This is a genomic window from Rhodobacter sp. P1_C2 (assembly GCF_056406375.1).
In genome coordinates, this window is record NZ_JBFUAG010000011.1 from 111,918 (window position 1) to 166,413 (window position 54,496).

A 54,496-nucleotide genomic window follows, 5' to 3' on the forward strand; every position below is an offset into this window, starting at 1 on the left:
CATGATCGCCTGCACGATCCGCTTGTTGACGAGGCCGGAGAGGATCATCTCCACCACCTGCACCGTGGCCTTGTCGGTCACCCGCTTGCCGCGCACGAATTCCGATTTGATGCCGAGCTTGGTCAGCATCTCGTTGATCATCGGCCCGCCGCCATGGACGACCACCGGGTTCACGCCGACTTGCTTCATCAAGACGATGTCGCGGGCAAATTCCGCCATGGCGGCATCATCTCCCATCGCGTTGCCGCCGAATTTCACCACCACCACGGCGCCGGAAAAGCGCAGAAGGTGGGGCAGGGTCTCGGACAGCATCTTGGCGGTGGTCTGGGCGTTTTCGCGGCTCACGGTCTGGGTCTGCATTTTGAAACTCCGGGGTTTCTTCCCCATTAAGACCTTTGCGGCGCTCTGCCAAGCGGTCTAGACTGGCGCCATGACATACCAGAAAACCCTCGTTCTGACCGGCGCCTCGCGTGGCATTGGTCATGCCACCGTCAAGCGCTTTTCCGCCGAAGGTTGGCGCGTGCTGACCTGCTCGCGCCAGCCTTTCGATCCCCGCTGCCCCTGGCCGGGGGGCGAGGAGAATCACATCCAGATCGACCTCGCCAGCCCCGACAAGACCATCGCCGCGATCGAGGTGATCAAGTCCAAGCTGGATGGCAAGCTCGATGCCCTGGTCAACAATGCCGGGATCAGCCCAAAGGGGGCAGGGGGGGCGCGGCTGTCGACGCTGACCACCGACCTCAGGACCTGGGGCCAGGTCTTCCATGTGAATTTCTTCGCCTCGATCGTGCTGGCCCGCGGGCTGATGGAGGAGCTTTCGGCGGCCAAAGGCTCGGTCGTCAATGTGACCTCGATCGCCGGAAGCCGGGTGCATCCCTTCGCCGGGGCGGCCTATGCGACCTCCAAGGCGGCGCTGGCGGCGCTGACGCGCGAGATGGCGCATGACTTCGGGCCGATGGGCGTGCGGGTCAATGCGATTGCGCCGGGTGAGATCGAGACGGCGATCCTGTCGCCCGGGACCGACAAGATCGTCGAGAAGCTGCCGATGCAGCGGCTGGGCCAACCGCGTGAAGTGGCCGATGCGATCTGGTTCCTCTGCTCGGACCAGTCGAGCTATATCTCGGGGGCAGAACTGCAGGTCAACGGCGCACAGCACGTCTGACCGGGGCCACAGTTTTTCTGCGAAAAACTTGGGAACGAATTTTCGGCGAAAATTCGGTTCCTATTGATTTTTCGCAGAAAAATCGTCCCACCGACCCTGAGCCTCCCTCATTCCAGCGTCGCGATGATCGCCCGCAGGGTCTCGATCCCTTCGCCCTTTTCCGAGGAGGTCACGATGATCTCCGGAAAGGCCGCCGGATGCTTCTTCAGGGCATTCTGCACCTGGGCGATATTGGCTTCCCGCGTCTCGCGGTTGACCTTGTCGGCCTTGGTCATCACGACCTGGAAGGTCACGGCGGATTTGTCGAGGAGGGTCAGAATCTCTTCATCCACATCCTTCACCCCATGCCGCGTGTCGATCAGCACGAAAGCCCGCCGCAGCGTCTGCCGCCCGGCGAGGTATTGCTTCAACAGCGCCTGCCATTTTGCCACCACCGCCACCGGCGCCTCGGCATAGCCATATCCGGGAAGGTCGACGAGATAGCGCGTCTCGCCCAGGGTGAAGAAGTTGATCTCCTGCGTCCGCCCCGGCGTGTTCGAGGCGCGGGCGAGGTTCTTGCGCCCGGTCAAGGCATTGATCAGGCTGGACTTCCCCACGTTGGAACGCCCGGCAAAGCAGACCTCCAGCCGGTCGGCCGGGGGCATGTGCACCATGGCCACCACGCCTTTGAGGAAGTCGACCGGGCCCGCGAACAGCAGCCGGCCCTTCTCGCTGGCCTCGAATTCGGGTTCTTCGGCAAGGGGGAAGGTCAGGCTCATTGCAGGCTCCATGCGTCGCCGAGGGCAACTGTTCCGCCCCGGACCACCCGGGCGAAGATTCCAAAATCGGTGTGGCCAAAGGCCTTGGTGAGGGCAGCCAGCGTCTCTCCCTCCACCTCGCCGGTGGCGGGGTTGACGCAGGTGGCGCGGCAGCGACCGATACGCTCGGTGACCTCCAGCACGGCATCGCCGATGGCCACCCGCTTGCCGATCCAGTCGAATTCCGCCCAGGGCGCCAGCCCGTCGATCCAGAAATTCGCCCGCCAGCGATGGATCGACAGATCCATCCCCATCCGTGCCGACAGATCGGCCAGCGAGGCCAGGTTGAGGATCGACACCGTCGGATAATTGCTGTCCGTCATGCCGCCGTCAAAGCGCACGACCTTGACCGGCTGCGCGCGATCCTGCGGGATCAGCGGGCGCACCCAGTCGATCAGCCGGGCGGCGTCGTCTGCGTCATCCGGGTTCACCGACAGCGCGCCGATCTTCGGATGCGACAGGTGAACCTGTTGCGACGCCTCATCGAACCGCGCTTCCATCGCCATCAGCTGCGGCGACTTCACCCCGCGCAGGAAGCTGTTGCAATTGTTCCAGCCCGGCGTGATCCGCGCCGCCTCATGGGCTATGGCCCAGCGGCGATCCCAGGGCAAAGCCTCGCCCGCCGAAAGCGCAACGGACGCGAGAGCCTCGCGTCCGTGTGCCTTGATCGGGTGGCGGAAGATATGGGTCAGATGACCTGTCATTTTTTCTTCGGTGCCCTTGGACTGTCTGCCACGACGGGTTTCGCCTTGGCGCGGATATTGCCGAAAATATCGGGCCTTTTGCCGTGGCTCCACATGATGATGTACTGCTGGGCAAAGGTGATCGTGTTGTTGGTGATCCAGTACAGCACCAAGCCCGAGGCGAAGCGGCCCAGCATGAACATGAAGATCCAGGGCATCCAGGCCATGATCTGCGCCTGGGCCGGGTCCGGGGGCGCCGGGTTCAGCTTTTGCTGCAGCCACATCGATACGCCCAAGAGGATCGGCAGCAGGCCGATGAACACGGTGTGCAGCATGCTGGTCGGGTCCGGCGCGCTCCAGGGCAGCAGGCCGAAGAGGTTGAACAGCGTCGAGGTGTCGGGCATCGAAAGATCGCGGATCCAGCCCACGAAGGGGGATTGGCGCAGCTCGATCGTGACGTAGATCACCTTGTAAAGGCTGAAGAAAATCGGGATCTGGATGAAGATCGGCAAGCAACCGGCCGCCGGGTTGACCTTCTTTTCCTTGTAAAGCGCCATCATGTCGCGCTGCAGCTTGGCCTTGTCGTCGCCGGCCTTGGCCTTCAAAGCCTCCAGCTCCGGCTGCAATTCCTTCATCCGGGCCATCGAGACATAGCTCTTGTAGGCCAGCGGCAGGACCAGAAGCTTGAGGAAGAAGGTCAGGCTGATGATGGCCAAGCCCATGTTGCCGATCAGGCGGTGCAACTCGTGCAGCACGAAGAAGATCGGCTTGGTCAGGAAGAAGAACCAGCCCCAGTCGATCGAGTCGATGAAGCCCGGAACGCCCTGCACCTCCGCGCTTGCCTTGTAGCCGAACAGGCGCAGCAGCAGGCCGGGGTCGTTTTCATAGGCGACGATCGTCTCCCATTCCTTGGCGCCGGCGAAGAACCGGGTCGAGGTGGTGGCCGAGGCGCCCGGCGCGATCGCCATGGTGGGTTGGCGGATCTCGGCCTGATAGATGTCGGCGGTCGGCGTGTATTTTTCCACTGCGGTGAAGGGCTTGCCCTGATCGGGGATCAGCGTGGTCATCCAGTAGTGGTCGGTGAAGCCAAGCCAGCCGTCGCCCTTGCTTTCCATCTGCTTGCCGTTGACGCCTTCAAAGGCCTCCAGCTTGGGCAGGTCGGAGTATTTCTGCTCGGTGATGCTGCCGTCGATGCGGCTGACCGGGCCCTCGTGCACGACATAGACGCCTTCCAGCTTGGGCAGGCCGTGGCGGGCAATGATGCCATAGGGATAGACATGCGCCTCGGCGGTGCCGGCATTGGTGACGGTGTCGTTGATGGTGAACATGAAGTTCGCATCGACCGAGATGGTGCGGCTGAAGGTCAGGCCCTTGGCATTGGTCCAGGTCAGCGTCACCGGCGTGGTCGGGGTCAACGTGGCGCCTGCCGGGGCGGTCCACAGCGTCTTGGAGCCGGGCACGTCGGCCTCGTCGGTGCCCTTGCCGGCGCCAAAGCCGAAGACGGCGTAATAGGGCTTGGCCGAGCCGACCGAGGACAGCAGCTTGACGGTGGGCGAGCTCGGGTCGACCGTTTCGTGATAGGTCTTCAGCGACAGATCGTCGATCCGACCGCCGAGCATCGAGATGCTGCCGGTCAGTTTCGGCGTGTCCACCGTCAGGCGCGGGGCCTGCGGTTCAGGCGTGGCGGTCAGCGTCGGCGCGGAGGAGGCTGCGGGGGGCGTGACCGCCGTTGCGGTCTCGGGCGGCAGGGCCGACAGGGTGGGCGTTTCTTTGGGGAACCAACTGGGGAAGAGCATGGGGCCCGCGACGAACCAGATCACGATGACCAGGGCCGAAAGCACCGTTGCGAGGAGAAGGTTCTTGTTCTGATCGTCCATTGGGACTGCCGCCGTTCTTGAGCTGAATCAGGCGACGTTCAACGACAGGGGGGGCAAAAGGTCAAGCGGTTTCGCCGTAAAGCAAGGGGCGGGAGCGGGACTCCCGCGCCTTATCGGGCCAAAACCGGGGATCGCCCGCGCCCTGCCGTCGGGTTGCCCCGGTCACCCGGCCTACCTGGCGCGGTTGCCGATGCGCGGGGCGCCCGATTGGCGCGCGGCGTGACGGGCCATCCAGTCCAGCGTTTCGTCCACCGGCATCGGGCGGGCGATGCCGAAGCCCTGCACATGGTCGCAGCCCAGCTGCGCCAGCATCGCATGTTCGCCGGGGGTTTCCACCCCTTCGGCCAGGGTCGCCATGCCGAGCCGTTCTGCCATCGACAGGATGGCCGAGACGACCTTCTGCTGTTCGCGGTCCTCGTCCAGCTTGGTCACGAAGCTGCGGTCGATCTTGATGCGGCGCACCGAGAAGCGGCGGATCGAGGTGATCGAGGCATGGCCGGTGCCGAAATCGTCGAGGTCGACGCCGCAGCCCATCTGGGCCACCGCCGCGATGTTGGACACGATCACATCGTTTTCGGTATCGGCCACCACGGTTTCCAGGATTTCCACCGTCAGCCGGTCTGTGCTGAGGTTGAAGCGGTCGAGTTCCCATTTCAGCTTGCTGGCAAGGCCCGGGCTGCGCAATTCGGATTTGGAGAAGTTCACCGCTACCGTCGGCACATGGTAACCTGCCTTGTCCCAGCGGGTCAGTGCCATCAGGGCGTTATAGACCATGACCTCGCTCAGCCGGGTCGACAGGCCGCAGTTTTCGATCGCGGGCAGGAAATCGGCGGGAGCGATCAGGCCGCGGGTCGGATGATGCCAGCGCGCCAGCGCCTCGAAACCGGAGATCGCGCCGGTGTCGGTCGAGACCTGCGGTTGGAAATGGGCGCGTATCTGCCCCTCGTCCAGGGCAATCTCGAGGTCCTCGCGCAGGGCGTCGCGGTCGGCCCGGGTCCGGGTCATGTCCGGGGCGTAGGCGCGGATCGCGCCCGGCCCGTTGCGCAACGCCTCGTCCGCGGCGACCTGTGCGGCGTCCAGAAGGCCCGCCCCTGTGGCATCGGGCGCCCGTTCCCCGAGGCAGAAGCCGATCGAGGCGGTGACATAGATCCGCGCCCCATTCAGGCTGATCGGCGCGGTTAGCGCCGATTGCAGGCGCGCGCAAAGCTGGATCGTGCTTTCCAGATCCAGACGCCGCCCGGGGTTGACCGCAATCGCGAAACCGCCGCCTTCCATCCGGGCCACCACGTCACCGGCGCGCAGCGACGCACAGAGGCGTTCGGCGCAGCGGGTCAGAATCTCGGTCTGGGCAGAGCGGCCGTGGCGGTCCACCAGTTCATCCATCCCGTCGAACTGCACCACGACGCAAGCGGTGTTCATCCCGGTAATCGGCGCATCGCGCAGGATTTTTTCCAGCAGATCCACGATCTGCGTCCGCAGGGCCAGCCCGTTCAGCGCATCGGGCAACAGCGCCTGTGACCCGGCGCTGAAACCAAAGGCCCCCGCGATGGTGAAGACCAGGGGCGCCCCCAGCGCCGTCAGAATCAGGACCCTTTCCCCGCCAAGCCAGAAGGCCGCCAGCGTCACCGCCGGCACGAAGACCATGAGCTCGGGGCGGCGGAACTGGCTGGCAAGCCACCGCAATCCCCTGAAAGCCTGAGAGACGGCATGAGTCCGGTCACGAAGGGTCATCGGATTGGCTCCTCTGCGCGCGCGGATGGCAGTCCGCGTCGCAGTCAACCTAGAAGCCGTTTACGAAGCGTTCCTTAATCCACATCCCCAAGATGTGGAGGATTTTCTTCAATTTCTCCCAAGTTCCGCAGGAGCCCGGCGAAATCGAACAGGCCGGGGTCCGCCAGATGCGAGGGGCGCACGTTCATCAGCGACCGGAACATGATCTGCCGCCGGCCCGGAGAGCGCGTCTCCCATTCGTCCAGCAGCTTCTTGACCTGGGCGCGCTGCAGGCCCTCCTGGCTGCCGCACAGGTCGCAAGGGATGATCGGATAGTTCATCGCGCGGGCGAACCTGTCGCAATCGGCTTCGGAGACGAAGGACAGCGGGCGATAGAGAAAGAGATCGCCCTCCTCGTTCAACAGCTTCGGCGGCATCGAGGCCAGACGCCCGCCGTGAAAGAGGTTCATGAAGAAAGTTTCAAGGATATCATCGCGGTGATGGCCAAGGACCACGGCGGAACATCCCTCCTCCCGCGCCACGCGGTAGAGGTTGCCGCGCCGCAGCCGCGAGCAGAGCGAGCACATCGTGCCGCCCGGTTTGATCTTGGAGGTGACGACCGAATAGGTGTCCTGATACTCGATCCGATGCTCGACCCCCATGCGGGTCAAGAACTCGGGCAGGACCGTGGCGGGAAAGCCGGGCTGACCCTGATCGAGGTTGCAGGCCAAAAGGTCCACCGGCAGAAGGCCGCGCCATTTCAACTCGGTCAGCACGGCGAGCAGGGTATAGCTGTCCTTGCCGCCCGACAGGCAGACCAGCCAGCGCGCGCCGCGCTCGATCATGCCATAGGTGTCGATGGCGGCGCGGACCTCGCGCACCAGACGCTTGCGCAGTTTGCGGAATTCGGTGGACTGGGGCGCGCCGTGGAACAGGGGATGGATCTCGGCGCCATCCGGGCCTGCGACATCGTCAAGATCGGTTTCATCATCGAGCATGGGGCACCTCTTTGCCCCAGCCTATGCCAGAAAGGCTGGGGCTTGGCCAGCCACCGCTGCCGCTCAGGGCCGCCCGCGTGACGGGCGCGGGGTGCCGAGCCTCGGGTGCAGCTTGCCTGCCACGGTGAAGGCCAGCCCCATCAGCGCGCCCGTGGCGGTGAAGATCGCCGCCGTCGGCCCCACCGCCAGCACGGCCCAGGCCATGCCGGGGGTGACCACGGAGGACACGTCGCGGAAGCTGGAATAGATCGCCGACATCTCGGTGCGTTCCGAGGGTTTGACGCTCATCAAGAACGGCAGGCCGCCGATCACGTCCAGCGTCACCAGCATGGTCGAGGCCAGCATCAGGGCCGCCACCGCGAGCCAGGGCAGCGGGGCCACGAGGCTCGCGAGGAAGAACAGGCTGCCGCAGATCGCAAAGGCCCGCCGGACCGAGACGCGGACCGACGACCGGCGGGCGAACCGCAGCAGCGTCGGGGCGAGGAAGAGGAGCGCGTTGGAAATCGACAGGGCGGTGCCGCCGACATTGGGGCCAAGCCCCTGCTCGATGCAGAAATAGGGCAGGTAGACGACATAGACCCACCAGCCGGTGGAGCGGATGACGGCAAAGCTCCACCCCGCGATCAGGCGGGGTTGGGCGAAGAACCGGCCGAGATAGGCCAGGGGGTTGATCGCCGGCCGCCGCGCGCGCGAGATCGCCTTGCCATTGCCCAGCCGCAACACCCAGAAGGTGATGACCAGGGCCAGCGCGAAGCTGCCCGCCATCAGGAAGGGCGCCGGCCGCCAAAGCGAGTGCAGCCAGACCCCCAGCATCGGCCCGACCGCCCAGGGCGTGGCCGCAAAGAACATCTGCAGGCTTTGGCCGCGCCCGAGGTTCTCGCGCTCGACATAGTCCAGCACATAGGCGTTGAAGCAGACGAAGGTGGTGGCCGTGGCCATCGCATTGGCCATCAAGGACAGGGTGACGGAGAGCGGCGTGCCGAGGAAGGCGAGGCTCATGCCGAGGAAATAGAGGATGCAGCCGCCGGTATACATCCAGCGCCGCGGCACGACCCGGGTGAACCAGGGCACCATCAGCCCCCAGGTCATCGAGATCAGCCCGACGATGAAATAGGCCTTGGAGGAGCCGACCGTCGACCCCATCGCATCGCGCACCACCAGCGGCATGACCGAGATCAGAGAGCCCCTGACACAGGCCTCCAGCCCCGCCAGAAGGGCAAAGTTCCACAGGGCGGGGGTGCGGGGCAGGGGGAAATGATCGGCGGCCATGGACCTGCAAGACCATGCGGGGCGGCCCCCGTCTGGCCTCGATGCGACGGAGGGAGTCAGTCCGCGACGGAATTATGGGCAGAGGCTGCGGGGCTTTGCCGTTTCGCTGGGCGCAGCTTCGGTCAGCCGGTCTGGGCCAGCTGTGCCATCAGCCGGGCGCGGGCCTCGGGAAGGGGGGTGTCAGGCAGGGCGCGGGCGAGGAAATGGCCGGTGATGGCCAGCCCCTCGGCCACCTCGACGGGCGTGCCGTCGTGCAGGGTGAGGACGCGGGGCAGGGGCAGCAGGCGCGGCGCCCAGTCGGCGGCGGCGGGCCGCGACACCGCCCGTCCGGTGCGCGGCGAGATGAAGGCAAGGTCCTGGGTCGAGCCGGTCACGGCGCAGCTGGACAGATCGAGGCCATAGCCCATCTCCTCCAGAAGCGAGACCTCCCAGAGAAGATAGGCCACCTGCCAGTCCCGCCCGGCCTCCAGCTTGTCCAGAAGGGTCACGGTCAGGGCGTAAAGCGCCTCGTGGCTGGCGCGTTCGGGCAGGGCTGCGTGGAGAAGGGCGCAGATCGCGTTGAGGGCGTTCAGCGCGGCGCGGTCGGACCAGAGGGCGGCGCGTGCATGCAGGGGTTCGGCCTTGAAGCTGCCTAGGTGCTCATCCAGCCGCGCCTGCCAGACCAGCGCCAGCTGGGCGCCGGGTTGAAGAACCCCCGCCATCCGGCGCGAGGCTCCGCCCCGGACGACGCCCAGATGCCGGCCGTGGTTGGCCGTGAAAACCTCGATGATCGCCGAGCTTTCGCCATGCAGCCGCACGGAGAGAAGCGCGCCCTCGTCCCGCCATTCCATCGGGGGAGTATCGCCGGGCGGTGGGGTGGGCGCAAGAAATCCGTTGACCGCGGGTCTTGCCCAAGGATGATGCCGCCATGCGCCGCGCTTTCGCCCTTCTGATCGCCGCCCTCGCCCTCGGCGGGTTGATCTGGCAATTCGAGATCAATGCCGCCAAGCCCGGCCTGTCCGGCACCGGCATCCGGGTCTGGTTGATGCTGCGCTATTTCACCAATTTCGCGAACCTTCTGGTGGCCGTCACGCTGGGCCTGCAGCTGGGGCGGAACTGGCAGGCCACGGCGACGCTGGGAATCGTGATGGTGGGGCTGGTCTATCACTTCATCCTTGCCCTGCCGACGCCGATGCCGGCGCCGCATTGGTACCCGGATTTCCTGCTGCATCGGGCGGTTCCGGTGCTGACGCTGGTCTGGTGGCTGATCTGGGGCGCGCGGGGCTTGCGGCTGCGGGACCTGCCGCTCTGGCTGCTGCCGCCGGTGATCTACGGGCCCTATGCCCTGATCCGGGGGGCGGCGACGGGGATTTATCCTTACCCGTTCCTCGACCTGTCGAAGCTGACCGGAGGGCAGGTCGCGCTCAATCTGGCGGGGATCCTTCTGGGTTTCGCCCTCGGCGGCCTTGCGGTCTGGGGCGTCGGGCGGGGGGGTGCTGTCAGTCCGACAGGCCTTCTTCCTCCAGAAGGGTACGGCCCTGACGGTCCTCGAGTTCGATGACCCAGAGGTCGCGGTCGCGGGCCTTCTGGCGGGTCAGGAGGGCGTCGACCTCGACCTCCGGCCCCTCGGTCAGAGGGACCCAGATCCTTGCGTCGGCGGCGAGGTCGAAGCTGCGCTGGAAGGCGCGGGCCTGGCCGTCGAGGGTGGCGACCTTGACGAGGACGGCCCCGGCGGTCGCATCGCCCTTCTGGGTCACATAGGCCGGGATCTCGGCCAGCCGCAGGCGGTTGAGATAGGCCGAGACCCAGATGCCGCTGGCCAGACGAAAGCTCATTGCAGCCCCCATTTGCACGCGATTGCACGCGTGCAATGTCAGTCAAGTGATTGATCTCTAACGAAAATCAAAATTTCGTTAGGGTTTCGTTTACGATTTCACACGCCGCAACAGGCCTATTTCGGCACGTTGCCGTCCTTGAAATCGAGGCCCATCTCGGTATAGCGCTCGGGCTCTTCCAGCCAGTTCGGGCGGACCTTGACCTCAAGGAAGAGGTGCACGGTGCGCTCCAGAAAGGCCGAAATCTCGGCGCGGGCGGCGATGCCGATGGCCTTGATCGTCTCGCCCTTGTTGCCGAGGATGATGCCCTTGTGGCCGTCGCGGGCGACATAGATGATCTGGGAGATCTTGGCGGAGCCGTCGGGCTGATCCTCCCAGTTCTCGGTCTCCACCGTCAGCTGGTAGGGCAGTTCCTCGTGCAGGCGCAGGGTCAGCTTCTCGCGCGTCATCTCGGCGGCGATCTGGCGTTCGGGCAGGTCGGCGATCTGGTCCTCGGGGTAGAACCAGTGGCCCTCGGGGACGGTTTCGGCCAGCCAGTTTTTCAGCTTGTCCACGCCGTGGCCACGCTCGGCCGAGATCATGAAGGTCGTGGTGAAGGGGAAGGCGGTGTTGGCCTCTTCGGCGAGCTGCAGCAGCGTCTCGGCCTTGACCTTGTCGATCTTGTTGATGGCCAGCGCCACCTGCCCGCCCGAGGGGAAGCGGTCCTTCAAGCCGTCGATGATGGCCTTGGCGCCCTCGGTCAGGCCGCGATGCGCCTCGATCAGCAGGACGATCACATCGGCATCGGCGGCACCGCCCCAGGCGGCGGCGACCATCGAGCGGTCAAGCCTCCGGCGCGGGCGGAAGATGCCGGGCGTGTCGACGAAGACGATCTGGGAGGCGTCCTGCATCGCCACGCCGCGGATGCGGGTGCGGGTGGTCTGCACCTTGTGCGTGACGATCGAGACCTTGGCCCCGACCATCTTGTTCAGCAGCGTCGATTTCCCGGCATTCGGCTCGCCGATCAGGGCGACAAAGCCCGCCCGGTGCGGTGCGTCGTTGGCTTTGACTTCGTCGGTCATCTCTTACCCTCTATCCGCGCGAGCAGGGCCCGCGCTGCCATTTGTTCGGCCTGCCGCTTCGATCCGGCGCGGGCCTCTTCGGATTTGCCATCGGCCAGCGTCACCCGGACGGTGAAGATCGGCTGATGGTCCGGCCCTTCGCGGGCCGCTTCGGTATAGGTCGGCGGCGCCATGCCGCGGCCCTGCGCCCATTCCTGCAGGCTGGTCTTGGGATCGCGGGCATCCGCCTCGACGGCGTTGATACGCGGACCCCAAAGCTGCAGGATCAGGCTGCGGGCGGCGTCAAAGCCGGCATCCAGATAGACGGCGGCAATCACCGCCTCCATCGCGTCGCCCAGAAGCGCCTCCTTGCGGCGGCCGCCCGAGATCATCTCGGACCGGCCCAGCTTCAGGACCTCGCCCAGCCCGTGTTCGCGGGCGACATCGGCGCAGGTTTCCTTGCGCACGAGGGCGTTGAAGCGGGGGGCCAGCTGGCCCTCGGCGGCGGCGGTATCGGCGGAGAGGAGCGCCTCGGCCATCACGAGGCCCAGCACGCGGTCGCCGAGGAATTCGAGCCGCTGATTGTCGGCCCGGGTCGGGGAGGACATCGAGGCATGGGTCAGCGCCTGGATCAGTAGCGAGGGGTCGCGGAAGGCATAGCCGATGCGCTTGGAGAAGATCTGCAGGTCGGTGGAAAGCTTCACAGCCATGCGGCGGGGCCCCTGTCAGAGGTGAGGCTGAAAACGATCCAGCCCCGCTTGCGCGAGGCTGTGTCGAAGAACCGCAATATGGGGGGCAAAAGGGCCTCTGTCATGCGCGGGTCACTGGATGGCCTTGAAGTAGCGGTCCGAACGCCAGGTCCAGAACTGGAACAGCGAGGTGCCGGCCGAGGAGAACATGATCCGGTCGGCGCGGCCGATGAGGTATTCCGCCGGGACCATGCCGACGCCGCCGACGCTCTGGCTGTAGCGGCTGTCCATCGAATTGTCGCGGTTGTCGCCCATGAAGAAGTAGTTGCCCTCGGGCACGGTGAAGACATCGGTGTTGTCGGCGTCGCCGTTGGTGTCGATGTTCATCACGTCATGCTTGACGCCATTGGGCAGGGTTTCGACCGAGCGGATCTTTTCGCAGATGCCACCCTCTCCCACCGGCGCATTGGAGCAGCGCGGATAGGTGCCGAGCGAGCCCTGCTTCTCGTAGGTTTCCTGGAAGATGCCGGCAGGCTCCTGCGGGGCGACCTCGCCATTGATGTAGAGAAGGCCGTCCTTCATCTGGATCTTGTCGCCGGGCAGGCCGATCAGACGCTTGATATAGTCCTCGCCATTGACCGGGTGGCGGAAGACCACCACGTCGCCGCGCTGCGGATCGCCCGAGATCAGCGGCAGCTTGATCCGGCCCGAGATCGGGCAGGCGGCCATCGGGCAGGAGTATTTCGAATAGCCATAGGCCATCTTGTTGACGAAGAGGAAGTCGCCGATCAGGAGCGTGTCCTTCATGGATTCCGAAGGGATCCAGAAGGGTTGCAGCAGGAGCGTGCGGAACAGCCCCGCGATCAGAAGGGCATAGACCACGGTCTTGATGGTTTCGACGATGCCGCCGTCGGACTTGTCCTTGGATGCCATGAAAGGGGCTTTCCTCATTGGTTCGGGGGCTAGATGCGCGGGAAGGCCAGAGGAGTCAAGGCAAAGGGGCCTCGGGCCGGGCCATGGCAGGTCAACTTGGTGCGACTTCGGGCGGCGGGGGGGCGGCTTGGGCAAGGGGCAGCGCCTCGATCACGACGAAGGCCTGGGCCCAGGGGTGGTCGTCGGTCAGGGTGAGGTGCAGCACGCTGTGGTGGCCGGGCGGGGTCATCGCCGCCAGCCGGTCGGCGGCCCAGCCGGTCAGATGCAGCGTCGGCTGGCCGGTCCAGAGGTTGCCCACCGCCATGTCGCGCCAGGCGATCCCCATGCGCAAGCCGGTGCCGAGCGCCTTGGAACAGGCCTCCTTGGCGGCCCAGCGTTTGGCATAGGTGGCGGCGACGTTGCGCTGCCGGCTGTCGGCCTTGGCCTGTTCGATGGGCGTGAAGACCCGGTTGAGGAAGCGCGGGCCGAAGCGGGCGATGGTGCCCTCGATCCGCTCGATATTCGCGAGGTCCGCCCCGATGCCGAGGATCATGAGGTCTGCCCTGATTTGCGGGCGAACCCGCCCCGATGCGGCTGCGAACCTAGGTTGGGCGGGCGGCGCTGTCCAGCCCGACTGCGGCGCCTTGGGGCGAAGCGGGCGGAAAGTGCTGGCGGAACAGGGGCTTTGCCCATGGGGGGAGCGTCGGGAGATTGGGCGGAAATCCGCGTGCAACTTGGGTTGCAGCCCCCCTGGGGCAGAGGCCTCTCAGCCTTGGGCGGATGGTTCCTTGCGGCGCGAGGGCGCTAGGAAACCCCGGGCATCGAGGCCCGGACCAATGATGGACATCAAGATGACGAAGCTATCCACCAGGATCACCCGACTTGGCGCTGCGACCCTTCTGGCCTTGGGTGCTGCATCCTTTGCCGCCGAGGCCGCGACGGTGAAGGTCACCCTCTGGGACAAGGGGCCGGATTCGGCCACGCCGGATGACGCCCACCCGATGGGCATGGGATCGGCCGGGGCCGACATGAAGATGGCGATGGTCGGCGTGAAGGCCGATGTGGCCAGCGTCAAGGCCGGCAAGGTCACCTTCGAGGTGACCAATGCCTCCAAGGACATCGTGCACGAGATGATCCTCTCGCCCGTTCCCGAAGGTGGCAAGCCCTTGCCCTATATCGCCGACCAGCTGAAGGTCGACGAGGACGCCGCGGGCCATCTGGGCGAGGTGTCCGAGCTTGACCCCGGCAAGTCGGGCGCGCTGACGGTGGATCTGAAGCCGGGGAAATATATCCTCTTCTGCAACATCCCGGCGCATTTCATGAACGGGATGTGGACCGAGATCACCGTGGATTGATCGAAAAGGACCCGGCTCCGCCGCTTTTTGCGCCCGATCGCCCCGCCGTCATGACCTGAGTCAAGGCGGCGCGGCGCGATCGGGCGCCTGATGGCAAAGGGCAAACACGCCCCGGACGGACAAGGACCACAGAGATGACACGTGCAGCACGGATGAGTTTGGCGACCGCAGGCCTGTTCCTCGCCCTGCCGGTGACGGCGGCCTTTGCGGATGCGACGATCAAGGTCTCGCTCTGGGACAAGGGGCCGGAGTCCCTGGTGATGGACGACGCCCATATGAAGATGATGGGCATGATGGACATGAAGATGGCCAGCATGGGGATGATGGGGATCAAGCTGGACACGACCTCGGTCGCGGCGGGCAAGGTGACCTTCGATGTCAGCAATGACAGCAAGGACATCATCCACGAGATGATCGTCTCGCCGGTGCCCGAGGGGGTGACGGAACTGCCCTACCTGACGGACGAGAACCGGGTGGACGAGGAAAAGGCCGGGCATCTGGGCGAGGTCTCCGAGCTTGACCCCGGCAAGACCGGCAGCCTGACGGTGGATCTCAAGCCCGGCACCTATATCGTCTATTGCAACATCCCGGGCCATTTCGTCGACGGCATGTGGACGACGCTGACCGTGACGCAATAGCGCGCAAGCCGGGCCAGGGCGATTTTTCGCAGAAAAATCGTGGCTTGCGGCCGGCGGAGGGGGCGATTTTTCTGCGAAAAATCGGCGCCCTTTGCCGGCCACGGGCCTGGCGTCAGGCCTCGCTGCGGGCCTGGTTCATCCGGTGGCGCATCTCGGCGATGGCATCCTCGAGCCCGAGGAAGATTGCCTCGCCGATCAGGAAATGGCCGATGTTGAGTTCCATCACCTCCGGGATCGCGGCGATCGGCGTGACGTTCTCATAGGTCAGGCCATGCCCGGCATGGACCTCGAGCCCGAGGGAATGGGCGAGGCTGGCGCCGGCCTTGAGGGAATGAAGCTCGGCTTCGGCCTCGGCCAGCCTGCCTTCGGCGTGCAGGTCGGAATAAAGACCGGTGTGCAGTTCGACCACGGCGGCGCCGATCCGGGCCGAGGCCTCGATCTGGCGGGCGTCATGGCCGATGAACATCGAGACCCTGGCCCCCGCCGCGCGCAGGGGCGCGATGAAGGCCTTGAGGCGCGCCTCGTCGCCCGCGACATCGAGGCCGCCTTCGGTCGTCCGCTCGGTCCGCTTTTCGGGGACGAGGCAGACGGCATGGGGCCGGGTGGCCAGGACGATGGCCTGCATCTCCTCGGTCGCGGCGCATTCGAAGTTCAGGGGGATGCCGAGACCGGCCTTCAGCGCCGCCATGTCGGCGTCGCGGATGTGGCGGCGGTCTTCGCGCAGGTGGGCGGTGATGCCATCGGCACCGGCGGCCTCGGCCAGGAGGGCCGCGCGCAAGGGGTCGGGCCAGGCGGTGCCGCGGGCGTTCCGCACGGTGGCCACATGGTCGATGTTCACGCCAAGGCGCAGTTTTCCAAGCGAAGTCATGGCAGAACCCCCGATTGCCCCTGGCGATTACTTAGACCGGATCGGGCGGGCAAGGAAAGGGCGCTTTGCAGGTTTTGCGCGGCACCCCGGCCGCCCGCCTCAGCTTCCGGTGTCAGCTTCCGGTGTCTGGCTCGTGCTGGCTTTTCTGCGCCCGGCGCTGGGCGGCGCGTTGCTGGCGGCGGCGGCGGGTCAGCGCCTGATAGGCGGTCAGCACCGGCACCGTCACCCAGGCCAGAAGCGCCGAAGTGGCGATGCCCGGCAGGATCGAGCCCAGAAGATAGGGCCAGTAGATGCGGTGCCAGAACAGGATCAGCCCATCCCAATGCGCGCTGTCGGCGGTGAAGATGGCGCGGAAATTGTGCCAGAGGTCGGCCCCCGCCGCGGCAAAGGCGGAGAAGACGCCGTTGATGCTGATCCCTTCCGGCGTGCCCAGCATCCAGTGGCCGAGGTTCAGCGAGACCAACGCGATCAGCGGCGTGGTGACCGGGTTCGACAGGAGCGTGGCCAGAACGGCGGCCAGGATATTGCCGCGCAAGGCCCAGGCGAAGGCCGCGGCGGCCACGATCTGAAAGCCGAAGATCGGCGGGAAATTCACGAAAGTCCCGGCAAAGACCCCGCGCGCGATCCGGTGCGGCGGGTCGGGCAGGCGGCGCAAGCGGTGCCAGAGGTAGCGGGCGCTGCGCTTGAAGCCGCCTTTGGGATAGACCTGTTCCTTGGACCATTCGGTCCAGGTCTGAGGGGTGCGGCGCTTGAACATCTCTGCCCCCTTCTGAGCCAAGTGATTGATACGCCAGCCTTACGGCTTGCGCGCGACATTCCTGATCCGTGCAACCTGTGCCACATCGGTCTCCGCTTCAAGGGCGGTCATGACCATATGAAGATGTTCGACGTCGCGCAGGTCAACATCTATCTGCAATCTGTAAAAGTCCGGTTTCCGTTCTGTGAATTTCAGGTCGGAAATATTGGCCTTCTGATCGCCGATCACCGTGCAGATGCGGCCGAGCACCCCGGCGTCGTTGGAAATCGCGACATCGAGGCTGACCGAATAGGCCGGGGCATGGCGGCCCGATTCCCAATGCAGGTCGACCCAGCGCGAGGGCTGCTCCTCGAGCTCTTCCAGCGCGCGGCAGTCGATGGCGTGGACGATGACGCCACGGCCGGGATAGGTGATGCCGACGATCCGCTCACCCGGGACGGGCTGGCAGCATTGCGCGCGCTTGAAGCTCTGATCGGCGCCAAGGCCGATCACCGGGCGCTGGGCGTCGACCTCGTCGGCCTGCGAGGTGGAAAGCTCGGGGTAGAGGGTTTCCAGCACCTTGCGGGCGGTCAGTTCGGCGGAACCGAGCCGGGCGAGAAGCTCGACCTCGTCGGGAAGGCCCAGCATCTTGGCCGCGGTGCGCAGGGCCTTGTCGGTGGCCTTGCGCCCGACATGGTCAAAGGCGGCGCGGGCAAGTTCCTGGCCCAGCTTGACGAAACGGCCACGGTCTTCCTCACGCAAAGACCGCCGGATCGCGGCCTTGGCGCGGCCGGTGGTGACGATGTCGATCCAGGAGGCCTGCGGGCGCTGGCCCTCGGCGGTGATGATCTCGACCGACTGGCCGTTCTTCAGCCTTGTCCACAGGGGCACGCGGATGCCGTCGATCTTGGCCGAGACGCAGGAATTGCCGATCCGCGTGTGGATCGCATAGGCGTAGTCCAGAGGCGTCGCCCCGCGCGGCAGCTGCACCACATCGCCCTTGGGCGAGAAGCAGAAGACCTGGTCGGAATACATCTCGAGCTTCACATTCTCGAGAAACTCGTCGTGGTCGCCCTCGTTGAAACGCTCGGTCAGGCCCGCGATCCATTTGGCGGGATCGACGGCGAAGGGGTTCTTGGCGCGCACGCCCTCGCGGTAGGACCAGTGGGCGGCAACCCCGGCCTCGGCCACTTCGTGCATCTCGCGGGTGCGGATCTGGACCTCGACGCGCTTGCCGTCGCGGCCCGACACCGAGGTGTGGATCGAGCGGTAGCCGTTCGACTTCGGCTGGCTGATGTAATCCTTGAACCGCCCCGGCACGGCACGCCAGCGCTGGTGGATCGCGCCGAGGATGCGGTAGCAGTCGCCGACATTCATGCAGATGATGCGGAAGCCGTAAATGTCGGACAGGCGCGAGAAGGCGAGGTCCTTCTCCTGCATCTTGCGCCAGATCGAATAGGGCTTCTTGGCGCGGCCATAGACATCGGCCTCGAGCTTTTCGCGTTCCAGCACGGTGCGGATATCGGCGGTGATCTGGTGGACCACGTCGCCGCTTTCCTTCTGCAGGGTCAGGAAACGCCGGATGATCGAATTGCGCGCCTCGGGGTTGAGGACGCGGAAGCCGAGATCCTCCAGCTCTTCGCGCATCCATTGCATCCCCATGCGGCCGGCGAGGGGGGCATAGATGTCCATCGTCTCGCGCGACTTCTGGATCTGCTTTTCCGGGCTCATGCTCTTGATCGTCCGCATGTTGTGCAGACGGTCGGCGAGTTTGACCAGGATGACGCGCAGGTCCTTCGACATGGCCATGAACAGCTTGCGGAAGTTTTCCGCCTGCTCGCTTTGCCCTTGCGAGAGCTGCAGGTTGGTCAGCTTGGTCACACCATCGACCAGTTCGGCCACTTCATGGCCAAAGAGGCGCTCCACCTCGGTATAGGTGCTTTTGGTGTCTTCGATCGTGTCGTGCAGCAGGGCGGTGACGATGGTGGCATCGTCGAGGTTCTGCTCGGTCAGGATGGCGGCGACGGCGACCGGATGGGTGAAATAGGGCTCACCCGATTTGCGGAACTGACCCTCGTGCATCTTCAGCCCATAGGCATAGGCCTGACGGATCAGCTGCGAGTTCGTGCGCGGGTTGTAGTTGCGGACGAGGGCGATCAGGTCGTCGACGTCGATCATCCCCGTCCTGCCTTTCTGACCCTGAGGGGTCAGGGTTCTGCTTAGTTGTCGCCTTGCGCTTCCATCAGCGCACGCAGCAATTTCTCTTCGGACATGTCGTCCTGCATCGGGCGGTCGATCTCGCCCGACATCAGAAGCGCCATCTGATCATCTTCCGGCTCGTCGACCTCGATCTGGGTCTGGTAGCTTTCGATCATCCGTTCGCGCAGGACCGAAGCGATCTGCGTTTCGTCCGCGATCTCGCGCAGGGCGACGACCGGGTTCTTGTCGTTGTCACGGTCCACCGTGGCCGGAGAGCCGGACTGGATCTCGCGCGCCCGATGGGCGGCCAGCATCACCAGTTCGAACCGGTTCGGAACCTTGTCAACGCAATCTTCAACCGTCACGCGGGCCATGGATGCTCCAATAGTTGGGGGCTCGGGAAGGGACTATCTAGTCTTGTGAAAATCTCTTGACAAGCGGCAAATGCGTCGCATGTCGCGATCAGAGCGGACGAACCGCCGCAATATCGCCCAAAGGCAGGGCTTCGACCAGTTCCGTCACGGTCTTTTGCAGCATCGGATGGCGCCAGTCCGGGGCGACATCGGCGAGGGGGACGAGAACGAAGGCGCGGTCCTGCAGGCGCGGATGCGGGAGAATCAGTGTCGGCGGCGTCTCGCGCATCTGGTCATCCACAGGAAGTTGACACCAATGTGACCAGACCTCGCGGCTCGGCAGGATTTGGCCGTCGACGGCGATCAGGTCCAGATCGAGGGTCCGCCCGCCCCAACGCCGGGCCTCCGGCGCGCCGCGGTCGCGCCCGAAGGCGGCCTCGATCCGGTGCAGGGCCGCAAGGATGGCCGCAGGCTCCAGATCGGTTGCCAAGATGGCCGCAGCATTGATATAATCGGGTCCGGCACCTGCGGGAAAACAGGGGGTGGAATAGAACCGGCTGGCCTTTATCAGGGTCAAACCTTCGGGGTCCAGGGCGGCCAGGGCATCCTGAAGGACGTTAACGGTATCTTTGCTTTTCCATGGCAGGTTCCCGCCGAGGGCGAGCAAGACAAGCGTGTATCGTTGCGTCATTTCAGGGTACACTTTCGTATAGGGATACTTGTGAGGGCTTACCCCGGCTGATACTCGATTGCTACAGCCCGGGGGCAAATGCAAAGGGCTGAACGATTGTCTCTTTCGCTGCACTTTTTTGACGAGCGAAAGGATTGAAGGGGAAAATTCATGTTTTACAAAGACGAACGCCTTGCGTTGTTCATTGATGGTTCGAACCTTTACGCCGCTGCCAAAGCACTTGGATTTGACATCGACTACAAGCTTCTCCGTCAGGAATTCATGCGCCGTGGCCGCCTGTTGCGGGCCTTCTACTACACGGCCCTGCTGGAGAACGACGATTACTCGCCCATCCGTCCCTTGGTGGATTGGCTGAACTACAATGGCTTCACCATGGTGACGAAGCCCGCCAAGGAATATACCGACAGCCAGGGCCGCCGGAAGGTCAAGGGCAACATGGATATCGAACTGACGGTGGATGCGATGGAACTCGCGCCGCGCGTCGATCATATCGTGCTCTTCTCCGGCGACGGCGACTTCCGCCCGCTGGTGGAAAGCCTGCAACGGCAGGGGGTGCGCGTCTCGGTCGTCTCGACCATCCGCAGCCAGCCGCCGATGATCGCCGACGAATTGCGCCGCCAGGCCGACAATTTCATCGAGCTGGACGAGCTGCGCGACGTGATCGGCCGCCCGCCCCGCGAACCGCGCCCGATGGAGCGTGAGGATATCGCGATCGAAGCCAAGTAAGGCTTTGACCGAAGGACCAGACCATGCAGGGCCGGATCAGGTGACTGACCCGGCCTTTGGTTTTTCGCCCCCCGAGGGTCTTGACGGCGGGTTGCTGGCGCGCTGGCACTTCACCCAGACGGCGGAGGATGCCCTGGCGCTGTTGCGCCTGCGCCGCGAATGGCCGGACCGGGCGAAGCTCGCCTTCGGGCTGGCCTGCCTTGCCGGTGGCGCGCTGGCCGGGGTTCTGGCGCCGGAAGGGTGGCTTTTCCCGGTCTTTCTGGCGGTCGAGGCGGCACTGATCGCGCTGATCTTCCTCGGCCGCGACCTGATGCGCCGGCGGCGGGCGCGGCGGATGGTGCCGGTGCCGCGGCCCGCTGTGCTGGAAGAATGGGTCGATTGCATCGCGGGAAGCGAGATCACCACCGGCGAGGAAGATTATCTTTCGCCCGAGCTGATCGGCGAGGTGCTGCTCACCCCCAGCCATCTTTTCATCCGCAACTTTGCCAGCGCCATCGTCGTGCCGCGCCAGGCCTTCGCCGATGCCGCCGAGGCCGAGGCTTTTGCCGCCCATCTTCGCGCACTGGCGCGCGGGCCCTATTATTTCGATCCGCCCGAAGCGCCGGAGGCCACGCAGGCCAGATAGCGCCGCAGGTAGGCCGCGACGTTCCAGGTCAGCGAGCCGCCGACGCGGGGGTTGATCTCGAACAGCATGGGCCGGCCCTCGACCATGCGGTAGTCGATGCAGCAGGTGCCGTCGGTATAGCCGATCGCCGCCAGCATGGCGAAGAGCGCCCCTTGTCCGGGGGTCTCTGCCAGCCAGCGGTGGGCGCGCGGCCTGAGGCCTACGCCCTTGACCCCGGGCAGCTTGCCCATGTCGTATTCGATGGTCTGGCAATGCTGCGGCACGCCACGGTGCATCAGAACATGGCAGGCATATTCAAAGCGGCCCGGCAGGTAATCCTGGATGAAATGGCTGTCCTGCAAGAGGCTTGCCTGCACCTGTTCCGGCACCTCGGGCTGGTGCACCAGCCAGGTCTCCTTGCCCCAGGCGGCGCGGCGCGCCTTGACGATGACCGGGTGGCGCGCGGGATCGGCGGGCAGGCGGTCGCGCATCAGGGGGATATGGTCGCCAAACCCCAGTGCGATCAGCCGTCGGTTCAGGGCGAGCTTGTCATGGCAAAGCCGCCGCAGCGGCCTTGGCGTCGGCAGGGCGGGCAGGTGGGCGCCTTGGGTCTCGCACCAGTCCAGCTCGGTCAGGCTCAGGGGCACGACGGCGTCAAAACCCGCATCCGCAGCCTTGGGCAGCTCTGCCATCACGATCCGGAACTCCTCGGGGTCGGTCGAGGCGTGCAGACCGGCCTCCCATTCCGGCTTTACCCCGAAGAGGATTCGCTTGGGCGGCATTGGCAGTCTCTCTCCCCGGCACAACTTCCGGTCGATGAATAGGGGCGCCGGGCCGCCTTGTCACGCCGAGGCGCGCGATTTTTCCAAGGGAAAGGTGGACCTCGGCCACGGTTGCCCTTAACTGGACCGGAACCAGCCCGAGCGTGCCATGAGCGAACCCCTGACCCTTTACCTCGCCGCCCCGCGCGGCTTTTGCGCCGGTGTCGACCGCGCCATCAAGATCGTCGAGCTTGCCCTGCAGAAATGGGGCGCGCCGGTCTATGTCCGCCACGAGATCGTGCACAACAAATTCGTCGTCGACGCGCTGCGCGCCAAGGGCGCGGTTTTCGTCGAGGAGCTGGAGGATTGCCCGACCGACCGGCCGGTGATCTTCTCGGCCCATGGCGTGCCGAAATCGGTGCCGGCGGCGGCCGAGGCGCGGGCGATGATCGCGGTGGATGCGACCTGCCCCCTGGTGACCAAGGTCCATAACGAGGCGGCGCGGCATTCGGAAAACGGGCTGCAGATGGTGATGATCGGCCATGCCGGCCATCCCGAAACCATTGGCACCATGGGGCAATTGCCCGAGGGCGAGGTTCTTCTGGTCGAAACCGCCGAGGATGTGGCGGGGCTTGAGGTCCGCGATCCCGGGAAGCTCGCCTATATCACCCAGACCACCCTGTCGGTGGATGACACCGCCGGGATCGTCGCGGCCCTGCAGGCCCGCTTTCCCCTGATCGCGGCGCCGCACAAGGAAGACATCTGCTATGCCACGACCAATCGCCAAGCGGCGGTCAAGGCGATTGCGGGCAGGATCGACGCGCTTCTGGTGATCGGGGCGCCCAATTCCTCGAACTCCAAGCGGCTGGTCGAGGTCGGCAAGGCTGCGGGCTGCGGCTACGCGCAGCTGGTCCAGCGGGCGGCGGATATCGACTGGCGCGCGCTGGAGGGCATCCGCGCCGTCGGGGTGACCGCCGGCGCCTCGGCCCCGGAGGAGCTGGTGGGCGAGGTGATCGACGCCTTCCGCGCCCGCTATGCCGTGACGGTTGACGTGGTGGAAACCGCGACCGAAAACATCGAATTCAAAGTGCCGCGTCTGTTGAGAGAAGCCAATTGAGGATGGACCATGTCGCCTGAGTTTCTACTGACCGCCTTCATCGTCTGCATCACGCCGGGGATTGGCGTTATCTATACCCTGTCTGTAACCTTGGGTGGCGGGTTTCGGGCTGGGCTTTGGGCCACGCTGGGTTGCACGCTGGCCACGGTCTTTCACATGGTTGTCGCCATGGCCGGATTGGCCGCCGTTTTGCACACCTCTGCGGTGCTGTTTCAGGCGGTCAAATTCGCGGGCGTCGCCTATCTTTTGTGGATGGCCTGGGCCGTGCTGAAATCCAGCGGAGCCCTGGCCATCGAGCCTGCGCAGGGCGGTTCTGCCGGGCGGCTTGTGTGGCGGGGGATTTTGCTGAACATTCTCAACCCCAAGCTGCCGCTGTTCTTCATCGCCTTCCTGCCGCAGTTCCTGCCCGCCAATGACCCCTCGCTGATGCCTTTGATCACGCTGGGGTTTGGCTTTACCGCCATGACCTGCGCGACCTTTGTGCTTTACGCGGGCATTGCGGCCTCGGGACGGAGAGCCATTTTGTCCTCTCCCTCGGTGATGACCTGGATGCGGCGGGCTTTTGCGGCGTCTTTTGCCTTTTTGGGTGTGCGGCTGGCGATGGAGCGCGCCTGATGCCCGATCTTTTCGCCTATACCGACGGGGCCTGTTCGGGCAACCCGGGCCCCGGCGGCTGGGGTGTCCTGATGCTCGCACGCGAGGGCGGGCAGGTGGTCAAGGAGCGCACGCTTCAGGGCGGCGAGGCGCAGACCACCAACAACCGGATGGAGCTTCTGGCCGCCATCTCGGCGCTCGAGGCTTTGACCAAGCCGGTCGCCATCACCATCGTCACCGACAGCGCCTATGTGAAGAACGGCATCACCGAATGGATGGACAACTGGAAGCGCCGCGGCTGGAAGACCGCCGGGGGGCCGCCGGTCAAGAATGTCGATCTGTGGCAAAGGCTTGATGCGGCGCGTCTGTCTCACCAGGTGACCTGGCGCTGGATCAAGGGCCATGCCGGCCATGTCGAGAACGAGCGGGCCGATGAACTGGCCCGCGCCGGCATGGCACCGTTCAAGAAGGCTTAATCCTCAAGCGCCTTGGTCGGATCGACGCCGACCTGTTCGCACATCCGCGCGGCGTAGGAGCCGGGCAGCGGCGGGTTCTTGCGCCACCAGGGCTTGGTCCCGTTGGTGTAGAGGTGGACCGACAGGGTATTGTCGGTGAAATGGCCCTCCACCCGGCCATAGGGGTCATAGAAGACATCGTTCAGCTGGAAGGGCACCGGATAGAGGTAGTCCGGCGTCAGCGCCTTGTCGTAATCGCCGGTGGCCTGCGCGAAATAGGTGAAGGCCTGCGGCCCGAAGGCGGTGCGCTCGGCATTGTAGATCCGCACGGCGAGCGGCAGTTTCGGGTCCTGCTTTTCGATCTTCTTGCGCTGGTGCTTGGAAAACCACGGCGGCGCATCGGGCAGGTTGAAGTAGTAGTCGAGCAGCCGCGCCATCAGCTCGCCCTCCTTGGGGATATAGACCACGCCGCAGTTCAGCGCCCCGCGCATGCCGTGGCCGGCGTAGATGTTCTGCATCTCGTCCGGAAAGGGCTTGTGGCAGAAGGCGTCGCAGTCGATCCAGACCGCATCGGTCGCCTGGATCATCTTGTAGCGGAAGACGTTGGAGAGGAAGCTTTCAGAGGTCTGGGCCACGATCTCGCGGTCGATCGTCATGATATCGGACGCCGGTTTGACGATGACGCCTTCGGGCACGTTGCTGACCGTGTCGGTGCAGTACAGCGTCGTCGGATGGCCCTGCTGCACATGGCTGAGCAGGCAAAGTTGGTTGAGGTAGTGCAGCTTTTCGCCGATCCACAGCGAGGCGACGGGGCGGCGGACTTCAGTGCTCATCAGGACCCTCAAAGAAATATCTGGTTTTCCGGCAGAATGCCGAAGGGGTTAGCCTCTGTCCAGCGCTTGGCCGGACCGGGGACGCGGGGCGAGTGTCTTGCCCAAAAGCGGGCATATCGCGGCGCTGGCGGGGCAGAATGGCGGCAGGTCACGCGGCCTCGCCGCCCAGCTGAAAGCCGCGGGCGATGTTGGGGTCAAAGCTGAAGGCGGGGGCATAGTCCAGCTCCTCCAGCAGGGCTGCGACCTCGTCGAGGCGGTTGTGCCAATGCTCGAGCAGGCGGCCGTAGAGCAGGATCTGTTCGGGCAGGGGGGCGAGGCGGGGCAGGGTCTCGGCCAGGACCTCGGGCGAAAGGCGCGGATCGGCGAGGAGGAGCGCACGGGGCTGCACGGCATGGACGAGAGCGGCCAGCGCTGCGGCGGGCGCGGCAAGGTCGATGTCGGAGAGGGTGAGCCTGTCGCTGAAGCTGCGCTGGTTCCGGGCCATGATGCGGGCCATCGTGGTGCGCAGGCTTGGGTTGTCCTCCTGCAGGGTCAGGCGCAGGTCGGGCCTTTCGCGGGCCAGATGCAGGCCGATGAAGCCCGACGCCGCGCCGACCTCGACCACGGCGCAGGCCTTGGGCAGGACGTGGGGCAGCTTGCGCGCGAGGCCACGGTCGAACTTGCCCGCGCTGATCAGGGCCAGGGCCGCCGGCGGGAAGATGCGGGGATCGAGCGGCAGTTGCAGGCCGTGGTTTTCGACCCAATCGAGCGCCATGTCGCCCGCGACATCCGGCGTGCCCGGCACATAAAGCCCCATCGGCACCTGCGGCGTGGCGGTCTTGGGCTCGCCCTTGCGGTCCTCTTTCGCCTTGGCGTTGCGGGTCTTTTCGACCTCGGACATCAGGGCGGCGATCTTTTCCTTGTCGCGGGCCTGGGGCGGTTTGGCGACGATCTGGCTGATCGGCACCTGGGAGGCGCGGGCGAGGTCGGCCACAAGAAGCTGGTAGGCCTCGGTCCCGCGCAGTTCGGCCAGACGCGCCTCGGCACGGGCGAGGGCGGCGTTGTGCAGGCGGTTCAGCTCGGGGTCCGCCAGCAGGGCGGCGATGATCTCGTTGCGGCGCGCGGTATAGCGCAGCATCGTGTCATCGCGCACCTCGTTGCGGTCCTGCAGCGACCAGTAGTCGGAATTATACTTGTCTTTCTTGTTGTTGACGTTGCCGCGCAGCTTGCGGATCGCATAGGAATCCACCGATTTCACCGCATAGTGGTTCAGTTGCACCCAGTCATAGCCCACGGTCCGGGTGATCGAGCGCCAGCCGCGGAACTTGAAGTAATCCTCCATCACGGCGCCCGAACCGGTCAGCCATTTCACCCGGTCGGGGAAATCGGTCTTGATGTGGCGGGTCTTCATCTTGGGCCGGTGGATTCCGAGCTTCCAATAGTCGGGGTCGAACTGGAACAGGGTCTTGACGCCCCAGCCCTTGTTCCAGGTGGTCGGCGCTGCAAGGCGGTATTGTTCGGTCACGGGATCGCGCGACCAGTCCACCACCCCGCCCGAACCGAAGATGCGCCAGGTCACTACGACGCCATTGGCCTCCTGCGCCTTGGCGGCAGAGATGAGGTCGTCGAGCGTGCCGTCACCGTAGCGGATCGACAGGAACTCGTCCGCGTCAAAGACCATGACCCAGTCGGAAAGGCCGACGACGGGTTCCTCCTGCGCGTAGTTCAGGGCGGAGGGTTGCGGGCGGATGCCTTCGGGGATCACGTTGCGGCGGTGATGGGCGAGGCCCAGCTGCTCCAGCCGGATCAGCATGTCGTCGGTGCCGTCCGAACAGTCGTTGGTATAGACCACGAGGTCGGTGAACCCCACCGCCAGATGATGCGCGACCCATTCGATGACATAGGGGCCCTCGTCCTTCATCATCGAGACGGCGGTGACCTGGCCATGCGGGCTTTGATGCGCCTTGAGCGGGAAATCGACGCTGCCCCACAAAGGAGCCGCCCCGCGGGGGCGCCCGTCCAGCGGGGCCAGCACGCGGGCGGCTTTGGCCTTGCCGCCACCGCCCTGCTTGCCGCCGCCTTTGCCGCCCTTGGCCTTCTTCGGCTCTGCCTGCCCTTCGTCTTCGCTCATCTGGTCCTGCCCGCGCTTTTGGCGCGATCCTAGGCGCGGCGGCGAAGCGGCGGCAAGGTGTTTGCCGGTGACAGAGGGCCAAAGCGACGGTTTTCGCCGCCAGACCCGGGCAAAATCGCGTGTGTCGGGCGATAAAACGGGTGACAGAGCCGCGCCGCTTGCGCATGGTTCCGGTCTGAGACCGGCCGCCCCGCGCCGCGATGGCGCGCCGGTCTGGACAGAGGAGGCACCCGTTCCGGCCCGCACCGGCGTGGGGCGCCGGAAGAGATCGAGGATTGCATGGCCCCCAAGCTGACCGTCTATTTCATCGTCGAGCCGCCGAATTATCAGGTCATGGCCTGCTACCTTTCGGCCTCGCTGCGCGAGAATTTCGGGGATAGCGTGGCGCTGGTCGGCTATTGCCCGGCGCACAAGATCGACCTCGTCCACCCGGAGGTGAAGGCGGTTCTGGCCAAGCTCGGCTGCGATCTGCGCACGATGGTGACCGAGGGGCGCTTTTCGCCGGCCTATCCGCATGGCAACAAGATCCTCGCCACGCTGGAAAAGCGCGACACCGAATTTTCCTGCTTCATGGACAGCGATATCCTGACGCTGCGGCCCAACAAGGTCGAGAACATCATCAAGGAGGGCAGCGTGTCCCTGACGCCGGCCGCCTCGATGGGCTGGGCGAAACAGTCGGTCTGGCCCTCGATCTACGCGGCAGCGGGGATGGAGATGCCCACCGAACGCATCCGCCTGATGAAGCAGAAGAAAGGCAACGGGCGGATGCCCTATTTCTCCTCCGGCCTGTTTTCCTTTCCCGAACAATACCGCACGGCAGAGGGGAAAAGCTTTCCCGAGGTCTGGATGGAGGTGGCGCAGACCCTGGATGCCGGGCTCGACCTGCCGGCCAAGCGGCCCTACCTCGACCAGATGAGCCTGCCGCTGGCGATCCAGAAATCCGGGCTGGTCTGGAACCTGCTGCCCGATACCCAGCATTTCATCCTTGGCGGCAAGGCGCGGGGCGAGCCTTTGCCGACCGACCGCGAGATCTATACCGTGCATTACCGGCAATGGCCGCTGATCAAGGAGATCGGCCTGGCCAATTACGCCAAGTCGCTGATGGTCACCCATGTCGGCATCAAGAAGGTGGCCCTGACCGACGAGGCCGAGGCAGAGGACGATCCCAAGGCCCTGCGCCGCAAGCGCCGCTTCGAGAAGAGCCTTGCCCGCGGGCCGAAGGTCGAAAAGCCCGAGACCAAGGCCGACCGCAAGGAACGCAACCGCGCCCGGGCCTTGAAGAAAGCGGAAAAAACAGGCGCCGGTGCCGGGCCGGGCGGCGATCAGCCGGAACCCGCGGCTGCGAGCGGGCAGGAAGCTGCCGAATAGGCCCCGGCGGATGCTGCAAAGCCGCAAATCGCGGAAATGTCAGTTGAAGTGCGGGCAAGGCGGGCTCATCTGGATTCAGGACCTGATCGGAGGCGGCCTTGGAAGCATCGAGTCTGATTGAGGAAATTCGTTTCGGCTATGGCCCGCGTGCTGGCACGACGCCGGCGCCCGGCGGGGTGGAGCCGGAGCGTCTGCTGGCCCAGCTGACGGCCGAGGACCCCGCCGCGGCGCGTTGGAACCGGCCGCCGCTGGCGCAGCGTCTGGTGCTGATCAATGCCTTTCGCGCCGAAAAGCAGATGGCGGCCAAGAACAACGTCGCGCTGAAGGACGCCAACCTCAGCGACACCGGCATGCAGCTGAAATTCATGGAATTCCAGGACCTGCAAAGCTTCGTCTCGCGCCCCGCCGTGGCCGAGCTCGGCTTTGTCGAGCGGCTGGTGAACATGTGGGCCAACCGGATCACGGTGTCCAATGTCTCGGCCGGGGTGGGGCGCTATATCCAGTCCTTCCGCGACGAGGCGATCCGGCCCCATATCGCCGGGCGCTATGCCGACATGCTGAAGGCGACGATCTGGCATCCGGCGATGCAGGTCTACCTGACCCAGAGCGACTCGATCGGGCCGAACTCGCCAATCGGGCTGAAGAAGGGCAAGGGGCTGAACGAGAACCTCGCGCGCGAGTTTCTGGAACTGCACACGATGGGCCATGGCTATACCCAGACCGATGTGACGGAATTCGCCAAGCTTCTGTCGGGGATGGAGACGGACGACCGGGGCTCGCATGTGGTCAAGGCGCGGGCCGAGCCGGGGGAGAAGTCGATCCTCGGGGCGAATTATGGCGAGGGGATGGACGAGATCACCCGCTTTGTCGAAACCGTGGCGCATCGGCAGGAGACGGCGGATGCGGTGGCCTTCTTCATGGCGCGCCATTTCATCGCCGACGTGCCGCCGCCCGATCTGGTGCAGGCGCTGAGCCAGGCCTATCTGGCGCATGACACCGAACTTGTGCCGGTCTACCGGGTGCTGTTGCAGCATCCCTCGGCCAGCGATCCCACGCGCCAGAAGGTGCGCAGCCCGCAGGAATATGCCGCGGCGGGCCTGCGGCTGATGGGGCTGGACGGGCAGGAGCAGAACATGCCCGGCTTCAACAAGAAGTCGATGCAGATCCCCGCCGCCCTCGTCCGGATGGGGCAGACCCCGTTCAAGGCCCTGCGTCCCGATGGCTGGCCGGAGGTGGCGAGCGGCTGGATGACCCCGCCGATGATGGCCGCCCGCATCGACTTTGCCGTCGATCTGGCGCGCGCCACCGGCGACCGCGCCGACCCGACGGCGCTGACCAATTTTGCGCTGGGCGATACGGCCAGCCCGCTGCTGCGCCGCGCCGTCTCGGGCGCCGAACAGCGGTGGGAGGGATTGGCCGTGCTGATCGCCTCGCCCGAATTCAGCCGGAGGTAGCCAAAGATGGCCCATGATCTCTTGATGTCGCGTCGCGCCTTTCTGATCGGCTGTTCGGTGGCGGCCTCCCCCCTGCTGACGCCGGTGACCTTTGCCGCCGCCCCGGGCGAGAACCGGCTGGTGGTGATCGTGCTGCGCGGGGCGATGGACGGGCTGGATGTGGTGCGCCCGGTCGGCGACCCGGCCTATGCCGCCTTGCGCCCGAAGCTCGCCGTCGATGCGATGGACGGGCCGGCGCTGAACGATTTCTTCACGCTGCATCCGGCGGCGGCGGGGATGATGCCGCTCTGGCAGGCCGGAGAGCTGGCCTTTGCCCATGCGGTGGCGACACCCTACCGTTCGGGGCGCAGCCATTTCATCGGGCAGGACGCGCTGGAGAACGGCACCGGCGGCGCCGATGGCAGCCTGACGCCCAACCATGACGGCTGGATGAACCGGGCGTTGTTCCTGATGCCGGGGGCGCACAAGGATACGGCCGTGTCGGTGGGCCAGCAGCGGCTTTTGATCCTCGACGGGGCGCATGACACCGACCATTGGTACCCGGTGACCGAAAGCCCGCTGTCCGCCCAAGGCCAGGATCTGTTGAACGCGGTCAATGCCGCCGATCCCTTGTTCGCCGAACCCTATGCCGAGGCGCAGCATCTGGTGCGCAACCTCGATGGCGAGACGCTGCCGAAGGGCGGGCTTGGCTATGATCAGCTGGGCACCTATGTGGCCGAGCGGCTGCTTGGCCCCTCGCGGATCGCCAGCTTTTCCTTCAGCGGCTGGGACACCCACAACATGCAGCAGAAGACCATGACCCTGCAGCTGACCGGCCTGTCGGATGCGCTGATCGCGATGAAGGCGGCGCTGGGCAAGGCCTGGGGGACGACGCTGGTGCTGGCGATGACCGAGTTCGGCCGCACCGCGCGGGAGAACGGCACCGGCGGCACCGATCACGGCACCGGCGGCATGGCGGTGCTGGCGGGCGGGGCGGTGAAGGGCGGCAAGATCCTCGGCAAGTGGCCGGGCCTTGCCGATGGCAACCTGCTGGCCGAGCGCGACCTGATGCCCACCGGCGATGTGCGGGCCTATCCGGCCTGGGCCCTGCGCAAGATGTTCGGGGTCGAGGCGGCGGGGCTGGAGACGAGCGTGTTTCCCGGCCTCGACCTTGGTTCTGACCCGGGGATGCTGCTGTAACCCGTGATCCAGAGGCGCGCCTGCGGCGCAAGGTTCCGTCTCGCCTCTGGCCTGCGGCCAACCGGCTCGGGCCTTGGGAGGGCGGGGGCGTGGCGCGGTGAGCCCGAGGTTCGGCTTGCCATTCGCGGAGGCTGGGCTACCGTTGGGCCATGGCACGTCCCCGCACCCTTCCCGATTCCCAGGTCTTTTCCGCCATCCTTCAGCTGATCGCCGCAGAGGGCGAAAAGGCGGTGGCTTTTTCCGCGGTGTCGCGGGCGACCGGTCTGGCCGGGGCCTCGCTGGTGCAGCGCTATGGCGGGCTGCCGGTGATGGTCGAGGCGGCCCTGGCCTGGGGCTGGGACAGGCTGGATGCGCTGGCCTCCGAGGTCGAGGCCGAGGTCGTGGCCCATGACAAGGGGGCGCAGGCGCTGCTCAAGGCCCTGACCGAGCGCAGCGCCAGCCTGCCGATGACGGCGCTTCTGGCGGCCAGCCTGCGCCACGCCCGCCTGCGCCTGCGTGCGGCGGAGTGGCGGGCCCGGGTCGAGGGGTTGCTTGCGGCGCGGCTGCATGATGCCGAACGCGCCTCGATGCTGTTTTCGGCCTGGCAGGGGCAGATCCTGTGGGAGGGTGCCGGCGAGAAGGGCTTCAAGCTGAAGGATGCCCTGAAGCGGCTTGGGTGAATCGGCGCTCAGCGGCGGCGGAAATAGGTCTTCCACAGCCAGATCAGCACCAGCGCGCCCAGCACGGCGCCGACGAAGCCCGCCATGACGCCGGTCAGCAGGATCAGCGCCCGGATCACCAGGCCGCCGATGATCGCACCAGCGATGCCGATGGCCACGGTGGTCGGGACATCGGTCTGCAGCCGCATCATCCGTGTGGCGAGAAACCCCGCCGCGGCCCCTATCACCACCAGCAAAATGAACGGCATCCGATCCTCCGGCCCGGGCGCCGCACCACGGGGCGCCCCAGTCTGATATGGGAAAGGCGGGGGGCAAATGGAAGGGACCCCTTGCCAGTCTTGCGGCCTTGCGGCAGGACTGCGGCTATGACCGGACCATCCTCCTCCTCCCCCGCCCTGACGCCCGAGGCCTTTCTCGCCCCGCTGACCCGCCTTGCCGCCCGCCATCCCGGGCTGGAGGGCGAGGTGCTCTGGGCTGCCGAGGTCGAGGAAGGCTGGCAGGTCCAGGATGACGCGACCGAGATGCTGGATGCCGAAGAGATCCCGTTCTACGCCGAGGGGCTGATGATGGAGGGCTTCGGCCTGTTGTGGCAGGCCATGGCCGAGGCGGGGGCGAGCGTGCCGGACCATATCCTCCTCATGGTCTGGGAACAGGGCGCCACGCCGCCACCCGCGCCAGAGGCGGCGGAGGGCTGGGTGATCCTGTCCTCGGGGCGCTGGGACGGCGCTCCCGCCTAGGGCAGGGGGGCTGCGGGCACCTCGACCGCGGCATGGCGCATCTTGCGGATCGTGTCGGCCACCCAGATCCGGCTGAGCGCGTGGTACAAGGGCTCGCGCGCGATCAGGCGCGAGGTGCCATAGCCCAGCATCGCCGAAGCCATGATCGGCACCACATTGTCATGGTTGCCGGTCATTTCCATGATGATCACGAAGGCGGTCATCGGCGCCTGCACGACGCCGGCGAAATAGCCCGACATGCCCAGAACGGCGGCGAGGCTGGCGGAGGAGCCGAAGACCATCGCCATCACGCTGCCCAGACCCGCCCCCACGGCCAGCGAGGGCGCAAAGAGCCCGCCCGGAATGCCCGAGACGGTGGAGGCGAGGGTGGCCACGAACTTGCCGAGGAAGAAATACCACGGCAGGGGATGGCCCTCGACCACCGAACGCGCCTCGGCATAGCTGGTGCCGAAGGTCAGGCCGCCGGTGGCGATGCCGACGCCGGCGACGATCAGCCCGGCGAGACCGGCGACGATCACCACCTTGTGCCAGTCGGCCCCGACATGCCAGCGGCGCAGGCGGCGGCCGATGCGCAGGGTCAGGGCGCTGAACACCGCACCGAAGGCTCCACCACAGACGCCACAGGCGATGACCAGCGGCCAGTCGCCCGGAAAGACCGCGTTCACATGCATGACGCCGAAATAGGTATAGCTGCCCTGCAGGCCCAGCGAGGCCACGCCCGCGATGATCACCGCCGACAAGACCACGCCGTTCGACCGCGAGTCATAGGCGCGCGACATCTCCTCGATCGCAAAGACGATCCCGGCGAGGGGGGTGTTGAAGGCCGCGGCGATCCCGGCGGCGGAACCGGCCAGAATCAAACCCTTGGCATGGGCCATGCCGCCGACCCGCGCCGACAGCAACATCAGCGAGGCGCCGACCTGCACCGTCGGCCCCTCGCGCCCGATCGAGGCGCCGGTGGCGAGGCCGAGGATGGTCAGGAAGATCTTGCCCAGGACCAGCCGCATCGACAGAAGATGGCCGCGCTCCTCGTCGTCGCGCAGGTGGCGGGCGGCGATGGCCTGGGGAATGCCGCTGCCCTGCGATCCGGAAAAGTAGCGGAACGCCATCCAGGCGCTGAACATCATGCCCAAAGGCGTGATGAGCAGCGGCAGCCAGCGGTGCCAACCCCCGGCGGTCATGGCCGAAAACACCCCCTGCGCGCGGTCGGCCGCCACCGCGAAACCGGCTGAGATGACGCCGGTCGCCAGGGCCCCGGCCCAGAAGACCAGCCGCGATTTCCACAGGCGCGAGGACACCATCAAGGCCCGCGAGCGTCGCATCATCGGGATGCTGATCTTGCGTTTGGCAGACATGGGCGACCTCTTGGCGTGACCTGCGGGCATGGGCGATATGTCCGGGAATGCGCCGCAGCGGGGCCTCTGGCAACCCTGTTTTCCGGGCGAAGGGCAAAAAACCGCGCCCACACCCCGGCGGAGCCGCTCAATTTCCCGTGCGATCCCGGCTTGTCTTGGCGCGGGGCCTGTGGCGATATGCGCGCCATGAGCATCTATGACACCCTCCACACCGACTGCGCCGCGCTTGGCACGCGCCTTTTCACCGTGACCGTGCAGGACGAGGCCGCAGGCCTTGCGCGGCGGTCCTACACCTCGCATCCGGTGGAATATCCGGTCAGCGGCACCAAGCCGATCGAGAAGGACGGCTGGTACGACCAATGCATCGGCGCGCGGCAGGTCTTCGTGGCCAATACCACGCCGGAGTTTGCGAAATACTTCTTCGACCATGCGCTGATCACCTCGCTTGGCCTCGGCTCCTGCATCAACATCCCGATTTTTGCGGGTGATGGTCCGGTCCTCGGCACGGTCAACCTTCTGGCCCAAGAGCAGCATTTCACGCCCGAAAAGCTCGCCGCCTACAAGGCGCTGATCGCGCGCGATCATGGCGCGCTGGTCGCGGCCATGACGGGCGGCTGAACTGGACGCGAACGCCACCCGGACCGAAGGCTTTGCGATCACCGGCGATGTCGGGGCCGCGGGTTTTGCCGGCTGGATCCTGCGCCATGCCGGGCGGCTGGGTCTGACCGCCTCGGTCGAGGCGCAGCGGCCGGATCTGGTCGAGGTGACGGTTTCCGGCCCGCCAGACCTTCTGGACGCGATGGCGCTGGGCTGCAGCCTTGGCCCGCAGGAGGTCCTGGTGGACGAGGTCCGCCGCGCGCCGAAAAACCGCGCGCTGCCGTCGGAATCCGCTTAGATCTTCGCCTGATTTGTGATCATCTTTTCCGGTGCCGCCCAATTTGAGGGCTTTTTTCGGCAGGTGCCGCGTCAGGGGTCGTGCATTTGCCGCGGTCTTGGGCTGCAATGCGGCAGCGCGTCGCGCGGCGTTTGGGAAGGGTTGGAAGCGGGATGACATCAGCTTGGATCGCCAATGGCTTGTCGCAGGACTTGCCGGCCGGGGTGGTGATGGCGGGCGCCTGGGGCGCGCAGGATCTGGCGATCTGGCGCAGCGCCGCGGGCCGGATCGCCGCCTGGAAGGACCGCTGCCAGCACCGCGGCATGCGGCTGAGCCATGGCTTCGTGCGGGGCGAGACGTTGTCCTGCATCTACCACGGCTGGGTCTACGGCACCTCGGGCGCCTGCAGCCGCATTCCGGCGCATCCCGATTTGGTGCCGCCTTCCGCGATCCGCGCCACCTCCTTTGCCTGTGTCGAGGCGGATGGCGTGATCTGGGTCGCCCCCGAGGGCACGACCGACCCCTTGCCCGACCTTGCGGGTCTGGTGCCCGTCCGCTCGCTGACCTTCGACGCGCCGGTGGTGGTCTCGGGCCTTGCAGGCGAAGGCGTCCTGCGCGGTAAGGTCAGCATCGGCGGGCGCGAGGTGGCGCTGTGCCTCGTGCTGCAGGTGCTTGCCACCGGCCAGACCCGGGTCCACGCTTTGGCCGCGGCTGCGGGCGACAGGGTGGAAGTCTCGCGCTGGCTGGAGGCGCTGCGGCGGAAGTTGGAAATGGGGGATGCGGCATGACCACGGCGGCGGTTCTGAACGAATGGTATCCGGTGGGCATGACCGCGATGGTGTCCGCGGCCGGGCGCGACACGATGCTGCTGGGCGAGGCGATCCGGGTCTTTCGCGACGCCTCCGGCATCAGGGTGACGGGCGCGGGCCGTGACCTTGCGGTGACGCTGGCCTATGGCCATGTCTGGGCTTGCCCCGGCACCCCGGCGCATCCCCTCTTCGCCCTGCCCGAGGCGGATCAGCCCGGCCGCCGGCTGGTCGATGTGGGGGTGGTGCGGGTGAAATGTTCGCCGCTGCGCGCGGTGGAAAACTTCCTCGACATCGCGCATTTCCCCTTCGTCCATACCGATATCCTCGGCGCTGAACCCCATACCGAGGTCAACCGCTACGAGGTGCAGATCCGCGAAGAGGTCGATGAGGTCTGGGCCACCAAGGTGCATTTCTACCAGCCGCAAGCCGCCAAATCGGCCGAGGGCGGCATCGTGACGGAATACATGTACCGGGTGCCGGCGCCGACGGCCTCGGTCCTCTACAAGACCTGCCCGGTCAGGCCCGATGAATGGGACGTGATCGCGATCTTCGTGCAGCCCCTGACCGAGGAGCTCTGCGATGTCTGGCCCTGGATGGCGCTGTTCGATGACGTGACCCCGCAGGCGGAGCTGATCGCCTTTCAGCAGATGATCTTCCTGCAGGACCGCTCGATCCTGGAAAACCAGATCCCGCGGCTTTTGCCCCTCGACCCGGGGATGGAAAGTCCGACCCAGGCCGACCTGACCTCGATCGCCTATCGGCGCTGGTTGAAGCGGCGGGGCCTGACCTATGGCGCGCAGATGGTGGCGGCATGATCCTGTATGACTATGTGCTGAGCGCCAGCTGCTACAAGGTGCGCCTGATGGCGGCTTTGGTGGGCGTGAAGCTGGATCAGATCGCGGTGGATTTTCACCCTGGGCGCGAACATCGCTCGGTGGCGTTCCGGGCGATCAACCCGGCGGGGACGATCCCGGTGCTGGTCGACGGCGATCTGATCCTGACCGAAAGCACCGCGATGCTGGTGCATTTGGCGCAGGGCACCGTCTGGATGGGGACAGCGCCGGCCGAGGTGCAGCAATGGCTGGCCTTCTCGGCCCGGCTTGGCGCCAGCCTTGGCATGGCGCGGCTGCATGACATGCTGCTTTACCCCGGCGATATCGAGGCGCTGCGCGCGGCGGGCCACGACGCCTTGCGCGAGATGGAGGCGCATCTGGTCGAGCGCCGCTTTGCAGACGGGCTGTGGCTGGTGGGCCAGACGCCCTCGATCGCCGATATCGCCTGTTTCCCGGCGGTGGCGCTGGCCGGGGATGGCGGGGTCAGCCTGGACGCCTACCCCTCGGTCCGGTTGTGGAGCAGGGCGGTCCGCGCCCTCGACCGTTTCATCGAAATGCCGGGCATCCACCGGCTGCACGAGCTGCGCCCCGCGCCGAAAACATCGGTGGAGCGCGTCTGATGGGCTATTTGCTGAAGAACTGCGCCGCCATCGTCCCCTCGGCCACGGCGCCGGTGCTGCGCGGGCAGGATATATGGGTCGAGGGTCCGGCGATCCGCGCCATCGGGCCGGATCTGTCGCAGGGGCCCTTGCCTGCTGGCACCCAAGTCCTTGATGCGACGGGGTGGTTCGTCTACCCGGGTCTGGTCAACACCCATCACCATTTCTTCCAGACCTTCGTGAGGAACCGCGCCGATCTGGACTGGACCAAGCTTTCGGTGATCGAATGGCTGGACCGGATCTATCCGATCTTCTCCCGCCTGACCGAGGAGGCCTTCTACCATTCGACCGTGGTGGCCCTGGCCGAGCTGATCAAGCATGGCTGCACCACCGCCTTTGACCACCAATACAACTTCCCCCGCCATGCCGGCACCCGCATCGTCGACCGCCAGTTCGAAGCGGCCGAGATGTTCGGCATCCGCCTGCATGCCGGGCGCGGCGGCAATTCGCTGCCGAAGTCGGAGGGCAGCACGATCCCCGACGAGATGCTGGAGACGACGGACGAATTCCTGTCCGATTGCGAAAGGCTGATCGACAGCTATCACGACGCCGGGCCCTTCAGCATGCGGCAGGTCGCCGTCTCGCCCTGTCAGCCGGTGAATGGCTACCGCGAGACCTTCGTGGAATCGGTCCGCCTTGCCCGCGACAAGGGCGTGCTGTTGCACACCCATGTGGGCGAGGGGGAAAGCCCGGTCATGCAGGCGCGGACCGGCAAGCGGACGGTGGATTACCTGGAGGAGATCGGCTTTGCCGGGCCGGATGTCTGGTACGCCCATTGCTGGGAGCTGTCGCATGGCGAGCTGGCGCAACTGGCCGCCAGCCGGACCGGCGTCGCCCATTGCCCGGAGCCGGTCTATCTCGTCGGCGCCGAGGTCACCGATATTCCGGCGATGCAGGCCTTGGGTCTGCGGCTGGGGCTGGGCGTCGATGGCACGGCCTCGAACGACAATTCCAACCTGATGCACTGCATCCATTCCGGCTACATGCTGCAATGTCTGGTGGCCAAAAGCCGCAAGCATCCGGTGCCCGAGCCTTCGGCCTTCCTGCATTATGCCACGCAAGGCGGCGCAGATGTGCTGGGGAGGAAGGACATCGGCCACCTCGCCCCCGGCATGGCGGCGGATCTTTTCGCCATCGACACCCGCAGGCTTGACTATGTCGGCACAAGGCATGACCCGGCGAGCCTGCTGGCCAAGGTCGGCGTCGGCATGGCGGTGGACATGACCATGATCAACGGGCGGATCGTCTGGGCGGATGGCGCCTTCCCGGGCCTTGACGAGCGCGACCTCTTCACCCGTGCCGAAGCCGCCTTTCACAAGATAACAAACTGATCCAACAGAGGAAAACCCATGACCCAAGTCAACCGTCGTGCCTTTCTGAAAACCTCGCTCGCCGCCGGCACCGCCCTGGCCCTGCCGGTCCCGGCCTTTGCCGCCGATGTGCTGAAAGTGGCGCTGATCGTGCCCTCGCCCGCCGCGGATGTCGGCTGGTCCCATACGCTGGAACTGGGCACCAAGGCCTTGGAGGCCGAATATGGCGACAAGATCAAGGTGACGCTCCTGGAGAATGTCGCCGAAGGTCCGGACGGCGACCGGATCATGAACAAGACCGTGGCGGACGGCAACAAGGTCGTCATCCTCGGCTCCTTCGGCTATATGGAAGGCGGCTTGAAGCTGGCCAAGAAGCATCCCGATGTCACCATCCTGCATGCTTCGGGCTACAAGACCGCGCCGAACTTCTCGCCCTTTGGCGCCCGCTATTATCAGGGCACGTACCTGATGGGCATGGCCGCGGCCACGCTGACCAAGACCAAGAAGATCGGCTGCGTCGGCGCCTTCCCGATCCCGGAACTGATCACCTCGATCAACGCCTGGACGCTGGGCGCGCAATCGGTCGACCCGGCGATCGAGGTTTCGGTGGTCTGGGTGAACTCCTGGTTCGACCCGGCCTCGGAGCAGAACGCCGCCAAGGCGCTATTGTCGCAGGGCTGTGACGTGATCTTCTCCAACGCGCAGGACACGCCCTCGGTCGTGACGGCTTGCGAGGCGGCGGGGGCCTATGTCTTCAACCTCAACTCCTCGATGAAGGCCTACGCGCCGAAGAAATACCTCGGCTGTGTGGCGACCGACTGGGCGCCCTTCTTCAAGGAATCGGTCGCAGCCCACCTCGCGGGCACCTTCAAGGGCCGCTCGGCCTGGCTTGGCATGGCGGACAAATGCGTGCTGCTGCAGGATTGGAGCGCGGATATCCCGGCCGACATGATGACCAAGATCACCGAGACGGAAGCCAAGCTGACCTCCGGCGCCTTCTCGCCCTTCACCGGGCCGATCACCGACCAGAGCGGGGCCGAGCATGTGGCGGCCGGGGTGACGCTGGACGATGACGCGATCCTGTCGATGGATTGGCATGTGAAGGGCGTCACCACGCCCCTGCCGAAGTAAGATGACCCAGACCCCGCTGCTGACGCTTTCGGCTGTGTCCAAACGCTACGGCGGGGTCGTGGCCAATTCCGGCATCGATCTGGTGGTCGAGGCCGGCTCGATCCATGCCATCCTCGGCGAGAATGGCGCCGGCAAATCCACCCTGATGAAGCTGATCTATGGGGTGGAGGCGCCGGACGAGGGTGCGATCCTGTGGAAGGGCCAGCCGGTGCGCCTGTCCAGCCCCGCCGATGCGCGGCGGCTGGGGATCGGCATGGTGTTCCAGCACTTTTCCCTGTTCGAGACCCTGACCGTGGTGCAGAACATGGCGCTGGTGGTGCCGGGCCGTCAGGCCGACCTCGCCCGCCGCATCCGCGCCTTGGGGGAGGAGTTCGGTCTTTCGGTGGACCCCTTCGCCCTCGTCCATGCCCTTTCGGTCGGTGAAAGGCAGCGGGTGGAGATCATCCGTTGTCTGCTTCTGGACCCCGAGCTTCTGATCCTTGACGAGCCGACCTCGGTCCTGCCGCCGCAGAACGTGCAGCGCCTGTTCGAGACTTTGCGCAAGTTGCAGGCCAAGGGAATGGCGATCCTCTTCATCAGCCACAAGCTGGAAGAGATCCGCGAGCTTTGCGACAGCGCCACGATCCTGCGTCTGGGCAAGGTCACGGGCCGCGTCGATCCGGCGCATCATTCGGCGGAAGACCTGGCGCGGCTGATGATCGGGCATGAGATGCCAGCCCCGCTGCACCCCGCGCCGCATGGTCTGGGCGAGGTGCGGCTGGAACTTTCGAACCTCGATTTCGCCAATGACGACCCTTTCGGCGTCTCTCTCTCCGGCGTGTCGCTGGCGGTGCATAGTGGCGAGATTGTCGGCATCGCCGGGATCTCGGGCAATGGCCAGCAGGAACTGGCGGCGCTGATCTCGGGCGAGGTGACCCTGCCGCGCGCCGGGCGTGCGGAGGTGCGGCTGCTGGGCCAGGCGGTGGGCGACTGGGGGGCGGCAGAGCGGCGCGGGCTTGGCTTTGCCTTCGTGCCGGAAGAACGGCTCGGGCGCGGTGCGGTGCCCGAGATGTCCTTGGCCGATAACGCGCTTCTGACGGCGCACGGGCAGGGACTGGTGCGGCGCGGATTTATCCGGCGCCGGGCCGAGCGGGCCTATACCGCGCAGGTCATCGCCGATTTCGACGTGAGGACGCCGGGGCCGGAGGCCGAGGCGGGGGCCCTGTCGGGCGGCAATCTGCAGAAGTTCATCATGGGCCGCGAAGTCATACTCGCGCCGCAGATGTTTCTGGTCGCGCAGCCGACCTGGGGCGTCGACATCGGGGCGGCCACCCAGATCCGCCAGCGGCTGGTGGCAATGCGCAATGCGGGCGTGGCGGTTCTGGTCATCTCGGAGGAGATCGAGGAGTTGTTCGAGATCTGCGACACGCTGCATGTCCTGCACAAGGGCCGCCTGACCCCGGCGCTGGCCACGCAATCGACCACCGTCAACCAGATCGGCGCCTATATGATCGGCGCCCAAATGTCTGGTCCCGGCGCAGGGGACGCGGCATGAGGCTGGTTCTGATCCGCCGCGACCGCGCCTCGCGTCTGGCGATGGTGGCCGCACCGGTGATCTCGCTGGCGCTGTCGGCGCTGGCGAGCCTGATCCTGTTCGCGCTGCTGGGAAAACCGGCGGGGCAGGCGCTGTACTCGCTGCTGCTGGAGCCGTTTCTCAGCTGGTACAACTTCTCGGAAGTGCTGCTGAAGACGGCACCCCTGATCCTGATCGCGCAGGGGCTGGCGATCGGCTTTCGCGCCAATGTCTTCAACATCGGGGCGGAGGGGCAGTTGATCATCGGGGCGATTGCCGCCTCGGCCCTGCCGGTCTGGTATCCTGAGGGCACCTCGGGCTGGATGCTGCCGGGGATGATCCTGATGGGGGCCGTGGCGGGGATGCTCTGGGCCGGGATCGCGGCCCTGTTGCGCACGCGGTTCAATGCCAACGAGATCCTTGTGACCCTGATGCTGACGCTGATCGCCAATCAGGTGCTGAACTACCTGCTGCTTGGCCCGTGGAAGGACCCGGACGGCTTCAACTTTCCGCAGTCGGTGATCTTTCCCGATGCGGCGCTACTGCCGATCCTCCTGCCTGACACGCGGGTCAATATCTCGCTTCTGGCGGCGCTGGCGGTTTCGGCGCTGGCCTGGGTGATGATGCGGCACCGCTTTTCTGGCTATCAGCTGCTGGTCAGCGGGCTGGCACCGCGGGCTGCCAGCTATGCCGGTTTCAGCGAGAACCGCGGCATCTGGCTGAGCCTGCTGCTCGGCGGGCTGGCGGCGGGTTTTGCCGGGGCCTGCGAGGTGGCGGGGCCGCTGGGCCAGCTGCAACGCTCGGTCAGCACGGGTTATGGCTATGCGGCGATCATCGTGGCCTATCTGGGCGGGCTGAACCCCTTGGGCATCGTCATCGCGGCGTTCCTGATGTCGGTGCTTTATATCGGCGGCGACAATGCGATGGTTTCGGCCGACCTGCCGGTGGCGGGCGTCTATGTGTTTCAGGGGCTTTTGCTGGTCTTCTACCTCGCCAGCCTGATCTTCATCCGCAACCGGGTGGTCTGGCTGCCGCGCCGGGGGGCCGCATCATGAACGCGGTGGAGTTCATTCTGGCTGGCATGCTCGCCGCCGCGACGCCGATGCTGCTGGCGGCCCTGGGCGAGATGGTGACGGAGCGGTCAGGCGTGCTGAACCTTGGCATCGAGGGGATGATGGCGCTGGGCGCGGCTTTGGGCTTCGTCGTGACCTATACCAGCGGCAACCACGCCCTGGGGTTTCTCGCGGCGGGCTTCGGCGGGGTGGCGATTGCGCTGGTCTTTGCCGCGCTGGCGCTTGGCTTTGTCGCCAATCAGGTGGTGGCGGGGCTGGCGGTGGGGATCCTGGCGCAGGGCCTCTCCTCGCTTTTCGGCAAGGCGTTCGAGAGCCAGACGCTGCTGCCCCTGCCCAAGCTGGCCGTGCCGGGACTGGCCGGGTTGCCGGGGATCGGCGGGCTTTTCGCGCAGGATGTGGTGGTCTGGCTGACCCTCGTGCTGGCGCTGGCGATCTGGGCGGTGATGAACCACAGCCGCCTTGGCCTGATCCTGCGGGCGGTGGGCGAGAATCCGAAGGCCGCGCGGGCGCTGGGCTTTCCCGTCCTGTCGATCCGCTGCGGCGCGATTGCCTTTGGCGGGGCGCTGTCGGGGCTGGCGGGGGCCTATGCCTCGACCGTCTATACCCCGCTCTGGGCCGATGGGATGATCGCGGGGCGCGGCTGGATCGCGCTGGCGCTGGTGGTCTTCGGCACCTGGCAGACCGGGCGGGTGGTCTTTGGCGCCTTTCTGTTCGGGGCGCTGTCGCTGACCGACCTGACCGCGCAGGCGATCGGGGTGGCGGTGCCGTCGCAATTCCTCGCCTGCATTCCCTATGGCGTCACGATCCTGATGCTGGCACTGATCTCGTCGAACCGCAGGCGGTTGCGGCTGAACGCAGTGGCCTCGCTGGGGCAGCCGTTCAGGGGGTGACGACGCGCCGGGTGATCGTGCCCGACAGGTCCAGCGCATCGGCGAGGGTGTTCGAGATCGTGCCGTATTTGCGGATGTTGCGGTGCAGAAGGTCCAGCCTCTGGTCGCTTTCCTCGGTGTCGACCACGATCTGATAAGTGATCGCCACCATCTTCGGCGGGGCATCCTGGCGCTGGCCCTGCACCGCAACCTCGATCCCCTGCAGAGAGAAGTTCAGAAGCGGCAGCACCCGCTCCGCCCCTTTCAGGATGCAGGCGGCGAGGCTGGCCAGTAAAAGCTCGGCCGGGTTGAAGGCGTCGGGGCGCCCGGCAAGGTCGGTGTCGAGGAGGATCAGCGCCTCCTTGGCCCTGGCCTCGGCGCCATGGCTTGAGGTCCGGCGGGCCGCGATCCTGTAGTCCAGCATGGAAGGCTCCTGTGAGCGGGGTGTGGCCGCAGCTTGCGCGCTTTGGACGGGGGCGCAATGCGGCATGGTGGCCCGGGTGGTGGCAGGGCGGGGGTGCTTGGCCCCTATCTTGCGCGGCCCGAGGTTTGGCAGTTGCAATTTGGCCCGTGGCGCTTGCTTACTCGCGGCCAGTGCTCCCTGCGGGGAAAGAGGGTTGATCATGCAAGACACCGCCATCGCAAGCCCTGACGAGACCGATCTCACCCTGTCCGAGGCCGCCCAGCGGACCCGCGACCTGACGGCGATCCGCCGCACCCTGGGGATGATCCTGCTGGTCCTGCTGACCATGGGGCTTTACTTCGCCAAGGAGGTCATCCTGCCCCTGATGATGGGCACGCTGATGGCCCTGACGCTGAGCCCGGTGGTGCGCGGCCTGCAACGCTTTGGCCTGCCGCCCTTCGTTTCGGCCACGGTGCTGATCCTGGCCCTGGGCACGGCGGTGGCGGGCTCGGCGCTGCTGGTCAGCGGTCCGGTGTCGAACTGGGTCAGCGATGCGCCCAACCTCGGGGCCGAGCTGAAGCAGAAGCTGCACACGCTGACCTCTTCGGTGGCGGTGATGAAGAAGGCCTCCGATCAGGTGGACCAGATCGCCACCGGCACGGCCGACCCCAAGGTGCAGAAGGTGGCGGTGCAGACGCCGGGGCTTCTGACCGTGGCGGTCAGCAATGTCGTCTCGATCTTCGCCACGATGATGGTGACGCTGGTGCTGGCGCTGTTCCTCCTCGCCTCGGGGGACATGTTCTATGTCAAGCTGATCGACGCCTTCCCGCGCTTTGGCGACAAGAAACGCGCGTTGCGCATCGTCTACGGGATCGAGCGCAGCGTCTCGCGCTATCTGCTGCTGGTGACGATGATCAACGCCGGTCTGGGCGTGGTGATCGGCACCGGCATGTGGCTGATCGGCATGCCAGAGCCCTTGGTCTGGGCGCTGGTGGCCTTCCTCGTCAATTACATGCCCTATGTCGGGCCGCTGTCCGGGGCGGCGCTGGCGACGGCGGTGGCGGTGGTGTCCTTTGACCATCTGGGTCAGGCGGCCCTGGCCCCGGCGGTCTATCTGACCGCGACCTTCTTCGAGGGCCAGTTCATCACCCCGGTGCTTCTGGGCCGCCAGCTGGAGCTGAACACCGTCTCGGTCTTTGTCACCGTGGTGTTCTGGGGCTGGATCTGGGGGATTGCCGGGGCGCTGATGGCGGTGCCGTTCCTCGTCTGCGTCAAGGTCATCTGCGACAATGTGGAATCGCTCAACACCCTGGCGAGTTTCCTGAGTGCGGCAGAGACCCCGGTGCCGCGCCCGGAGAGCCTTTCCAGCGATGTCTGAGGCAGCGTAACCAACGCGCGAAGGCCCGCTTCGGTTCCGGAATTTATCTTTGCAGATCAGGCTGGACGCGCGGATTTCCGCCTCTAGCTTTCTGTCATGCAGGCCGGAATGACCGGTCCGAACCGGAGATCACACATGAGCATTCTGTGGACCATCATCATCGGCTTTGTCGCCGGTGTCATCGCCAAATTCATCACGCCGGGCCGCAACGAGCCCTCGGGCTTCATCATGACCACGCTCCTTGGCATCGTCGGCGCCTTTGTCGCCAATTACCTCGGCAGCAGCCTCGGCTGGTATGCCCCGGGCGAGAGCGCGGGTCTGGTCGGGGCGGTCATCGGCGCCATCATCATCCTGGTGGTCTGGGGCATGCTGAGCCGCCGCCACGCCTGAGGCCCGCAGGGCCGGGCCGCCGGAAAACCCGGGGCCGCCCTTCTGCCTAAAAACTGCACAAAGCGGGCAAAACTCCCGCAAACTTGCCGCGGCGGCCCGAAAACCGGGTCCGGCGCGGCAAATTGACCTAGCGTCCGGGTCCTTCCCGCCCCTGCGACCGCCGACAGGGCGGTTGACGCACCTCCCCCCGCCGCGCCACTATAGGGCGAGCCATCCAGCAGAGATGGCCGCAGGACAGGGGAGGAATTGCACATGGGCAATTTATTGTCTTTGGCGCGTGCCATCGACAGGGCGACCGAGTGGATCGGCAAGACGGTGGGCTGGCTGATCCTTGTCGCCGTGCTGGTCAGCGCCGCCAATGCGGTGGTCCGCAAGATTTTCAACGTCTCGTCCAATTCGTTTCTGGAGCTTCAGTGGTATCTCTACGGCGCGGCCTTCCTTCTGGCGGCGGCGATGACCCTGAAGCACAACGAGCACATCCGCATCGACATCGTCTATGGCACCCTGTCGCGGCGCGGGCAGCACTGGATCGACCTTCTGGGCCATCTGTTCTTCCTGATGCCCTTCGTCGTGCTGATGGATTTCTACCTCTGGCCCTATGTGATGCTGTCCTACCATTCGGGCGAGTATTCCAACAATGCGGGCGGGCTGATCATGTGGCCGGGCAAGCTTCTGCTTCTGCTCGGCTTCCTGCTGCTGACACTGCAGGGCATTTCCGAGATCATCAAGAAGGTCGCCATCATGCGCGGCGACATGGAGGACCCGACGCCCTTCATCTCCGCCCACAAGGCGGCCGAGCTTGAAGGCGAGAAACTGGCTGAGGTTCTGGAAAAATCATGATGGACCTTATCGCGCAGAACATGGCGCCGATCATGTTCGCCTCGCTGGTGGTCTTCCTGCTCGCCGGTTATCCGGTCGCCTTCTCGCTGGCGGCCAACGGGCTCTTGTTCTTCATCATCGGCGTCTATCTGGCGCCCTTGTCGGACGGGGCGATCAACCTCAACTGGAATCTGCTGAACGCGCTTCCGGAACGTTTCTGGGGGGTCTTGCAGAACGATACGCTGCTGGCCATCCCCTTCTTCACCTTCATGGGCATCGTGCTGGAACGCTCCGGCATGGCCGAGGACCTGTTGGAGACGGTGGGCCAGCTGTTCGGACCGATCCGTGGCGGTCTGGCCTATGCGGTGATCTTCGTCGGTGCCCTGCTGGCGGCGACGACGGGGGTGGTTGCGGCCTCGGTCATCGCGATGGGGCTGATCTCGCTGCCGATCATGCTGCGCTATGGCTATGACCGCAGGCTGGCAAGCGGGGTCATCGCGGCCTCGGGCACGCTGGCGCAGATCATCCCGCCCTCGCTGGTGCTGATCATCCTGGCCGACCAGCTGGGCCGGTCGGTGGGCGACATGTACAAGGGCGCCATGGTGCCCTCGCTGATCCTGACGGCGCTTTATGTGAGCTACGTCCTGATCGTCACGCTGATCCGGCCGAACTGGGCCCCGGCCCTGCCGAAGGAGGCGCGCACGCTCGGGCATGGCGTGACCTCGCTTCTGGTGGCGCTGATCGCGACCGGGGTGATCGGCTATGCCGCCACGGTCTGGCTTTTCGCCGGGCAGGGCGTGAATGCCGATGTGCTGGGTGCGACGCTGGCGGTGGTGATCGTCTATATCGCCGCCCTTCTCGACCGCAGCTTCAAGCTGAACCTGATGTCGCGGCTGGCCAGCGAGGTGATCATCGTGCTGATCCCGCCGCTCGCGCTGATCTTCCTTGTCCTCGGCACGATCTTCCTCGGCATCGCCACGCCGACCGAGGGCGGGGCCATGGGCGCGGTCGGCTCGATGCTGCTGGCGGCGATGAAGGGGCGGCTCAACATGGGGGTGATCCGGCAGGCGCTGGCCTCGACCACGCGGCTGTCGTCTTTCGTGATGTTCATCCTGATCGGGGCGCGGGTCTTCTCGTTGACCTTCTACGGGGTCAACGGGCATCTCTGGGTCGAGCATCTTCTGACCTCGCTGCCGGGCGGGCAGATCGGCTTCCTCGTCTCGGTCTCGCTTCTGGTGTTCCTGCTGGCCTTCTTCCTCGACTTCTTCGAGCTGGCCTTCATCCTGGTGCCCCTGCTGGCCCCGGCGGCGGACAAGCTCGGGATCGACCTGATCTGGTTCGGGGTGATCCTGGGGGTGAACATGCAGACCAGCTTCATGCACCCGCCCTTCGGCTTCTCGCTCTTCTACCTGCGGTCGGTGGCGCCGAAAGTGCCCTACAAGGACCGCGTGACCGGCAAGATGATGGAGCCGGTGACGACGGGCCAGATCTACTGGGGTGCCGTGCCCTTCGTGATCATCCAGGTCATCATGATCGGCATCGTCATCGCCTTCCCGAGCATCGTGATGCGCTACAAGGGCGCGCCGATCGACGTGAGCCAGGTCAAGATCGTGATGCCGGAGGGCGGCGGGCTTGGCGGCGCCCTGGGAGGCGGCCTTGGCGGTGGTCTGGGTGGCGGACTGGGCGGTGGCGGCCTGGGTGGTGGTCTGGGTGGCGGCGGTTTGGGCGCGCCCAAGATCCCCGCGCCGTGAAGCGACAGGGGGGTGCCCCGGCGCCCCCCGCCTTCCCTGACCGACAAGGAAAAGCCCCGGCACCTGATGGTGCCGGGGCTTTGTCTTCTGGCCGAAGCGCCGCAGGCTTAGAGCTTGCCGGCGTTCTGCTGGATCATCATGAAGGTGTCGTAGTTGTATTCCGCCAACTGCGCCCAGGTGTAGTACTCGCCGCGGAAGGACTTGATCGAGCTCCAGATCGTCTTGAAGGCCGGGTTGCTGGCTTCCATGTCGGCATAGACGGCATTGGCGGCCTCGAAGCAGGCCTCCATGATCTCTTTCGAGAAGGGCCGCAGCTGCGCGCCCGACGCCACCAGCCGCTTGATGGCCGAGGTGTTGTACCAGTCATAGGCATGCAGCATGTTGGCATCCGCAGCCATGGCGGCGGTCTTGAGCAGCGCCTGGTACTGCGGCGGCAGGGCGTTGAACTTGTCCAGACCGAAGAAGAAGTGGACGGTCGGGCCACCTTCCCACCAGCCGGGGTAGTAGTAATAGGGCGCGACCTTGACGAAGCCGAGCTTTTCGTCATCCGCCGGGCCGACCCATTCGGCGGCGTCGATCGTGCCTTTTTCCAGCGCCGGATAGATGTCGCCGCCCGGAATCTGCTGCGGCACCACGCCCAGACGCTCCAGCACCTTGCCGGCGAAACCGCCGACGCGGAACTTCAGGCCCTTGAGGTCGTCGACCGAATTGACCTCCTTGCGGAACCAGCCGCCCATCTGCACGCCGGTGTTGCCGCCGGGCAGGGCATAGATGTTATGCTGCTTCATGAAGTCGTTATAAAGGTCGATGCCGCCGCCGTAATAGTGCCAGGCATTGATGCCCCGCGCCGAAAGCGAGAAGGGCACGGCCGCGGCCAGCGCGAAGGTCGGGTCCTTGCCGAAGGAGTAATAGGCCACGGTATGCGCCGCCTCGACCGTGCCGGTGGTGACCGCATCGGTCGCCGCAGCACCGCCGGGGACCAGTTCGCCCGCGGCAAAGACCTGGATGTCGAAATTGCCGCCGGTCGCCTCGCTCACATATTTCGACAGCGACAGGGCGCCGCCGAAAATCGTGTCCGACAGCGATTTCGGAAAGGATGAGGTCATGCGCCAGGTCACCTTGGGCATGGATTGCGCCACGACCGGCGTCGCCAAAAGCGACGCCCCGGCCGCGCCGATGCCGCCTACCGTGGCGGTTCCGAGAAATTTACGTCTGTCCATGTAGTCCTCCCATTTGTCGCACGAGTGCAGGTCTGGCCGGAACCGGCGCGCCCGCTTGGCCGAAAGACTACACACTGAGGACGGTCTGTCCAGCATAACCGAACGGCATCCTGTGGTTGCAAGGACTTCGGCGGCGATCTTCACTTTGGCGCGGGTCGGACGCCGCGCGATCCGGGCGGGCGGTGGCAAATTCTGCCAAGAACATAGGCATTTGCCCGGAATGCGGTCTTGGGGGGCGGCGGACTCGCCCGGCAAGAAAAATCGGCCACCCCCCTTGACCTTGACACCATGGGAAGCCCCATCTGTGGCTCAGGGCAGCGTGATCGCCCGATCTGAAAGGACTCCCGATGCTTGATCTTTCCATTCCCGACATGACCTGCGGCGGCTGCGCCCGTGGGGTGACGGCCGCGGTCAAGGAGCTTGATCCGGCCGCCGAACTGACCATCGACGTCGAAGCCCGCAAGGTGCGGGTCATGACCAGCGCCAGCGATGCCGCCGTCAAGGCCGCCATCACCGAGGCCGGCTTCTCGCCGGTCTGACCTGCCGATCCGACAGGGCCGGGGACGGCTCTGTCCAAGGGACCAATGCCATGAAAGACACCGTCACACCGGCCCTGACCTCTTCCATCGCGGTCGAGGGTATGACCTGCGCCTCCTGCGTGCTGCGGGTGGAAAAGGCGATTGCCAAGGTGGAGGGCGTCGCCTCCGCCTCGGTCAACCTTGCGACCGAAAGGGCCGAGGTGCGCTATGCCGGCCCCGTCCGGCATGAGGCGGTGGTCGCGGCCATCCGCAAGGCGGGCTATGACGTGGCGCCCGAGACCTTCGATTTGGGGATCGAGGGCATGACCTGCGCCTCTTGCGTGGCGCGGGTGGAAAAGGCCCTGAAGTCCGTGCCGGGGGTCGAGGCTGCCGCGGTCAACCTTGCGACCGAAAGGGCCACGATCACCGTTTCGGGCAAGACCCCGGCGCTGGCCGCCGCCATCGCCGCCGCCGTCCGCAAGGCGGGTTACGAGCCATTGGACGTGCAGGACTCCGGCGCCACTGCCGCCGCCGCGCGCGAGGCGGAACAAAGCCGCCTGCGCCGCGATTTCCGGATTGCGCTGGCCCTGACCCTGCCGATCTTCGTGGCGGAAATGGGCGGCCATCTGATCCCCGCGCTGCATATGTGGCTGTTGATGACCCTGGGCGAGGGGACTGTGCATGTGCTGTCCTTCCTCCTCGCCACCGCCGTGCAGTTCGGCCCCGGCCTGCGGTTCTACCGCAAGGGCCTTCCGGCGCTCTGGCATCTGTCGCCGGACATGAATGCGCTGGTCGTGGTCGGCTCCACCGCCGCCTGGGCCTATTCGGTCGTGGCCACCTTTGCCCCCGGCCTGCTGCCCTCGGGCGCGGTGCAGGTCTATTACGAATCCTCCTCGGTCATTATCACCCTGATCCTGATGGGCCGCTATCTGGAGGCGCGGGCCAAGGGCCGCACCTCCGAGGCGATCAGCCGTCTGGTGGGCTTGCAGGCCAAATCCGCCCATGTCTTGCGTGACGGCGCGGTGGTCGAAGTGCCGCTGGAGGCGGTCAAGCCCGGCGACGTGATCCAGATCCGCCCCGGCGACCGCATCCCGGTGGATGGCGCGGTGGTGGAGGGCAGTTCCTATGTCGACGAGGCGATGATCTCGGGCGAGCCGGTACCGGTCCTGAAGACGGTGGGCGATGCGGTGACGGGCGGCACGATCAACCAGACCGGCGCCTTCACCTACAGGGCCGAGAAGGTCGGCGCCGACATGATGCTGTCGCGGATCATCCGGATGGTGGAGGCGGCCCAGGGCGCCAAGCTGCCGATCCAGGGGCTGGTGGACCGGGTCACCGCCTGGTTCGTGCCTGCCGTGATGGCGGCGGCGCTGGCAACCTTTGCCGTCTGGATGATCTGGGGGCCAGAGCCCGCGCTGTCGCTCGCCTTGGTCAATGCGGTGGCGGTGCTGATCATCGCCTGCCCCTGCGCGATGGGGCTGGCCACGCCGACCTCGATCATGGTCGGCACCGGGCGGGCGGCGGAGCTTGGCGTTCTGTTCCGCAATGGCGAGGCCTTGCAGAGCCTGACCGGCATCAGCGTCGTCGCCCTCGACAAGACCGGCACATTGACCGAGGGGCGCCCGGTGCTGACCGACCTGATCCTGGCCGAAGGGGCGAGCCGGGCTGAGGTTCTGGCCCTGATCGCCGGGGCCGAGGCCGGGTCCGAACACCCGGTCGCCGCCGCCATCGTGAGCGCGGCCAGGTCCGAGGGGCTGACCCTCGCCCCCGCCTCCGATTTCACCGCGATCCCCGGTCTTGGCATCCGCGCCACGGTGGCGGGTCGCAGGGTGGAGGTCGGGGCCGACCGTTTCATGGCGCAGATCGGGGCTGATCCTTCGGCGCTGGCTGCCGCTGCCGCCAGCCTCGCCGCCAAGGCCCGCAGCCCGCTTTACGCCGCCATTGACGGCAGCCTGGTGGCGCTGGTCGCGGTGGCCGACCCGATCAAAGCCACGACGCCGGTTGCGATTGCGGCGCTGCACGCCCTCGGCCTCAAGGTCGCGATGATCACCGGCGACAACCGCCGCACCGCCGAGGCCATCGCCGCCGAACTCGGCATCGACGAGGTCGTGGCCGAGGTTCTGCCCGAGGGCAAGGTTGCAGCCCTGAAGGCCCTGCGCCAAGGGGGCCGCAAGGTGGCCTTCGTCGGCGATGGCATCAACGATGCCCCGGCCCTGGCCGAGGCGGATGTGGGTCTCGCCGTCGGCACCGGCACCGATGTGGCGATCGAAACCGCCGATGTGGTCCTGATGGGCGGCGATCTGGCGGGCGTGCCCAAGGCCTTCGGCATCAGCCGCGCCGCGATGCGCAACATCGGGCAGAACCTGTTCTGGGCCTTTGCCTATAACGTCGCGCTGATCCCGGTGGCGGCAGGCGTGCTTTGGCCCTTCACCGGCACGCTTCTGTCGCCGATGCTGGCGGCGGGGGCGATGGCCATGTCCTCGGTCTTCGTGCTGAGCAATGCGCTGCGGCTGAAACGGTTCAAACCCGCCTTGGGAGGTCTGTCATGAACATCGGCGAGGCTTCGGCTGCCACGGGCATCTCTGCCAAGATGATCCGCTATTACGAGGAGACCGGCCTGATCGCCCCCGCCATGCGGACCGAGGCCGGCTACCGCGTCTACCGCGACAGCGATATCCAGACCCTGCGCTTCATCCGCCGCGCCCGCGATCTGGGCTTTTCGGTCAAGCAGATCGAGGGGCTCTTGCAGCTTTGGCGCGACCGCAGCCGGGCCAGCGCCGATGTCAAACGCATCGCCACCGACCATATCGCCGACCTCCAGGCCAAGATGCGGGCGTTACAGGACATGGTCTCGACGCTGGAACACCTCTCGCACAACTGCCACGGCGACGGGCGGCCCGATTGCCCGATCCTGACCACGCTTGGCGGTGAGGATGCCGCCCCGCTTGCCAAAGCGCCTGCGACGGGCTTTGGTCACTGAGGCGCCGCGCCGCTTCAGGATGGGACAAGTCGTGAGTTACAGATTTCTGCATTCGTCCGACCTTCACCTGGGCAAGGCCTTCGGCGGCTACCCCGAGGCGATCCGCAACCGCCTGCGCGAGGCGCGGCATGGGGCGATTGCCCGGCTGGCGCAAGCGGCGCGCGCGGGCGGCAGCGATCTGGTCCTGCTGGCGGGCGATACCTTCGACGCCGAAACCCCGGCCCCCGACACGCTGCGCCATGCCCTGCGCGCGATGGCAGAGGCGCCGGATATCACCTGGGTCGTCATCCCCGGCAACCATGACAGCCTCGCCGCTTCGGAGCTTTGGCGGCGGATCGCGGGGCAGGCACCGGCCAACCTGAGGGCGGTGACCGAGGCGCAGGGCTTCGAGGTCAGGCCCGGCCTCTGGCTTCTTCCCGCGCCCTGCACCCAGCGCCGCCCGGGTCGCGACCTGACCGAGGCGATGTCGGCCGCCACGCCAGAGGGCGCGCTGCGGCTTGGCCTTGGCCATGGGGCGGTCACCGATTTCTCGGGCGAGGATGGCGCGCCGGGCATCATCCCGCCCGATCGGGCGCGGCTTTCCGGCCTTGATTACCTTGCCTTGGGCGATTGGCACGGCTGCCTTTCGATCGGGCCCGCCACCTGGTATTCCGGCACGCCGGAGGGCGACGGATTCAAGCATGAGGGTCGCGCCTCGGCCCTGATGGTGGCGCTGACCGCCCCGGGTGCACTGCCCGGGGTGACCCGGGTGCCGACCGGTGCCTTCGGCTGGCTGCGGCCCGAGATCAACCTTCTGCCCGGCGAGGATCCGGGACAGCTGCTGCACCAGACCCTTCCCCCCGCCGCCGGGCGCCGCGATCTTCTGTTGCGGATCGTGGCCCGCGGGCGCCTCGCCCTGGCCGACCGCGCCCGGCTGCAATCGGCGCTGGAAGAGATCGCCCCCGATTTCGGCTGGTTCGAGGCGGATCTCGCCGCCCTTGCCGCCGACATCCGCCCCGAGGATCTCGACCTGATCGACCAGGGCGGCGCCCTGCGGCAGGCGGCAGAGGCGTTGCGCGCCGAAAGCGGCGATGCGGCCTTGAGCCAGTCCGAGCGCGAGGTGGCCGCCGCCGCACTCGCCCGGCTTTTCGCGCTGGCGCAAGAGGTGCAGGCATGAAGATCCGCGCCATCACCCTGACCAATGTCCGCCGCTTTGCCGGGCAGCGCGCCCGCATCGACCAGATCGGCGACGGCGTCACCGTCCTCTCCGAACCCAACGAATTCGGCAAATCCACTTTCTTCGACGCGCTCCACGCCCTGTTCTTCGAACGCCACCGCAGCTCCAAGGCCGGGGTGAAGGCCCTGCAACCCCATTCCGGCGGCGCACCGGAGGTCGAGGTCGAGGTGGACCTGGCGGAGGGCCGCTTTCGCCTCCGCAAGCGCTGGCTGTCGAAGGCCACGGCGCAGGTCTTTGACGGGGCGGGAAAACTGATCGCGCAGGAGGATGAGGCCGAGGCCTGGATCGACCGCCTGCTGGGGCAGGGGCTGGCCGGGCCCTCCGGGCTTTTGTGGGTGCGGCAGGGGGTGCTGGGGCTGGAACCGGAAGGCACCAGCGCGGCAGAGAAGAACGAACGCGAGGCCGGGCTGGTGGCGCGGCGCGACCTTCTGTCCTCGGTCGCGGGCGAGATCGAGCTGATGACCGGGGGGCGGCGGATGGATGCGGTTCTGGCCCGGGTGGGGCAGGACCTGGCAAAGCTTGCGACCTCGGGGCTGAAGCCCAAGGCCGATGGCGAATGGCGCCGCGCGGTGGATGAGGTGCAGCGCCTGACCAGCCTGCGCGACGAACTGGCCGGCAAGGCGCAGCACCTGTCCCAGGAACTCGCCCGCCGCAGCGTGGCCTCCCGCGAGTTGCAGCGGCTGAGCGATCCCGTGGCCGAAACCGCCCGCCAGACCGCCCTGACCGAGGCGCGCCGCATGCTGGAGGCGGCCGAGGCCCATGCCCAACGCATCACCTCGGCGCGGCGCGAGGTGGAGACCGCGGGCCTGAGCCTGAAGAACGTGCAAGGCGAGGTCGCCCGCCTGACCGCCCTTGCCACCCGGCTGCAAGCCGCCCTTGCCGCCCGCGACGAGGCCTTCCGCCGCGCCAACGAGACCGAGGCCACCGCCGCGGCCCGGCGCAGCGAAGATGCCGCCGCGACCCGCGCC

58 protein-coding genes (2 of these 58 only partly in view) are annotated in these 54,496 nt (G+C 66.2%); 33 read left to right on the forward strand and 25 right to left on the reverse strand.

Annotated features, from left to right (window positions below):
* Positions 1–360 carry the beginning of an acetylglutamate kinase gene (argB, locus tag AC1DZT_RS18620; protein WP_478008146.1) on the reverse strand. It extends 540 nt beyond the left edge of the window, so the window shows 360 of its 900 coding nt (coding positions 1–360); its start codon is at positions 358–360; its stop codon lies off the left edge, out of view.
* Between the two features lie 70 nt (positions 361–430).
* Between argB and AC1DZT_RS18625 the strand changes: the two genes are divergently transcribed.
* Positions 431–1,162: an SDR family oxidoreductase gene (locus AC1DZT_RS18625; RefSeq protein ID WP_478008147.1), complete on the forward strand. Its 732-nt coding sequence runs from the start codon at positions 431–433 to the stop codon at positions 1,160–1,162.
* Between the two features lie 107 nt (positions 1,163–1,269).
* On the opposite strand, the gene yihA is transcribed toward AC1DZT_RS18625, so the two are convergent.
* The 7 genes from yihA to recO all read right to left on the reverse strand — a co-directional run bounded on the left by yihA (position 1,270) and on the right by recO (position 9,326).
* A complete protein-coding gene (gene yihA / locus AC1DZT_RS18630; RefSeq protein ID WP_478008148.1) occupies positions 1,270–1,920 on the reverse strand; it encodes a ribosome biogenesis GTP-binding protein YihA/YsxC in 651 nt (216 codons plus the stop codon).
* Positions 1,917–2,663: an MOSC domain-containing protein gene (locus tag AC1DZT_RS18635; protein ID WP_478008149.1), complete on the reverse strand. Its 747-nt coding sequence runs from the start codon at positions 2,661–2,663 to the stop codon at positions 1,917–1,919. Before AC1DZT_RS18635 ends, yihA begins: the two co-directional genes overlap by 4 nt.
* Complete coding sequence (gene yidC / locus AC1DZT_RS18640; protein WP_478008150.1) at positions 2,660–4,519, reverse strand: membrane protein insertase YidC; 1,860 nt, start codon at positions 4,517–4,519, stop codon at positions 2,660–2,662. Before yidC ends, AC1DZT_RS18635 begins: the two co-directional genes overlap by 4 nt.
* 171 nt (positions 4,520–4,690) lie before the next feature.
* Positions 4,691–6,250, reverse strand: coding sequence for a putative bifunctional diguanylate cyclase/phosphodiesterase (locus tag AC1DZT_RS18645; RefSeq protein ID WP_478008151.1), 1,560 nt, complete (start codon positions 6,248–6,250; stop codon positions 4,691–4,693).
* A 74-nt stretch (positions 6,251–6,324) separates the two neighbouring features.
* A complete protein-coding gene (gene ttcA / locus AC1DZT_RS18650) occupies positions 6,325–7,227 on the reverse strand; it encodes a tRNA 2-thiocytidine(32) synthetase TtcA (RefSeq protein ID WP_478008152.1) in 903 nt (300 codons plus the stop codon).
* A 63-nt stretch (positions 7,228–7,290) separates the two neighbouring features.
* Positions 7,291–8,496, reverse strand: coding sequence for an MFS transporter (locus AC1DZT_RS18655; protein WP_478008153.1), 1,206 nt, complete (start codon positions 8,494–8,496; stop codon positions 7,291–7,293).
* A 122-nt stretch (positions 8,497–8,618) separates the two neighbouring features.
* On the reverse strand, positions 8,619–9,326 hold the full coding sequence (gene recO, locus AC1DZT_RS18660; protein ID WP_478008154.1) for a DNA repair protein RecO: 708 nt from the start codon (positions 9,324–9,326) through the stop codon (positions 8,619–8,621).
* A 77-nt stretch (positions 9,327–9,403) separates the two neighbouring features.
* On the opposite strand from recO, the gene AC1DZT_RS18665 reads away from it, so the two are divergent.
* Positions 9,404–10,036, forward strand: a complete 633-nt coding sequence (locus AC1DZT_RS18665; RefSeq protein WP_478008155.1) for a Pr6Pr family membrane protein — start codon at positions 9,404–9,406, stop codon at positions 10,034–10,036.
* Here AC1DZT_RS18665 and AC1DZT_RS18670 read toward each other — a convergent pair.
* From AC1DZT_RS18670 to acpS, 5 genes are all read right to left on the reverse strand, one after another.
* Positions 9,975–10,310 carry a DUF1491 family protein gene (locus AC1DZT_RS18670; RefSeq protein WP_478008156.1) on the reverse strand — a complete coding sequence of 112 codons (336 nt, stop codon included), beginning with the start codon at positions 10,308–10,310 and terminating at the stop codon, positions 9,975–9,977. The two genes, AC1DZT_RS18665 and AC1DZT_RS18670, sit on opposite strands and share 62 nt — an antisense overlap.
* A 116-nt stretch (positions 10,311–10,426) precedes the next feature.
* Positions 10,427–11,371, reverse strand: a complete 945-nt coding sequence (era, locus tag AC1DZT_RS18675) for a GTPase Era (protein ID WP_478008157.1) — start codon at positions 11,369–11,371, stop codon at positions 10,427–10,429.
* Positions 11,368–12,054 (reverse strand): ribonuclease III, encoded by a 687-nt coding sequence (rnc, locus tag AC1DZT_RS18680; RefSeq protein WP_478008216.1) that lies wholly within the window; start codon positions 12,052–12,054, stop codon positions 11,368–11,370. Before rnc ends, era begins: the two co-directional genes overlap by 4 nt.
* A 117-nt stretch (positions 12,055–12,171) precedes the next feature.
* Complete coding sequence (lepB, locus tag AC1DZT_RS18685; protein ID WP_478008158.1) at positions 12,172–12,972, reverse strand: signal peptidase I; 801 nt, start codon at positions 12,970–12,972, stop codon at positions 12,172–12,174.
* Between the two features lie 91 nt (positions 12,973–13,063).
* Complete coding sequence (gene acpS, locus AC1DZT_RS18690; protein ID WP_478008159.1) at positions 13,064–13,504, reverse strand: holo-ACP synthase; 441 nt, start codon at positions 13,502–13,504, stop codon at positions 13,064–13,066.
* Between the two features lie 298 nt (positions 13,505–13,802).
* Between acpS and AC1DZT_RS18695 the strand changes: the two genes are divergently transcribed.
* Both AC1DZT_RS18695 and AC1DZT_RS18700 read left to right on the forward strand, forming a co-directional pair.
* Positions 13,803–14,306: a plastocyanin/azurin family copper-binding protein gene (locus AC1DZT_RS18695; protein ID WP_478008160.1), complete on the forward strand. Its 504-nt coding sequence runs from the start codon at positions 13,803–13,805 to the stop codon at positions 14,304–14,306.
* Between the two features lie 134 nt (positions 14,307–14,440).
* Positions 14,441–14,944 (forward strand): sulfocyanin-like copper-binding protein, encoded by a 504-nt coding sequence (locus tag AC1DZT_RS18700; RefSeq protein WP_478008161.1) that lies wholly within the window; start codon positions 14,441–14,443, stop codon positions 14,942–14,944.
* A gap of 112 nt (positions 14,945–15,056) precedes the next feature.
* Here AC1DZT_RS18700 and AC1DZT_RS18705 read toward each other — a convergent pair whose 3' ends face one another.
* The 5 genes from AC1DZT_RS18705 to folK form a co-directional block, all read right to left on the reverse strand.
* Positions 15,057–15,812, reverse strand: a complete 756-nt coding sequence (locus AC1DZT_RS18705; RefSeq protein WP_478008162.1) for a pyridoxine 5'-phosphate synthase — start codon at positions 15,810–15,812, stop codon at positions 15,057–15,059.
* A 112-nt stretch (positions 15,813–15,924) separates the two neighbouring features.
* Entirely contained in the window at positions 15,925–16,569 is a 645-nt protein-coding gene (locus AC1DZT_RS18710) for a DUF2062 domain-containing protein (RefSeq protein WP_478008163.1), read from the reverse strand.
* Between the two features lie 39 nt (positions 16,570–16,608).
* Positions 16,609–18,726: a RelA/SpoT family protein gene (locus AC1DZT_RS18715; RefSeq protein WP_478008164.1), complete on the reverse strand. Its 2,118-nt coding sequence runs from the start codon at positions 18,724–18,726 to the stop codon at positions 16,609–16,611.
* A gap of 41 nt (positions 18,727–18,767) precedes the next feature.
* Complete coding sequence (gene rpoZ / locus AC1DZT_RS18720) at positions 18,768–19,121, reverse strand: DNA-directed RNA polymerase subunit omega (RefSeq protein ID WP_478002161.1); 354 nt, start codon at positions 19,119–19,121, stop codon at positions 18,768–18,770.
* Positions 19,122–19,209: 88 nt separating this feature from the next.
* Positions 19,210–19,791, reverse strand: a complete 582-nt coding sequence (gene folK / locus AC1DZT_RS18725; protein WP_478008165.1) for a 2-amino-4-hydroxy-6-hydroxymethyldihydropteridine diphosphokinase — start codon at positions 19,789–19,791, stop codon at positions 19,210–19,212.
* Positions 19,792–19,941: 150 nt separating this feature from the next.
* On the opposite strand from folK, the gene AC1DZT_RS18730 reads away from it, so the two are divergent.
* Together AC1DZT_RS18730 and AC1DZT_RS18735 are read left to right on the forward strand one after the other, a co-directional pair.
* A complete protein-coding gene (locus AC1DZT_RS18730) occupies positions 19,942–20,517 on the forward strand; it encodes a LabA-like NYN domain-containing protein (protein ID WP_478008166.1) in 576 nt (191 codons plus the stop codon).
* 40 nt (positions 20,518–20,557) lie between these two features.
* A complete protein-coding gene (locus tag AC1DZT_RS18735; RefSeq protein WP_478008167.1) occupies positions 20,558–21,142 on the forward strand; it encodes a hypothetical protein in 585 nt (194 codons plus the stop codon).
* On the opposite strand, the gene AC1DZT_RS18740 is transcribed toward AC1DZT_RS18735, so the two are convergent.
* Positions 21,097–21,903: an ATP-grasp domain-containing protein gene (locus AC1DZT_RS18740; RefSeq protein ID WP_478008168.1), complete on the reverse strand. Its 807-nt coding sequence runs from the start codon at positions 21,901–21,903 to the stop codon at positions 21,097–21,099. The two genes, AC1DZT_RS18735 and AC1DZT_RS18740, sit on opposite strands and share 46 nt — an antisense overlap.
* 148 nt (positions 21,904–22,051) lie before the next feature.
* On the opposite strand from AC1DZT_RS18740, the gene ispH reads away from it, so the two are divergent.
* From ispH to rnhA, 3 genes are read left to right on the forward strand one after another with little or no spacing between them, the layout of a single operon-like run.
* A complete protein-coding gene (gene ispH / locus AC1DZT_RS18745) occupies positions 22,052–22,999 on the forward strand; it encodes a 4-hydroxy-3-methylbut-2-enyl diphosphate reductase (protein ID WP_478008169.1) in 948 nt (315 codons plus the stop codon).
* A 9-nt stretch (positions 23,000–23,008) separates the two neighbouring features.
* Positions 23,009–23,614 (forward strand): LysE family translocator, encoded by a 606-nt coding sequence (locus AC1DZT_RS18750; protein ID WP_478008170.1) that lies wholly within the window; start codon positions 23,009–23,011, stop codon positions 23,612–23,614.
* Positions 23,614–24,069, forward strand: coding sequence for a ribonuclease HI (gene rnhA / locus AC1DZT_RS18755; protein WP_478008171.1), 456 nt, complete (start codon positions 23,614–23,616; stop codon positions 24,067–24,069). The genes AC1DZT_RS18750 and rnhA overlap by 1 nt, the downstream gene beginning before the upstream one ends.
* Here rnhA and AC1DZT_RS18760 read toward each other — a convergent pair.
* Both AC1DZT_RS18760 and AC1DZT_RS18765 read right to left on the reverse strand, forming a co-directional pair.
* Positions 24,066–24,881: a hypothetical protein gene (locus AC1DZT_RS18760; protein WP_478008172.1), complete on the reverse strand. Its 816-nt coding sequence runs from the start codon at positions 24,879–24,881 to the stop codon at positions 24,066–24,068. The genes rnhA and AC1DZT_RS18760 overlap by 4 nt on opposite strands.
* A gap of 148 nt (positions 24,882–25,029) precedes the next feature.
* Complete coding sequence (locus AC1DZT_RS18765; RefSeq protein ID WP_478008173.1) at positions 25,030–26,991, reverse strand: glycosyltransferase family 2 protein; 1,962 nt, start codon at positions 26,989–26,991, stop codon at positions 25,030–25,032.
* A gap of 279 nt (positions 26,992–27,270) precedes the next feature.
* Here AC1DZT_RS18765 and AC1DZT_RS18770 point away from each other — a divergent pair, with 279 nt between their 5' ends.
* From AC1DZT_RS18770 to AC1DZT_RS18785, 4 genes are all read left to right on the forward strand, one after another.
* Positions 27,271–28,359 carry a hypothetical protein gene (locus AC1DZT_RS18770; protein ID WP_478008174.1) on the forward strand — a complete coding sequence of 363 codons (1,089 nt, stop codon included), beginning with the start codon at positions 27,271–27,273 and terminating at the stop codon, positions 28,357–28,359.
* A gap of 98 nt (positions 28,360–28,457) precedes the next feature.
* The gene (locus tag AC1DZT_RS18775) at positions 28,458–29,813 is read left to right on the forward strand and encodes a DUF1800 domain-containing protein (RefSeq protein ID WP_478008175.1); all 1,356 of its coding nucleotides are present in this window, start codon (positions 28,458–28,460) and stop codon (positions 29,811–29,813) included.
* 6 nt (positions 29,814–29,819) lie between these two features.
* Positions 29,820–30,992: a DUF1501 domain-containing protein gene (locus AC1DZT_RS18780; protein WP_478008176.1), complete on the forward strand. Its 1,173-nt coding sequence runs from the start codon at positions 29,820–29,822 to the stop codon at positions 30,990–30,992.
* A gap of 149 nt (positions 30,993–31,141) precedes the next feature.
* On the forward strand, positions 31,142–31,651 hold the full coding sequence (locus AC1DZT_RS18785; protein ID WP_478008177.1) for a TetR/AcrR family transcriptional regulator: 510 nt from the start codon (positions 31,142–31,144) through the stop codon (positions 31,649–31,651).
* Positions 31,652–31,659: 8 nt separating this feature from the next.
* On the opposite strand, the gene AC1DZT_RS18790 is transcribed toward AC1DZT_RS18785, so the two are convergent.
* Positions 31,660–31,899: a GlsB/YeaQ/YmgE family stress response membrane protein gene (locus tag AC1DZT_RS18790; protein ID WP_478008178.1), complete on the reverse strand. Its 240-nt coding sequence runs from the start codon at positions 31,897–31,899 to the stop codon at positions 31,660–31,662.
* A gap of 117 nt (positions 31,900–32,016) precedes the next feature.
* Here AC1DZT_RS18790 and AC1DZT_RS18795 point away from each other — a divergent pair, with 117 nt between their 5' ends.
* The gene (locus AC1DZT_RS18795) at positions 32,017–32,388 is read left to right on the forward strand and encodes a hypothetical protein (RefSeq protein WP_478008179.1); all 372 of its coding nucleotides are present in this window, start codon (positions 32,017–32,019) and stop codon (positions 32,386–32,388) included.
* Here AC1DZT_RS18795 and AC1DZT_RS18800 read toward each other — a convergent pair.
* Complete coding sequence (locus AC1DZT_RS18800) at positions 32,385–33,743, reverse strand: chloride channel protein (RefSeq protein ID WP_478008180.1); 1,359 nt, start codon at positions 33,741–33,743, stop codon at positions 32,385–32,387. The genes AC1DZT_RS18795 and AC1DZT_RS18800 overlap by 4 nt on opposite strands.
* A gap of 186 nt (positions 33,744–33,929) precedes the next feature.
* Here AC1DZT_RS18800 and AC1DZT_RS18805 point away from each other — a divergent pair, with 186 nt between their 5' ends.
* The 10 genes from AC1DZT_RS18805 (at position 33,930) to AC1DZT_RS18850 (ending at position 42,874) form a co-directional block, all read left to right on the forward strand.
* Positions 33,930–34,361, forward strand: coding sequence for a GAF domain-containing protein (locus tag AC1DZT_RS18805; protein ID WP_478008181.1), 432 nt, complete (start codon positions 33,930–33,932; stop codon positions 34,359–34,361).
* A 37-nt stretch (positions 34,362–34,398) separates the two neighbouring features.
* Positions 34,399–34,638 (forward strand): acylphosphatase, encoded by a 240-nt coding sequence (locus AC1DZT_RS18810; RefSeq protein WP_478008217.1) that lies wholly within the window; start codon positions 34,399–34,401, stop codon positions 34,636–34,638.
* Between the two features lie 152 nt (positions 34,639–34,790).
* Positions 34,791–35,405 (forward strand): Rieske 2Fe-2S domain-containing protein, encoded by a 615-nt coding sequence (locus AC1DZT_RS18815; RefSeq protein ID WP_478008182.1) that lies wholly within the window; start codon positions 34,791–34,793, stop codon positions 35,403–35,405.
* Between the two features lie 74 nt (positions 35,406–35,479).
* Complete coding sequence (locus tag AC1DZT_RS18820; RefSeq protein ID WP_478008218.1) at positions 35,480–36,241, forward strand: aromatic ring-hydroxylating dioxygenase subunit alpha; 762 nt, start codon at positions 35,480–35,482, stop codon at positions 36,239–36,241.
* On the forward strand, positions 36,238–36,879 hold the full coding sequence (locus AC1DZT_RS18825) for a glutathione S-transferase family protein (protein ID WP_478008183.1): 642 nt from the start codon (positions 36,238–36,240) through the stop codon (positions 36,877–36,879). Before AC1DZT_RS18820 ends, AC1DZT_RS18825 begins: the two co-directional genes overlap by 4 nt.
* Positions 36,879–38,249: an amidohydrolase gene (locus tag AC1DZT_RS18830; protein WP_478008184.1), complete on the forward strand. Its 1,371-nt coding sequence runs from the start codon at positions 36,879–36,881 to the stop codon at positions 38,247–38,249. The genes AC1DZT_RS18825 and AC1DZT_RS18830 overlap by 1 nt, the downstream gene beginning before the upstream one ends.
* Before the next feature lie 18 nt (positions 38,250–38,267).
* Entirely contained in the window at positions 38,268–39,359 is a 1,092-nt protein-coding gene (locus tag AC1DZT_RS18835) for a BMP family ABC transporter substrate-binding protein (protein WP_478008185.1), read from the forward strand.
* Position 39,360: 1 nt separating this feature from the next.
* The gene (locus AC1DZT_RS18840; protein WP_478008186.1) at positions 39,361–40,893 is read left to right on the forward strand and encodes an ABC transporter ATP-binding protein; all 1,533 of its coding nucleotides are present in this window, start codon (positions 39,361–39,363) and stop codon (positions 40,891–40,893) included.
* The gene (locus AC1DZT_RS18845; protein WP_478008187.1) at positions 40,890–41,966 is read left to right on the forward strand and encodes an ABC transporter permease; all 1,077 of its coding nucleotides are present in this window, start codon (positions 40,890–40,892) and stop codon (positions 41,964–41,966) included. Before AC1DZT_RS18840 ends, AC1DZT_RS18845 begins: the two co-directional genes overlap by 4 nt.
* On the forward strand, positions 41,963–42,874 hold the full coding sequence (locus tag AC1DZT_RS18850) for an ABC transporter permease (RefSeq protein WP_478008188.1): 912 nt from the start codon (positions 41,963–41,965) through the stop codon (positions 42,872–42,874). The genes AC1DZT_RS18845 and AC1DZT_RS18850 overlap by 4 nt, the downstream gene beginning before the upstream one ends.
* Here the strand turns inward: AC1DZT_RS18850 and AC1DZT_RS18855 are convergent.
* Positions 42,864–43,277 (reverse strand): OsmC family protein, encoded by a 414-nt coding sequence (locus AC1DZT_RS18855; protein WP_478008189.1) that lies wholly within the window; start codon positions 43,275–43,277, stop codon positions 42,864–42,866. The genes AC1DZT_RS18850 and AC1DZT_RS18855 overlap by 11 nt on opposite strands.
* Before the next feature lie 199 nt (positions 43,278–43,476).
* Between AC1DZT_RS18855 and AC1DZT_RS18860 the strand changes: the two genes are divergently transcribed.
* The 4 genes from AC1DZT_RS18860 to AC1DZT_RS18875 all read left to right on the forward strand — a co-directional run bounded on the left by AC1DZT_RS18860 (position 43,477) and on the right by AC1DZT_RS18875 (position 47,594).
* Positions 43,477–44,634: an AI-2E family transporter gene (locus tag AC1DZT_RS18860; RefSeq protein ID WP_478008190.1), complete on the forward strand. Its 1,158-nt coding sequence runs from the start codon at positions 43,477–43,479 to the stop codon at positions 44,632–44,634.
* 135 nt (positions 44,635–44,769) lie between these two features.
* Positions 44,770–45,024, forward strand: a complete 255-nt coding sequence (locus AC1DZT_RS18865; protein ID WP_478008191.1) for a GlsB/YeaQ/YmgE family stress response membrane protein — start codon at positions 44,770–44,772, stop codon at positions 45,022–45,024.
* Positions 45,025–45,276: 252 nt separating this feature from the next.
* The gene (locus AC1DZT_RS18870; protein ID WP_478008192.1) at positions 45,277–45,864 is read left to right on the forward strand and encodes a TRAP transporter small permease subunit; all 588 of its coding nucleotides are present in this window, start codon (positions 45,277–45,279) and stop codon (positions 45,862–45,864) included.
* Positions 45,861–47,594, forward strand: coding sequence for a TRAP transporter large permease (locus tag AC1DZT_RS18875; RefSeq protein WP_478008193.1), 1,734 nt, complete (start codon positions 45,861–45,863; stop codon positions 47,592–47,594). The genes AC1DZT_RS18870 and AC1DZT_RS18875 overlap by 4 nt, the downstream gene beginning before the upstream one ends.
* Positions 47,595–47,701: 107 nt before the next feature.
* On the opposite strand, the gene AC1DZT_RS18880 is transcribed toward AC1DZT_RS18875, so the two are convergent.
* Positions 47,702–48,814 (reverse strand): TRAP transporter substrate-binding protein, encoded by a 1,113-nt coding sequence (locus AC1DZT_RS18880; protein WP_478008194.1) that lies wholly within the window; start codon positions 48,812–48,814, stop codon positions 47,702–47,704.
* A gap of 347 nt (positions 48,815–49,161) precedes the next feature.
* Between AC1DZT_RS18880 and AC1DZT_RS18885 the strand changes: the two genes are divergently transcribed.
* The 5 genes in view from AC1DZT_RS18885 to AC1DZT_RS18905 are tightly spaced (at most 50 nt apart) and all read left to right on the forward strand, a layout consistent with a single transcriptional unit that may run on beyond the window.
* Complete coding sequence (locus tag AC1DZT_RS18885) at positions 49,162–49,353, forward strand: heavy-metal-associated domain-containing protein (protein ID WP_478008195.1); 192 nt, start codon at positions 49,162–49,164, stop codon at positions 49,351–49,353.
* A gap of 50 nt (positions 49,354–49,403) precedes the next feature.
* A complete protein-coding gene (locus tag AC1DZT_RS18890) occupies positions 49,404–51,881 on the forward strand; it encodes a heavy metal translocating P-type ATPase (RefSeq protein WP_478008196.1) in 2,478 nt (825 codons plus the stop codon).
* Entirely contained in the window at positions 51,878–52,312 is a 435-nt protein-coding gene (gene cueR, locus AC1DZT_RS18895; RefSeq protein WP_478008197.1) for a Cu(I)-responsive transcriptional regulator, read from the forward strand. Before AC1DZT_RS18890 ends, cueR begins: the two co-directional genes overlap by 4 nt.
* Positions 52,313–52,343: 31 nt before the next feature.
* On the forward strand, positions 52,344–53,468 hold the full coding sequence (locus AC1DZT_RS18900; RefSeq protein WP_478008198.1) for a metallophosphoesterase family protein: 1,125 nt from the start codon (positions 52,344–52,346) through the stop codon (positions 53,466–53,468).
* A protein-coding gene (locus AC1DZT_RS18905; protein ID WP_478008199.1) for an AAA family ATPase crosses the window boundary here: on the forward strand, positions 53,465–54,496 show its 5' end (the start). The gene runs 1,608 nt beyond the window's last position; only the first 1,032 of its 2,640 coding nucleotides appear in the window; the start codon lies at positions 53,465–53,467; its stop codon lies off the right edge, out of view. The genes AC1DZT_RS18900 and AC1DZT_RS18905 overlap by 4 nt, the downstream gene beginning before the upstream one ends.

Coding starts and splice junctions, on each gene's coding strand:
- AC1DZT_RS18830 (WP_478008184.1), top strand. CDS start 36,879: ATGGGCTATTTGCTGAAGAACTGCGCCGCCATCGTCCCCTCGGCCACG.
- AC1DZT_RS18835 (WP_478008185.1), top strand. CDS start 38,268: ATGACCCAAGTCAACCGTCGTGCCTTTCTGAAAACCTCGCTCGCCGCC.
- AC1DZT_RS18805 (WP_478008181.1), top strand. CDS start 33,930: ATGAGCATCTATGACACCCTCCACACCGACTGCGCCGCGCTTGGCACG.
- AC1DZT_RS18825 (WP_478008183.1), top strand. CDS start 36,238: ATGATCCTGTATGACTATGTGCTGAGCGCCAGCTGCTACAAGGTGCGC.
- AC1DZT_RS18855 (WP_478008189.1), bottom strand. CDS start 43,277: ATGCTGGACTACAGGATCGCGGCCCGCCGGACCTCAAGCCATGGCGCC.
- recO (WP_478008154.1), bottom strand. CDS start 9,326: ATGGAATGGCGGGACGAGGGCGCGCTTCTCTCCGTGCGGCTGCATGGC.
- AC1DZT_RS18740 (WP_478008168.1), bottom strand. CDS start 21,903: ATGCCGCCCAAGCGAATCCTCTTCGGGGTAAAGCCGGAATGGGAGGCC.
- cueR (WP_478008197.1), top strand. CDS start 51,878: ATGAACATCGGCGAGGCTTCGGCTGCCACGGGCATCTCTGCCAAGATG.
- AC1DZT_RS18865 (WP_478008191.1), top strand. CDS start 44,770: ATGAGCATTCTGTGGACCATCATCATCGGCTTTGTCGCCGGTGTCATC.
- AC1DZT_RS18860 (WP_478008190.1), top strand. CDS start 43,477: ATGCAAGACACCGCCATCGCAAGCCCTGACGAGACCGATCTCACCCTG.
- AC1DZT_RS18665 (WP_478008155.1), top strand. CDS start 9,404: ATGCGCCGCGCTTTCGCCCTTCTGATCGCCGCCCTCGCCCTCGGCGGG.
- ttcA (WP_478008152.1), bottom strand. CDS start 7,227: ATGCTCGATGATGAAACCGATCTTGACGATGTCGCAGGCCCGGATGGC.
- AC1DZT_RS18850 (WP_478008188.1), top strand. CDS start 41,963: ATGAACGCGGTGGAGTTCATTCTGGCTGGCATGCTCGCCGCCGCGACG.
- AC1DZT_RS18765 (WP_478008173.1), bottom strand. CDS start 26,991: ATGAGCGAAGACGAAGGGCAGGCAGAGCCGAAGAAGGCCAAGGGCGGC.
- lepB (WP_478008158.1), bottom strand. CDS start 12,972: ATGGCATCCAAGGACAAGTCCGACGGCGGCATCGTCGAAACCATCAAG.
- yidC (WP_478008150.1), bottom strand. CDS start 4,519: ATGGACGATCAGAACAAGAACCTTCTCCTCGCAACGGTGCTTTCGGCC.
- acpS (WP_478008159.1), bottom strand. CDS start 13,504: ATGATCCTCGGCATCGGGGCGGACCTCGCGAATATCGAGCGGATCGAG.
- AC1DZT_RS18875 (WP_478008193.1), top strand. CDS start 45,861: ATGATGGACCTTATCGCGCAGAACATGGCGCCGATCATGTTCGCCTCG.
- AC1DZT_RS18760 (WP_478008172.1), bottom strand. CDS start 24,881: ATGAGCACTGAAGTCCGCCGCCCCGTCGCCTCGCTGTGGATCGGCGAA.
- AC1DZT_RS18795 (WP_478008179.1), top strand. CDS start 32,017: ATGACCGGACCATCCTCCTCCTCCCCCGCCCTGACGCCCGAGGCCTTT.
- yihA (WP_478008148.1), bottom strand. CDS start 1,920: ATGAGCCTGACCTTCCCCCTTGCCGAAGAACCCGAATTCGAGGCCAGC.
- AC1DZT_RS18715 (WP_478008164.1), bottom strand. CDS start 18,726: ATGATCGACGTCGACGACCTGATCGCCCTCGTCCGCAACTACAACCCG.
- rpoZ (WP_478002161.1), bottom strand. CDS start 19,121: ATGGCCCGCGTGACGGTTGAAGATTGCGTTGACAAGGTTCCGAACCGG.
- era (WP_478008157.1), bottom strand. CDS start 11,371: ATGACCGACGAAGTCAAAGCCAACGACGCACCGCACCGGGCGGGCTTT.
- AC1DZT_RS18710 (WP_478008163.1), bottom strand. CDS start 16,569: ATGTTCAAGCGCCGCACCCCTCAGACCTGGACCGAATGGTCCAAGGAA.
- AC1DZT_RS18750 (WP_478008170.1), top strand. CDS start 23,009: ATGTCGCCTGAGTTTCTACTGACCGCCTTCATCGTCTGCATCACGCCG.
- AC1DZT_RS18730 (WP_478008166.1), top strand. CDS start 19,942: ATGTTTTACAAAGACGAACGCCTTGCGTTGTTCATTGATGGTTCGAAC.
- AC1DZT_RS18635 (WP_478008149.1), bottom strand. CDS start 2,663: ATGACAGGTCATCTGACCCATATCTTCCGCCACCCGATCAAGGCACAC.
- AC1DZT_RS18890 (WP_478008196.1), top strand. CDS start 49,404: ATGAAAGACACCGTCACACCGGCCCTGACCTCTTCCATCGCGGTCGAG.
- AC1DZT_RS18770 (WP_478008174.1), top strand. CDS start 27,271: ATGGCCCCCAAGCTGACCGTCTATTTCATCGTCGAGCCGCCGAATTAT.
- AC1DZT_RS18705 (WP_478008162.1), bottom strand. CDS start 15,812: ATGACTTCGCTTGGAAAACTGCGCCTTGGCGTGAACATCGACCATGTG.
- AC1DZT_RS18670 (WP_478008156.1), bottom strand. CDS start 10,310: ATGAGCTTTCGTCTGGCCAGCGGCATCTGGGTCTCGGCCTATCTCAAC.
- AC1DZT_RS18780 (WP_478008176.1), top strand. CDS start 29,820: ATGGCCCATGATCTCTTGATGTCGCGTCGCGCCTTTCTGATCGGCTGT.
- folK (WP_478008165.1), bottom strand. CDS start 19,791: ATGACGCAACGATACACGCTTGTCTTGCTCGCCCTCGGCGGGAACCTG.
- AC1DZT_RS18880 (WP_478008194.1), bottom strand. CDS start 48,814: ATGGACAGACGTAAATTTCTCGGAACCGCCACGGTAGGCGGCATCGGC.
- AC1DZT_RS18785 (WP_478008177.1), top strand. CDS start 31,142: ATGGCACGTCCCCGCACCCTTCCCGATTCCCAGGTCTTTTCCGCCATC.
- AC1DZT_RS18655 (WP_478008153.1), bottom strand. CDS start 8,496: ATGGCCGCCGATCATTTCCCCCTGCCCCGCACCCCCGCCCTGTGGAAC.
- AC1DZT_RS18800 (WP_478008180.1), bottom strand. CDS start 33,743: ATGTCTGCCAAACGCAAGATCAGCATCCCGATGATGCGACGCTCGCGG.
- AC1DZT_RS18815 (WP_478008182.1), top strand. CDS start 34,791: ATGACATCAGCTTGGATCGCCAATGGCTTGTCGCAGGACTTGCCGGCC.
- AC1DZT_RS18885 (WP_478008195.1), top strand. CDS start 49,162: ATGCTTGATCTTTCCATTCCCGACATGACCTGCGGCGGCTGCGCCCGT.
- AC1DZT_RS18695 (WP_478008160.1), top strand. CDS start 13,803: ATGACGAAGCTATCCACCAGGATCACCCGACTTGGCGCTGCGACCCTT.
- ispH (WP_478008169.1), top strand. CDS start 22,052: ATGAGCGAACCCCTGACCCTTTACCTCGCCGCCCCGCGCGGCTTTTGC.
- rnhA (WP_478008171.1), top strand. CDS start 23,614: ATGCCCGATCTTTTCGCCTATACCGACGGGGCCTGTTCGGGCAACCCG.
- AC1DZT_RS18820 (WP_478008218.1), top strand. CDS start 35,480: ATGCTGCTGGGCGAGGCGATCCGGGTCTTTCGCGACGCCTCCGGCATC.
- AC1DZT_RS18625 (WP_478008147.1), top strand. CDS start 431: ATGACATACCAGAAAACCCTCGTTCTGACCGGCGCCTCGCGTGGCATT.
- AC1DZT_RS18840 (WP_478008186.1), top strand. CDS start 39,361: ATGACCCAGACCCCGCTGCTGACGCTTTCGGCTGTGTCCAAACGCTAC.
- AC1DZT_RS18870 (WP_478008192.1), top strand. CDS start 45,277: ATGGGCAATTTATTGTCTTTGGCGCGTGCCATCGACAGGGCGACCGAG.
- AC1DZT_RS18700 (WP_478008161.1), top strand. CDS start 14,441: ATGACACGTGCAGCACGGATGAGTTTGGCGACCGCAGGCCTGTTCCTC.
- AC1DZT_RS18790 (WP_478008178.1), bottom strand. CDS start 31,899: ATGCCGTTCATTTTGCTGGTGGTGATAGGGGCCGCGGCGGGGTTTCTC.
- AC1DZT_RS18845 (WP_478008187.1), top strand. CDS start 40,890: ATGAGGCTGGTTCTGATCCGCCGCGACCGCGCCTCGCGTCTGGCGATG.
- AC1DZT_RS18645 (WP_478008151.1), bottom strand. CDS start 6,250: ATGACCCTTCGTGACCGGACTCATGCCGTCTCTCAGGCTTTCAGGGGA.